The following is a 55,833-nucleotide window of genomic DNA, read 5'->3' as shown; positions in this document are numbered from 1 at the left end:
GTGTTCGGCCGTGATTTCCAGCGACTTGGCCACACCCTCGCGGATGGCAATGCTGGGCACGACGATGATGAACTTGCTCCAGCCGTACTGTTTGTTCAGCTCGAAAATGGTCTTGATGTAGCAATAGGTCTTGCCAGTGCCAGTTTCCATCTCGATATCGAGATTAACCCTGCTGGCCTTAGTCTTCACCAACTCAGCCGACTGCGGCAAGTTTTGTTGATGCTGAACCTGGGTGATGTTCTCCAGCAGCGCGATATCAGTCAGCTTCAGGTCGGCGTTCTTGAACCCGCTCTCAGAAAACAGATCCTCCACACCTTTCTTGGCCTTACCCGGATCGATGCGATAACTGATGGCTTCCGCCGTGCCGGGTGGCTGCCCTTTGAAGCAATCGACCACCGCTTGCACCGCCGCTGTCTGATAAGCCTGAGTTTTAAATTTGAGTTTCATCGCACCCCTCAGATGCATTTCACTTCAGTAGCAGGTGCCAAGAGCTTGAAAATCTGCTCGACGTTGATCTTGACCGCGCTGTTTTTGTAGCCCGCGTCGCGGAACACTACGCGCAAAGGCTGATACTTGGCCAACTCCTTTACGAAGGCTTCGTCGATGCTACCGCTGGCGTCAAAGCAGGCGGCAAGTGCGTTGCCATCGGCAAAGAATACATCCTTGCCTTGAATCGACAGCTTGGTAATGGGCAGCGCCAGATCGACGCCCCAGTCCAGCATTACCTGAAACAGCAGGTCTTCTGGTGTGCGGTCGGGCTTGATGTTATCAACGAACAGGTCGAGCTTGGCTTTATCGAGCGCATCGGGCATGTAGTAAACGTCGGCCATGTTGGATGTGTCAATTTTGAGAACGCGGAAGCCAGTATCTCGCCCCCATCCTGCCGCGCCATCTTTCTCGCGTACAGCCTTTCCTGCACGGCGAGTACGCTCCTTCGATATCTCCGAGATAAATGGCTTGAGACCGACCTGCGTGCAGAATTGGAAAGCCTCCTTCGCATCCTTGCTGTCCTGGCCAATCGGCTCGGGGAACTGGACGCTAATGAAGCGGCGACTGCCTCCTTCGCGTCGGTTGATTTCCATCGCTGCGTGCGCGAGGGTAGACGACCCGGCAAACAAATCAAGACAGATGTCTTTAGGGCCGGTCATGAAGGAAATGAGGCGCTCCATCAATAAAACGGGTTTGGGATTCGAAAACACCTTCTTCCCCTCGGGGAATAGCGTCTTCAAGTCATACGGCCCCGACCTACCATCCAAATCGAAAACGCTGGAGAGTTTATCTTCAAACTCCCATGCATAGACCTTCAACTCAATAAGCTTGGTCTCGTCATCTCCAAACAGAACCCGCTTCTGTTCAAGCAAGCGTTTCATGCTCTCTTCTGGAAACCGATAACCCATAAGTGGTTGAACGCATGACTTACCAGTTTTAGGATGAATGACGTCATATCGGTATCCCTCCTTGCCAGGGTTGTGGACGCTACGGCTTCCGGCGTACACCCCATCTTTGTCGATAAACTTATAGTCGGCTAACGGCCCAAGTTGCGCCTTGTTCTCGCGATACCAAATCGTATATGCAGACTGCAGCTCTGACGGGGTTGAATGCTTTTCAATAAGCTCAGAGCCGATTTTCACAACAATATCTTTAATGTCCGAGACGGAGCTTTTCCAGACACCTTCTAAGTCACTTTTGCTTCGAGCAAAAACATGAATGCTTTCGTGCTCAATAGCGATATTGCTTGGATTATTGTCGGTAACGTTTTTCCATATCAGGGTGCCAAGGAAGTTCGACTCCCCAAACACTTCATAGCAAAGATGAAGAACATTTGCTGTTTCAGCGTCATCGATGGAGATAGCAATTACACCTGCAGGAGCCAAAAGGTTCCGTGCGACACGTAGACGCTGGTACATCATGCCAAGCCAGTCGGAATGGAACCTTCCGTTCGCTTCAGTGTTGGCAACAAGACGATTTCCCAGCTCGTCAGACTGATTACTTTGTGTCAGATACTCGTAGGTGTTTCCTACAAAATCGTCTCGGTAGACAAGGTTGTTGCCTTTTTTTCGGTTGTATGGAGGATCGAGATAGATCAACTTAATCTGGCCGAGGTACGTCTCCTGCAGCAGCTTCAGTGCATCTAGGTTGTCACCTTCGATAAACAGGTTCTTGGTAGTATCGAAGTCCACGCTTTCATCGCGACAGGGGCGCAGCGTTTTGGCAATCGGCGCATTGGCTGTGAGCAAGGCTTCGCGCTTCCCTGGCCAGTTCAAGTGGTAGCGTTCCTGTGGTCCCTCGACAATCGAATCGGTCAGTTCCTGCCGTAGCTGGTCAAAATCCACCGCCAACTTCACGGTGCCGTCCTCGCCCTTGGCCTCGGTGACGCAGCCTGGAAACAGATCACGAATGCGGGCGATGTTGTCCTGTGTGAGATTCGGTGAATGCATTTTTAGCTTTTCCATGTTCTTATCCTGTGGTCGCCGCGATTTGGCGGCTGTTCTATTTGGAGTGGCCTTATTCGGCGTCAGAATTGTCTTGGTGCTTGAGCTCTGCAAATTTGGCCGCCCTCGTCGGATTGCCACGCGTGAGCGGCTTGACTTGTTAAGTCTTCAGCCTTGTCATTGGCAAGCCGCAGATTCTTGGCCGGCTTGTGCAGCGCTTCTTTGGTTTTTTGCAGATCCTTAATGACTTCGTCGATGCGCTTGCTATTCAAGACGTTCGTGCAACTGTTTTTCGAAGTCACTATCGCGAACCTGCTTCAGGATATCTGCATACCCTGCCTCGTCGATCCTAAAGGCGTTGTCACAGTGCGGGCAGATGATTTCATGCATGTCTATTTTCCTTCTGCCTTGGCCAGTATGTTTTGGAGCATTTCCGGCACCGCTCCAGCAGCTTTAAGTGTTGCCGTGCGATACGCGAGTTGATTCTTTGCGAGACTGATACCCGCGGTGGCCTCGATTTCCGCGCAGGCGGCAACCCATTCTGGCCATTTTTCTGACAAGAGCGATTCGAGATGATCCTCAAAGACCGCTACCTCGCTTAAAACACTGGCTTTCGGAAAGTCTTCTTCAGGTATGCCGAAATATTGCAGAAGCCTGCGATTCTCGGTTGCATGGTTATTCCGCTCTTTTTCGATATCTTCCTGCTTCTTGTTTTTTGCTTTGGCGCGAGCCTCAAAGCCTGCATCTGCGTCAAAAAGTGCATAAGCGGGCACACCGATCGCGCTGAGAATCGCATGTGCAAGCGGTATAGATGTCTTTGACCCGACGGAAACAATCGAGACGCCGGCGGCTTCGAGCAAGCCATGCGAGGTTCTATCTCCAATGCCGTAGAAGACGGAGGACTCTGTCGTACCCTCCACAAGGAACGCTCTGTTAGCAAAGAGTGCGATGGAGAGTTGGTCCGCCACGTTGTGGTCAAGTCTTCGATCAACTACGTCTGCATCCACAATTCCGTTCAGTTTGGCTTTGACATCCGCAATGGTTGCGAAATGAACCGAAACTACTGGTGTTTCATCTGTTGACCTTGTCAGCCGTCTAATCTGATTGAAGTGCCGAGCCTCAAGAAAGTATGGGCTGTGAGTCGCATAGGTCACTTGGATGCACTTCTCAGGGTCTTCCACAAGGGAGCGGAGCACTTTTGCAAATGCCTGCGCCTGGATCGGGTGCTGAAAGAGTTCCGGCTCTTCGATTGCTAAGCAGATGACCCCGTCGGCTGACGCTGCCCCCGACTGAGCCAAGAGCTGGAGCGCCGAGATCAGAATCGTCCGCTGAAAACCATGGCCCTGCCGCTCCACAGCAGTTTCGGTCGCGCCATCGAGAATCGCGACTTCGAACGTGGTCTTAGGGGCCTTGAGTTCAACCTCTGCAGGGGAAACAGTAACAGACCGACCGGGTGAGTAAGACGAAACGACCGAGTTGAGCTGAGTCGTCATTTCCTCAAGCTGAGCCTTAAACTTCTCTTCGTAGACTTTCTGCTGCTTTGCTCTCGACTCCTCGACAATTGTTGCAATTTCCTGGTCTGCTGCAGCACGGTCAACGGAGCGCTCCAGAATGCGCCCAATGATGCTTGATTTGCCGTCAATGGACTCTTCGCTTGCGCGAAGGTCGGCGGTCACCAGCACAAAGTCGAAGAGACCACTCATTTTGCCTCCGCTGTTGAAACCAAAGAAGTTGGTTTGCAGCGATTCGAGAGCATCTTCGAGCTGGTCTGTATGTGCCGCTTCCCACATCGTCATCGCTTCATCAACTGCAGGGCCAGTATTCGCAGCTGGCAGATCCAGCTCTGGACGATTGGCCCGGAGCTCCTTGTAAAGGTCCTTCTTTACGTTTGCGCCGGCCGCTGCTTTTATTGCATTGAATGCAGGAAAACCCTTTGCATTGGCGGAGAGTCGATCGGATCCATCAGGTGACCGTTGCCTCCATGCTGTAAACGTCGTCGCCCCATCCGGCGCGTACTTGCCAAGGGCCTCTCGGTCTTTTCCCGAAAGGTCGGAGAAGGTAACTTGTACCTCGATCTCTTCACCAGCAGCACCGAAGGAGCAGTCTTTCTCTGTGAGCGATCCAGGCTTGCCGTTAAAAAACCAATCGAGCGCACGCAGCACAGTCGACTTGCCTGCACCGTTTGGCCCAATGAAGGTCGTGACGGAGTCGAAGGGGATCGTTACATCCTTGAGTGCCCGAAAATTCTTGATGCGTACGGATTGAATCTTCATTTCAGCTTCGCTCCCTTACCATTTTTTTATCTATCATTGCTTGAGTGCCTCAAGCTCGTCTTTTAACTTGCGCAGTTCGGCGTTGATTTCCACCTTGCGATTGAATTGCTTTTCCTTAGCCAGTCTGCTGGCAGCTTTCTCGACCTCACGCTGCTTGGCTGCAACCAGTTCAGCGCGGGAAACCAAGTCAGCGAGGCTTTCTTGTGGGCGCGCGGGCATGGGGATAAGGCGTTGAAGCGCCTGCTCATACAAGCCGCCCAAGTCGAGGGCCAAGGGTATGGCAGCGCGCTCACAGTCACTCGGCAACCAGCCGGTCGCAAAGTAGTCGCTCAAGACCCAACGGCTGGCGTCCGACGCGTTCGGACGCTTGTACGCGGCAATCACCTGCGTCCGTCCATCAAAGCTCAGTTCGAAAATGATGGGAAACTGCACCGCGCCATCGATGCAGCGCAAAACGTCCAGATTCAGCTCCGACGTCTTGAGCTGGATGGAGAAAATCTGAAGCTCTGGCACTCCCGACTTGGCGGGCAGGTTAATCGTTTCCGGTGCCAGCTTGTATAGCCAGACGATCTGCTCGACCTGCTCGACGAACAAGTCCTTCAGCCTCGTATTGGCACCGCTGTGTTCGTAGATCTTGTTCTTTGGCAGGGTACGACCAAAAGCGGCCTGCTTCGGGTAGTTGATGAAAGCGGCGTTCGACTCGAAGCGGGTGGGCAGACTCATCCGACCTCCTGAATCACAAGGAAGGTGATCAGTTCGAAGTCGTCTAGCCCGGCGATGGTATTGACCAGGGCGGTGGTCCTGCCGACGCTGAACAGGCTGTCCAGATCTTTCTCTTCCTTCACCTCGATCATGGAGCGGATGGTCTTACCAAGCAGGTCCGAATACGCCTGCATCTTGTGGCCATCGGCCGTTTCCTTGTTGAACAGACGGCAGACATCCGGAATAGGCTGGGCTTGCCCCTTGCAGCAACTGCGCACGAGATCCAGCAAACGCTTGACCTCGGTGTGGTCGTGAATGACTTCCCCCTCGCGGTTGATATAGACGAGGTAGTAAGGGTGCAGCTGATTGTGCTGACTGACATTGACGCTCGGATTGCGGTTGCGCAGCGTGAAAATCACGCCCGGGCGCAGGCCCATCTCCGGTTTGGCAGGCACCACGGCATGCATGCCGCTTGGCACGTTGCTCAATTCGCCATTGGCTTTCACATAGTTGAGCAAGTCCATGCGGAAGTCATTGAGCCCGAGGTCAGTGATCGTCACGCCGGTCTTCAAGTCTTCCAGCTCGATCACTTCCTCCATCAGACGACGCAGTTGTTCCTTGCGATAGGAAACATCGTTGGCTTGGGCGCTCAGCACGTTGTCGTCACCGGTGGCGGTGACGTCGGCAATCATCATCCGACTCTCAACCCGCTCCTTGAGGTTGATGTACTCGTCGAGCGAAATGTCAGGCCAATAGTTGACCAACTGAATGCAGCTGTTGAGCGAGCCAATGCGATCCACCCGGCCAAACCGCTGGATGATGCGCACTGGATTCCAGTGGATGTCGTAGTTGATCAGGTAGTCGCAATCCTGCAGGTTCTGGCCTTCGGAAATACAGTCTGTACCGATGAGCAAGTCAATCTCTGCCGGCTCGTTCGGCAGAACTATGACTTTCTCCTTCGAGCGCGGCGAGAAAAGGGTGAGTAGTTCCTGGAAGTCATAGCTCTTCTTTAGCGTGGACTTTGGCGCACCTTTGCCGGTGACTTTCGCGCTGTACAGGGTCTGTGTGGCCAGCAACTCCGGAGCCAAATTGGCATATAAATAGTCAGCGGTGTCGGCGAAAGCGGTAAAGATCAGCACCTTTTTGTTGCCGGGATTGAGGGGGGCTGCGATTTTCTCCAGAACCAGTGCCCTCAGATGCTGCAGCTTGGCGTCATCGGCAGGCGTGACCTTGTTCATTGATGCCAGCAAGGCATCAATGATTTCCAGATCGACTCTCAGCTCGTGCTCCCACGAGGGCAAGTCCATATCGGCGAGGCTGATCTTTACCTTGCCGCCGATCTCGCTGTCCCCAGTGGTGGGCAGGTCGTCGTCGTCCGCGTCGAGATTTTCCAACTGGTCGGTCAGATCATCAATGCTGGCGACGTTGCCGGTCTGATTGAACGTGCTGATCTTGGCCAGCGTATTCGTGTGGTTCGTGCGCAGGGACTGGAGCGTCAACCGGAAGGACTCAATCGAGCTTTCTAGGCGCTTGAGCAGATTGGTCGTCATCAACGCTTGCAGGCTCTTTTCGCGGTCGGCTTGCTTGAACTTGCCTTTTCCACCCGACACTTGCGTGTCGTACAACTCCTCGTACTTCTTGAGACGACTTGGGAGGATGTAGCTGATCGGGGCATACACGGCGAGCTTGAGCAGGGACAGCTGCTCGAAGATCTCGTTGAAGCTCATCACGTCCGTTCGCTGCGTGAGCGGGCTGTGGAACGACAAGGGTTTGCAGCGCTCAGGGAATTGGCCAATGTCCTTGGTGTCGTAGAAGGTCTGGATATGCTTGCGGGAGCGCGCAATGGTAACGCTGTCGAGCAATTCGAAGAAGTCGAAGTCCAAGGAGTCCAGGATAGCCCGCGCTGTACGCTCTTCCGGTGGAAGCTTTGCCCATGCGTTGAAGCTGGCCTGCGCATCACGGAAAATGTCCTCTACCGTCTTGCCAGTGCGTAGCTTTTTGCTGAGGTTCTCGGAGTCGCCCTCATAGGCCAGTGCCAGTTGGTTGCGCAGGTCATTAAAGCGGTTGTTCACCGGAGTGGCAGATAGCATCAACACCTTGGTTTTCACGCCCTCCTTGATGACCTTGTTCATCAGCTTCTGATAGCGCGTTTCCTTATCCTTGTAGACGTCATTGTTTCGGAAGTTGTGCGACTCGTCGATGACGACGAGGTCGTAGTTGCCCCAGTTGATGCGGTTCAGCGGTGTGCCAAACGACTCGCCGCTGGTGCGGCTGAGGTCGGTATGACAAAGCACGTCGTAGTTGAACCGGTCGCGGGAAAAGATGTTGGTCTTGAGGTTGCGGTTGTAGTTCAGCCAGTTAGCCGCCAGCTTCTTGGGGCATAACACCAGGACTGATTTGTTACGCAGCTCGTAATACTTGACGACTGCCAGGGCCGTAAAGGTTTTGCCCAAGCCGACGCTGTCGGCCAGGATGCAACCGCTGTAAGTTTCCAGCTTGTTAATGATCCCAGTGGCAGCATCCTTCTGGTAATTGAAGAGTTTGTTCCAGATTAGGGTGTCCTGGTAACCCGTGCGGTCATTGGGTAGGACGTCTTCGTCGATGTCGTCGAGGAACTCGTTAAAGATGTTGTAAAGCATCAGGAAATAGATGCTCTCGGGTGAGTTTTCTCGGTAGACCGAGGCAATGTGCTCGCAAATCTGCGCGGTAACGTCCTCCAGCTTTTCGGGGTCGCTCCAGATCTGATCGAACAGGCTCAGGTACGTGGCTGCAAAGGGTGCCTCGTCCATCTTGTTGACGAGGTTGGAAACCGCATTCCCTTGCTGGTACCCGAGATCGACAGCTGTGAATCCATGCAGGGGCATGTAAGCCGTATCGATGCCGCCAGCCTGCACGCAGGCGAACTGCTGCATCGGTGCTTTAGTGCGGTTACTCTTGAATTTGGCCTTGCGCTGTATCCACTCTGCGCACTCCTTGGCCACTGCCCGCTGGGTGAGCTTGTTTCGAAGCTGGATTTCAAACTCGCTGCCGTAGAGGCTGCGCTCGCGGTCGAGCTTGGGAATGTGGAATTCCTTTTGCTCTTTACGAATCTTGTCGGTGACCTCGTTGGCAACAAAGGTGGGCGAGGTGAAGATGAAGTCCAGCTCGTCGATCTTTGCCAACTCAGCTTTCAGTGCCTCAAAGGCGTACATTGAGAAGCACGAGGCCGCGACCTTGAGGCGCGCGCCTGGCCGGAGGGTCTGCTTGAGATCGTCGCCAAGCAACTGGCTGATGTTGTCAATCAGTTCCATCAGTCACTTGCCCCCGAATTTTTGTTGGTCAGATTGGCGGCAATCCACTCATCCAGGTCGCTACGACGGAAGCGCCATGCCCCCCCAGCTTGAAGGCCGGAAGCTTGCCTTCGGCCGCGAGGCGGTAGACGGTGCGCTTGCCCGCCTTCAAGTAGGCGGCCACCTCGTCCAGGGTCAGGATTTCACCTTCCGGGTCTGCCATAACCTCGTCTTTGCCGTTTGCCAAAAGTTGCCAATTCTCCCATATGACGGCGAACTAGGCCAGAGGCTGGGCGACGAAAAGAATAGCCAAAATGCAAATCTACGCCCTCAAAGCGAAGGCATTGCCATTTGGTTCGGAGCGCGGACGCGAGCTCGATTTCCGGGGTCCGCCGCTAGCCGCTCTATTACAGGAACCTGTGTGCAATCCTGCTTGGCGGCGATAGGCTGAACGACCACACCGCATTCTCCGCTCCCTTCGGACGCCTCGACCATTCAGAGAGAAAGCAGAACCGGCGTCTCCACCACGCGCACTGAAACTACGAACCCTCAGACGGAACACTGCACTCGTGCCGCGGCTCCTCCTGTATCCCCGATGATCCAAGCCCATAAATTCCTCGTTGTCGCTGCGCGTCGCCGTGTCACGGTGAATTGCACCCGCGAGCACCATCCACCATACAAGACCATAGGCTACGTCGTCCATCTTGACCAAGCGCTACTGACAATCTACCACCGTTGCCTACAGGAAGCGCGCACAACGATCTAGGCTAGAGGAAACGCTGGAAAAGGGCTGAAAGTCGTCACGACGGAGAACGACGCCCGAAAAAGATCAAGTGAGATTGCAGATATTTTCAAACACATATCACTCCTGAGAATCGAGCCTCTACTGCTCGCCCTCCCTGTTCCCTCAACCCGCACTTCTCACTCCAGGAGTTTTTATGTCATCTGCCCTGCATTGTCCTCGCTGTAAATCCCCCAACATCACCACCCGCAACTATGCCCGCAAAGCCGGCGGCGCCCTCGGTGCAGCTGCCGGTGCCGCCGGTAGTGCTGCCGCCATGATGAGCAGCGCTGAAGCTGGCGCAACCTTGGGAATGACTGCTGGCCCAGTCGGCGCTGTCGTCGGTGGCCTGGCTGGCGCACTAATGGGCGCGCTGTTCGGTGGCGCAGCGGGTAGCGTTGCTGGTGCGACTGCCGGTGAAGCCATCGACAACAACGTTTTTGACAATCACGAATGTGCTGACTGCGGCCACACGTTCGGTCGACGCTAGTACAGTTGCAGCAACAATTTAGTAATCACGCACTCTCGACACCAATGCCTACAGCCTAACGGCCGTAGGCATTTCTGTTTTCAGAGACCAACTTAAAAAAGGAGCTTTCACAATGCATCTCGTCGAATCCATCGCCTATGCCAATGCCACTCCTTGGCATGGATTGGGAAACAATCTCTCTGCAAAGTCCCCCATCGCTGTCTGGGCCAAACAAGCCGGCATGAACTGGAAAATTCAAGAATCTCCGGTTTATTTCCAGACTAACAAAGATAAAGACCACATTTCGTTCGATGAACAAAAGGTCTTGTATCGCTCAGATACTGGTGCAGCACTATCCATCGTCTCCCAACGCTTCCAAGTAGTGCAACCTCGCGAAGTCCTGGAGTTCTATCGCGATCTAACCAAGGCCCACGGTTTCATTTTGGAGACTGCCGGTGTACTGAAAGGAGGCCGAAAAGTCTGGGCGCTGGCCAAGACCAATATGTCCAGCAGCATCAAAGGTAGTGACGTCATGAATGGTTACCTTTTGCTGGCAACAGGTTGCGATGGCACGCTGGCAACGACCGCTCAATTCACTAGCATCCGGGTGGTGTGCAACAACACGCTAGCCATTGCTCTGAAAAACGGCGGCCACGCAGTCAAAGTACCTCACTCCACAACCTTTGATCCGAAGGCCGTTAAGCAACAACTGGGGCTGTCTTCGGCATCTTGGACGGATTTCATCTACCAAATGAAGAAGCTGTCGGAACGCAAGGTCAAAAACAACGAGGCCGAAGCCTTCGTCTCATCCCTTCTGACCGATCCTACCGCCAAATTTACCAATGAACGTGCGATAAAGCAGATCCTGGAACTGTACGACGGGCATGGCCGTGGTGCCGACCTGGCGTCCTCCAAGGGCACAGCATTCGGGCTCCTCAACGCCGTCACCGAATTCGTCGACCACGAGCGCCGTGCGCGTAGCACTGACTACCGCTTGGACTCGGCCTGGTTCGGCACGGGCGCCAATCTCAAGAACGGCGCCCTGGATCAGGCTATTGCGCTGATCGCATAAATTTCGCGTCAACGGCATAGCACCCAGATCTTGCGAATGGGCCGTTTGAGCGAGGGGAGAAGAATTGGCTGATGTGACAGAGGAGTTTCGGTCCGCCGCAGAAAGAAGATAAAAATAGCAAAAAAGCAAGCCTCGTGACTTACAGATTGGGATCGTAGATCAAAGATGAAGTCTCCGGTCTTTAGCATTGATCGAACACTTACCGTATTTACGACTTGCCTAGTCTGGCTTGGTACTGGGCCACAAACGCAGCTGCATCAATATCGAGCGCCTCGGTGATCTCGACGAATTCAGCGAAATCTAATCGCCTTTCACCTCTCTCGTATTTCGAAATAAAAGACTGAGGCTTGCCGAGACGCTCCGCCACTTCAGATTGAAGTAACCCTTTTTCAAGCCGTATGTTGGTCAACATCTCTCTGAAAAGCGTGTAGTTCGACTGATGAATTGGGTTGGGCATAGCGCCATTTTCAAACCCAATTTAGAATATCCCATAACCCACTATGGGTTATTAACCAAAAGGAGAAAAACTTGAAACAAGCATTACGTGCGCTGGCCCTCACAAGCGCTTTGTTCACCTGCGCCATTGCACATGCGGATGAAGCTCCCTTCGATCTCAACATGCATGTTGAACAAGGCGTCGGAGTTGTTCAGCTCCAAGCTGTGACCGACCAGGTCGTACTCACCGGCTACAACATCAATCGCGGCAATTGCAAGACGAAGCTTGGTGGCATCTACCCTCTTCCACTCACCTTCAAATACGGTCAAGGCGTCAAGCTCTTTGCGTATACCTGCAAGGTCAAAGAAGTCGTCCTGAACACAAATCAAGGCAACTACACCTATACCTTCAACTAACTACGCTCATCTGCCAAGCCACTTCATATAGAAAGGAAATGGAACATGCTCAATCTTATTACACTTACTCGGCCACTCGCGACTAGCCTTGCTACCGGCGCCTTGCTCTTCTTGGGTTTCAACGCTCATATTCAAGCTTCCGACTATAAGAACACTCGCGCCTACAAAGATGCCTTTGCTTGCGGCAAGAAGTCCCTTGAGTCCGATCCGTCTGGCAACTCTACTGTGTCTTACTGCATTGGTAATTCGCGTGACCCATCCAAGGTTGAACTGCAGGCATTCAAAGACGCTGTCGCAGCTGGGAAAAGCGGAAGCCCGAAAAAGCCAAGCAAGTAACAGAGAATCTGGCTAAGTGCGCTTGGCCACTTCATTCACTCCGGATATCGCACTAGCGGTATCCGGGCTGTGCATGATTCGAAATCTTAAACAGCTTCCTGGTCGACTCATCTATATTTTTTTATTCCTAACTGCTTAACGCGTATTTCAGTGATGGTGGGCACGTAGTTCGTGCGACTTCGATGTTTCTAGTTCAGTCGACTTAGACGGCTGAAAGACCAAAAACTACTCAGTACCGATGACATACCGCGCCAAGATGTCTGCAATCAGTAGCATGATCGAGTTAGTGGAGCTGGCGGAGCCAAGAACCGACAAGAAGGCCAGCGATGAAGATCCAGTGCCACGTTGCACGTCGGCCAGAAAAAGTAACGGACGGCTGCCACTGAGATAGGTTCAGCCCGGCGTATTGCCTGACGCCACAACGGCATCTGTCGCGACATCATGTTTCTTCTGCAATACCGAGCACACTTGCAGGTTAAGCTCGACGAACTCTTCCCAGGTGTGGTGCTGCGCATAGTGCAGAGTGTATTGCAGATCAACCCGGCAGATGTCGGGCCGGCCGTCGTAAATGGAGCAGGCTTTGCGCGGTGCATCGTAATGCCGGCACACACCATCGCCGCGGTCGAGGAAACGGGTCTGTTCGGCAAGATCGACGTGCTGGCAGCATAGGCCGCACTGCAGGCAAGGGAAGCTGGGCATATGGAGGGCTTGTGATCCGACCGGCCCGCCGCTACCCTGCGGCAGCGGCGAACCGGCGGCGTCGGACTTATGCGACGACGGATTCCTTGATCTGCAGCAGGCGCTTCTCGGTGGACAGCACCAGGTTGCCGTCCGCATCGAGCAGCGGCGTGTCGATCATCGCCTTGAGCAACTGAGCGAACTTCACCGACTGCATCACCGCATCCTGATGTTCCCGCGAGAAGCTCGGGTAATGCGTGCCCTCGGCCTCGATGATCTTGCGCAAGTCATGGACGGCCCGGCGCAGGCGCGTGCTCACGCTGGAAAACACCTTGTTGGCCAGGGTCGCGACCTTCTCGATGGCTTCCAGCTTGCTTACCGTGAGGTCTACCTCTTTGGAGAAGGTGCGTGCCTGGTCCAAGTTGCTGCGGGCGGTGTTGAGCGCCGACTCGGCCTTGTTGCCCATGATGTGTCCAAAGATGGCAATGGCCGGGCCGGCGACCATGCCGCCCAGCACCATCGCGCCCATGGCGACACCGCCACCGCCGGCCGCCAGGCTACCGCCGCCCAGCCAAGCCAGCGTCGCGTTGGTGGCCGCTGCTCCCGACAGCGATGAGATGGCTGTGCCGGTGCTGGCGGTCGCTAGCAGCATCGTGCCGTTATAGGCGCCGAAGGCTAGCGCGGCGCCACCACCGAGGCCTGCGCCCAGGCCCAGTCCGGAATTCATCAGAAGTTCGTGCTCGTTCTTGAGCTCCTGCAGCGATTGAGAGGAGAAGTCGCCCAGGTTCAGCTTGTCGAGCTCGGTTGAGTGCGACAGCGACACTTCCTTCAGGGCGCCGAAGACCTCGATGAAATCAGGGATCACGCCGTTGAAGGCGCGCAGCTTGCGGTCGCCGTAGTCACTGATGACGTCATTGGTAGTCTTGCGTTGTCCTTCGACCCGGTGGACGGACGTGTTGACGATCGACTGCGCGCTGCCATTCAAGTCGCTGGCCTCGCTATGGTCCATGGCGCCCTTGACGCCCTTGACCACTCCGTACAAGGCGCTGCCGCCGGCGATGACGCCCAGGATGATTGGTATTGGCATGATGGTACTCCTTATTCCAGAATGATCGAGATTGTCTTAGCCATTTCCACGTTCATGGTCTTCGCACGCTCCATCAGGTCGTCGAATATGAAATCGTCGAATTGGTAGTAATGTTGCACTTCCTTGAGCAGCGACCATTCGATACCGGTGACGACGCCGTTCGAAAGTGCCAGTAGCATCAGCTCGAACAAGATCAGCTTCGGCACCGACGGCAAGTCGAACTTCCTGCCCTCCATGATCTCTCGCATGACCGATGCGGCTGCCTCCAACCGGAGCGCTGGATCTTCAGTCTTGTGCACCGGAATCCGCTTCATCTTCTCGAGGAATCGTGTTTCAGGACTGCCCTTGAACATGCCGGCCATGGCACCAATTACGCTGTATTTCTGTTGTTTGACTGGCTCCACGATGAGCGACGAGCCGCTCATTTCTTCGATGAGCTCGCTTTCTATTGCGCCCTTCTGGATGGATATCTTGCTCAAATCGGTCTCCGACGTGAGTTCATCCAGGGTCTTGCCATCCCACAGGATGGGTTTGTCGGCAATGGCCAGCAGGTTCGCAAGCTCGATCAGGTAGTTCTTGTCGAAGTCCGACAACATCTTAGTCAGCATGGAGCGGGTATTCCTTTCTTGTGGATGCGTCGCACGGCCGCGACAGTTCAGGTGAATCCTGGTTACAGCGTGAGGGGGCGATCAGACAGCATGAATGCGTCGAATTCGGTCTTGGTGCCGAATTCCAGCTGCTTGCCGAGCAAGGTGGCGAAGCGGTTGACGCTGGTAGCGATTTCGTCACCATCGATGGTGACCACGGAGAGCGACAACGACAGTTCGCGTACGGCCGATTGCAGCGCCGGGATCTCGGCGGCGTTGAAGGCGTCGAATTGCGCCTGTTCCTCGGCGATGCGCTGGCGCGCGGCTTGCTCGATGATGCGCGTGCGCGCTAGCAGTTCGCGCGACGCCTGCGCCTCGCGTGCGGCGTCCACCGCGCTCTGGTAGAACAGGTTGGAGAGCATGCAGCCGATCATGCCACCGATGGCCGCACCCACGAATGGGATCGGGATTGCGATCTGGCCCACCATGCCCATCATGCCGGTGGCGAGCATGCCACTACCTTTCTCGCCGATTTCCATGAGGAACTGAGCTTCGTTGATCTCGCCCTTGACGTAGCGCTTAATCGAGCTGCCCAGTGCAATGCAGGCGCTCAGCGCCAGCACTGGTGCGCTTGTGCCGGCCAGGTTGCGCACGGCCTGGTTGCCCGACTGCTGCATCACGCTCTTGATGGCCGAGCCGGTGGCGGCGGTGGCGTAGCCGATAGCTGCCGCCTTCGCTGTATCGCCGGCGACCGCGATGATGGCATCGGCGGCATCGGCATCGCCTTGCACGAACTGATAGCCGTTCTGCACCACCGAGATGCAGGCGCCAATGATGGCGCCGTACTTGGCGCCTTCCATGCCGGCCCGATGACTATTTTTCGCGATGTCGAGCGCGGTGGCCAGCTCCGGATGCAGGCGATAGAAAATTGCCTGCTCGGTGGTGAGGCCGCTGTCCATGACATTGTCGGCCAGTTGATCATAGTTGCGCGCGGTCTCATCGAGCCTGGCTGCCGCCTCGGCATTGCCCTTGGCCTGCGCACGCGCGGCGTTTTTTCTCAGAGCGGCAGCCTTGTCGCGGCAGAATTGCGCGGCATCCTTATATTGCTCGGACGGGAGCTCCAGCTTGGCACCGCGGTAGCGGCAGAATTTGCCGTCAGGCTTGGCAATATCGTTGAACAGCTTGCTTCGGTCGCCGACGAACTTCATCTGTGACGGCGAGCCGTCGATGATCTCGCCGTCGAGGATCCGCACGCGGTCCACCACGGGATGGTTCTTGCCGAATTGTTCAAGGTCATCCGAGCGCGATGCGCGCACCTTGCTGCGCGAGATGATGAATTCGGAGTTGTCCTTGGCTGTTGCCGCTACCTCTGCCGAATAGCCGGCTTGTTGCTTGATGTTCTGTTCGGCATATTGCGCATTGATCTTGTTCTTGAAGATGCCGGCATGGCTCTTGGCAAAGTGAATCGGCTCCTTGGCCGCGTTGTCGACGCCACGCAATGCCTTGACGAATTCGGCGCTGGCGTCGCCGAAGCGACTGACCGTCTCGCTGGTCGACAGTGCTGCGCCGGCGTCGGCGACGTTCTTGAATACCGATGGCGCCTTCTGGAGACGATCCGTCTCGCTAGCAGTAGATGGATCGCGATAGCCGTCTTCAGAGCCGTTCAACATGTTTCTTCCCCCATCAAGATGCGCGATTTATTGTTTTTTCGGCATGTCCCCATGCCGATCGAGTTACCAATTCTGCCATGAGAATGTTAATTTGTTGTTTCATCGTCGTGGCGCCCGATCGAATGGCGTTTGAGCCTGTTCACGTACCATCCCAACTCGAAGGTAGAGATGACGCCGGCGGCAAAGACGATGGCGAAGGCGGCCAGGTGTTCAAGGGGCGAGTTGTCGCGCAGCATGGTGTTTCCCGTGAAGTGACGTTGGATGGCATCATGCATCACCGATGCGACAGATACTGTCGCTTGCCGACGCTACACTACCGCTCATGAAATCCAACGAAACCCTGCTCCGCCAATGGTGCATGCTGCGACAGCTCCCACGCCAGCCGCGCAAGATCGGCACCTCCGAGATCGGCAAACGCATGCGCGAGGCCGGCTACAACGTCACGCCGCGCACTATCCAGCGCGACCTGGTCAAGCTTTCCGCAGTACTGCCATTGCATGCCGATGAGTCCAGACCCAAGGGCTGGGCGTGGATGGCCGACGCGCCGCAGCTGGACATGCCGGCGCTCGAGCCGCAGGCGGCATTGACGTTTCACATGGTCGAGCGCCACCTCATATCGTTGCTACCCGCCAGCACCTTGAAATACCTAGAGCCGTGGTTTCACGCCGCCGCTGGCGTGCTCAATACACAGCCGGGCGCGCTTGGCGCATGGCGCGACAAGGTGCGCATCCTGGCGCCGGGGATCCCGATGCTGCCGCCGGAAGTAGCTGACGGGATTGAATTGGTCGTGACCCAAGCGTTGCTGTCGGGTCAACGCATCGAAGTGACTTACCGGCCGCGCGAGGCGCAGGGCAGCAAGACCTATGAGGCCAGCCCATTGGGCATCGTGCTGCGCGATCAGGTTTTGTATCTGATCTGCACCTTGCGTGAATACGACGACATCAAGCAACTGGTGCTCGGTCGTATGCAATCGGCGCGCTTGTTGGACAAGCCGGCAAGAGTATTGCAGGGTTTCGATATCGACGCGTATATTGAACAGGGGGAGTTCGGCTTTCCCGTGCAGGGCGGAAAGCGTATTGCGCTGGTGGTCGATATCGATCGGGAAGCGGCCAGATCGGTGGTCGAACGACCGCTCGATCGCTCCCAACGTATCGAGGATATCAACGAGAAGATCGTGCGCTTGTCCGTTAGCGTAGCCGATACGACCGAGCTGCGCCGTTGGCTGCTTGGATTCGGTCCGCGCGCAGTTTTACAGGGGCCGGCATCATTGAGAGAAGAAATGCGCGCGGAGATCGCAGCGATGCATCGAGGCTACGACGCAGCATAGTTACGTGGTGCCGCCACGGCCCGGTGCCAGTCTTCTACTGCGCTGCCGAGAATGCCTGCTGCATGGCTGATGCTGGCGGTGATAACTCATTGGACTGATCACGAGCCTCCTTGATATAGCGCATAAGCGTCGCATGCGAGATGCTCAAGTCATTCTCTGCTAACAGCTTCTGCAATTGTTTGACTGTCAAGCCATCACTCATGCGTTGTCGGATGATCGGATACAGAGCGATGAATGCGTCTTTCTTTGGGTTACGAGGTGCCGGCTGATAGGCCTGCAATGCGGTGCGCAGCTTCTCAATATCAAAGGATACATCAATTGCGGTATTAGTCTGTTGAGCAGAGAGGGTCATTGGAAGTCCATGAGTCGGTACATAGTGAGAGGTGGCGGGATTTCCGCCACCTCTCACGTAAATGTCAATTCGCCTGAATCGGCCATCAAGCCGATGAGCCAATGGTAGATCCAGGCGTCAGAGCTAATATTTGAGGAAAATATTAGCTACTGAGATAGTTCGTATTTCCGCTGTCGAACTATCTCAGTAAGCCCCATAGGCCCTACGAAGAATCCAAATTCACCTCCGCAAGACCATCCTTCTTAGCCCGACGACGACCAGAGCGCCTCGTAGACATCTGGCCAGTGCCGAAAGTCCTGGAATGGGGAGATGCCTTGACCTTTGCAAGCTGGCTCTTCTTTGCCATGTACAGCAGGGCGTGCCACAGATTAGATAACTTATCGCTACCCCCGACGAGTTCTGGGAAGAGCAGGCACGCCACCGTTCGCACACCTCCAGGAGCAAGCATTCCCGGCACGACCGGCATGAGAAGGAGCAGAAGCAAGACAGGAGAGAACGGCGCACTCATCGTGACGGCGCGCGCCAGCCCCAAGCCGCGTACCAGGCCGACGTGCGGGCCAGCCAGATGGAGGTGGAGGAAGAGCCGATCATCATCGAGATCGCAGCGATCGACGTAGGGTCTCACGCTCCCTTGCAGGTGCTCGGTACGGCGCTGCCGAAAGAGGCGCGCGCACGAGCGCTCAAGGAGGAACTTGAGCTACGTGCCGACGAGGGGCTGCCGCCGCCTCGCCATCCCGAACGGGAGGTGCCGCTGACCGACGAACAGGTCAACAACGCCATCGACAAGATGCTCAACGATCCTCGTGACCTCAACAACCCTGAGTTCAAGGACGCCAAGCCTTCGCTGGCCCGCGCCGAAGCCATCGTCAATGCGCTCAGGGAGATGGGTTTCGACCTGGGACGGCTCAACGACTTGCACGTCGACCTGGGCTATCTGTGGAACAAGGGCGAGCGCGATACGCGTCGTGCCGAGCTGGGTCTGGCCAGCGACATCAGCAAGGTCGAGCCACCGCCGGCTTTCGCCGCTGCCTTCGCCGCCTTGTGCGACAGGCTGATGGAAAACGAACGCAAGGCCAACGCACAGCAATACGACAAGATGACGCCGCAAGCGCGCGAGGCCGCACTGGCGGCCAAGCGCGCCGAATTCGAGGCAGCCGACCACGCGGCCTACATGGATTACCTGCGCCAGCGCTATGCCAAGGTGTTTTCCTTCGCGATGGATCACCCCATGCTCAAGGCCATGTGGACGCGCGTGCGGCACAAGCTCAGCGCCAAGGTCAACGAACTGGCCGCCGCCGCTGTCACTGGCAGCGCCGCCTTCCAGGCCTATGACCAGGCGCAGCGCCAACGGCTGCAACACCATCTGAGCCTGCAGAAGAACGGACTCAGCGAGGCTGGCATCGACAAAGACCCTGGCTTCAGGAAAGTGTTCGACGAGCGCCTGGAGCAGAAGCTGCACGCGCTTGCCCAGTCCGAGCCGGAGAAGATGTCCACGCCCGAAAAACGTCAGGCCCAGCGCAGCAACCTGAGCAACATGCTGCTGGGAAGCGAAGGTCTGGCCTTGCATGAGCAGTATCTGCTGGAGAGCGAATTCGGCGCGGTATTGGGTCCGGTCAAGCAACAGCTGGCCGCCAATACCTGGGCCTCGGTCATGCACAGGCTGGCCAGCGATATCGAGGTGTCGCCATGAACCCGTCCTTCCCCGCGCGCCCGGCCACCGGCGCAGGCGCAGGCGCACGGGCCGCCGACCTGCACACCCTGCAGCAAGACCCGGCAGCCCGCCGCACCCTGATGGCCTGGCAAGCCACGGCCGCAGACACGGTCACCAAGCTCATCGATTCGCTCACCCAGCAATTGGCAGGCGCGGCCGGGCCGACCACACCGACGCCAGCGCCGGAGGTGGCGGATCACTACGACATCATCCGGGCGCGCGCCCAGGCGCAACGTCGGCAGGCGCACCTGGAGCAGTGCCGTCAATTGGCGCAGGACATGGTGTTTGCAGCGCTACATCACCTGGACGATCCGCAGTGGCGTCCGCTGGAGCGGGAGAAGGAGGCACACGGTGCAGTAGCAGCAGCGGCAACAGCACCACCAGACAATCTGCTTCTGACGTTGCTGAAGCTGGAGCTTGCAGGCCAATGAGATTGCAGGGAACCACGGTCGCACATCGCGCCACTGACTACGACGCACACCATCACCACCGGTCCGTCCGGACATGGTGTGTTCCTGTTTTCCCTACCGATGTTTCCTCGACCAGGAGCCCCCATGACTTCCCCCGCCGTCATCCGCCTTGCCATCGTCGTCCTGTCGCTGCTGTCCCTGCCCGCCTGCACGACGGCGCCGGTGGCCAGCCTGATGCCGCTCGAAGATGGAAGCTATCGCAGTGTCGCGTATTCGGAAAATGAACAGCAGGCGCTGGGCAGTTCGCTGCAGCTGGCGCAATCCACCTGTCGCGAACGCAACCTGAGTCACGCCGTCGTCAGCGCCGATACGCATTTCCGCGGCTTGCCGGTGCGCCGCGCCGAACCGCAGGAGACGGCGGCGGGCCTGGCGGCCTATGTGGCCTCGCCGCGTTTTCCATCACTCACCGCCAGCGACGACTATGAGGCGAAGGTCCACTTCAAGTGTCTCTAGCCGAGACCCACTGCGACTTCATCCACGGGAACACGCCAAGGTCGGCACTTCGAATAACAGGACATCCCCGGTCACCGGCTTTGAGATTGACGAGATAGCAACGACCTGCGCACGCGCGTCCACGCCATCCTCGCGCGCCAGCGATGAGCGCACTCGCCTGGCGTCATTCGCACATCGCTTCGGACGACAGCAATCCAATACCGCGAGCCATCGTTTCGACGATGGCGACATCGCACGCCGCCCCGTCAAAAGAGCGAGTTCATGCACCGACGGCAGTGCCGCGTATCTTTGATCACACGCGTTCCAGCACTTCCAACGCAGTTCAACTTCCGGACATGATGCGAGCGCTTGCAGAAAGAGTAGGCATGCGCAGCATGCCGATCCGGCGGCTTCTCAAACGCCCGTCGCGCATTGCCCGCACCGGGTGTCGGAATGCGGAAATGTTTTACTGAAAATCAAACGCGAACGTGGAATTTACCAGATAGAACTTGGGGTTTTGGTCTAATATAGCTGTTCCCAAAATGCGGAGGGAACCTGCAGTCAAACCCTTCCTTCAAGCCCGGCGCGTCCTGTCAGGCGCAGTGGCAAGTGGCCATAGTAACGACCGATTGTCAGCCAATGAACATCGCCTGTTATATCCGCAATTCCAATGTCTTCGACCAGGTCAGAACTGCGCTGGCCCGGGTCGGTTATCTGCCGACGCAGTTCGACGCGGAAACCTCTTTGCTGCGCACTTTGAAGCGCAAGACCTTCGATTTCGTCATCATCGACCTCTCCAGCGCCGAAAGCGAAGACAGCATCTTTTCATGGCTGAGCCTGCGCAGCGGCGATCCCATTCCTACCCTGATCCTGTCGTCGGCCTCCGGTGGAGACGTGGTCGCCCGTGTGCTGGACAATGGGGCCGACGACTTCCTGCAACGCCCCTTCGACGCGGTCGAACTGGTGGCGCGCATCAACGCGGTGATGCGCCGCTGCGCGCCGAAGAACAATCGCCGTGTGATCGAGTATGCCGGCTTCCAGCTGCAGCGCGATACCGCCAAATTCAGCTACCAGGGCATGGGCATTTCGCTCACGCCGCGCGAGTTCAGCATGGCCTGGTTATTCTTTTCCTCCCCCGGCGTCTACATTTCGCGGGAAACGCTGGGCTCGGTGATCTGGAGCACCGACAGCGAGATCGCCGGCCGCACCATCGAACAGCACGTCTACAAGCTGCGCAAGAAACTGCAGATCGACAATCGCAATGTCGTGGTCATCCGCACCGCCTACAGCCAGGGCTACCGGCTCGATCCGGTCGACCACGAAGGCGCGTCGCCGGCGACCGATGCCAATCGAACCTGACTGCAGAGCTGGCTTCAAGACACCCGTGCAGCACTTGCCAACGCACCCCGGTAAAAAAGGTGGCGAATCCAACCAGGCATTCGCCACCAGGCCAGGATGAGCCAGCATCCGGCGAGGGAATCCTCCCGCGCCGGGAGATCAACGATCCGTCACGCGAATATCGATAGCCCGGCCGTGTTCGCCACCAGTTCCAGCGCCTTCATTGCGCGCACCGAATTGCCTCGGGGGTCCAGTCGCGGCGACCAGGCGCAGATGCTGCCGCGCCCCGGGATCACCGCCAGCACGCCGCCACCCACACCGCTCTTGGTGGGCAGGCCAATGGCGAAGGCGGTCATGCCCGAATACTCATAGGTGCCGGTCGTGAGCATGAGCGCACAGACACGCTGCGCCTCGCGCGCCGACAGCAGTTGCCGGCCGCTGGCGATATCGCGCCCGCCATTGGCCAGGAACAGTCCTGCACGCGCCAGCTCCACGCACGAGGCTTCGATGGCGCAGCTGGCGCAATAGGCGCGCACCACCTCGCCGACCTCGTTGGCGAAATTGCCATGGCTTTGCATCAGATAGGCCGCCGCATGGTGTCGTGACGAACTACGGAGTTCGCTGTTGAAGACCTCCGAATCATAATTCAGGTCCGCGCTGCCGCTGAGCTCGCGCATCAGCGACACCATGGCGGACTCCAGATGCGTGTGCCGGCTCAGCAAGGCGTCGGCCACTGCCAATGCACCCGGATTGAGAAAGGGATTGCGTGGTACGCCACGCTCCAGCTCCAGCTCGATCAAGGAATTGAAGGGATTGGTGCTGGGGTGTTGCCCCACGCGTTTCCACAGGTCTTCGCCGTAGCTGCCATAGGCCATCGTCAACAGAAAGACCTTGCTGATGCTCTGGATGGAAAACCGGGTCTCTCCGTCGCCGACGCAATGGACGCCACCGTCGAGGGTGGCCACGGCCATGCCGAACTGGTCCGGTGCCACACACGCCAACGCCGGGATGTAATCCGCCACTTTGCCTTCATGCCGGCAGGCCGCCGAGAGCTGCGCGGCGCGTTCCAGAATCTGCCGCCATGGCAAGGCGGCAAAATCGGCTGCACGTGCGGCCTCCCCTTCGCGGGCTGGCTCCCCCATGACTGCAGACTGCAGCAGCATGGGATCGATCACGGGTGATTTCACGCAGCCACGCCCAGATACTGCCTCACCAAGCTGATCCAGTAGGCGACGCCGGCATCGATGATGTCATCATTGAAGTCGTAGAACGGGCTATGCAATTCACGCGAGGTGGCCTGCGACCTGGCCTGCTTGCCGTCAGCAATCACGCCATTGCCGAGGAAGGCGTAGCACCCCGGCTTGTGCTGCAGATAGAAAGCGAAATCTTCGGAGGCAAAGGCGGGCTCGGTGTCGCCATCGACCTGCTCGGCCCCGACCGCCGCCATCATGGCCTGCATCGCCTGCTGGGTGGCCTCGGGATGATTGACCACGGCCGGATAGAGGCGCTCGAAATGGAACTGCACGCGCAGATCGAACATCTGCCCGATCGCTTCGGCGATGGCGGCCATGCGGTGTTCGATCAGGTCCAGCGTCTCGGCGTCGAAGCTGCGTACCGTGCCCGACAAGGTGGCCTGCTCGGGAATGACGTTGTCCGCCGTGCCGGTGTGCAGTTGCGTCACCGAGATCACCGCCCGATGATTGGGATTGATATTGCGCGTGATGATGCTCTGCCAGGCCAAGGTCAATTGCGCCGCCGCCAGCACCGGATCGATGCTGCGATGCGGCTGGGCGCCATGCGCGCCGCGTCCGAACAGGGTGGCGCTGAAGGTATTGCTGGAGGCCATCAACGGCCCCGGGCGCAGGCCGAAGCTGCCGGCCGGCAGCCCCGGCCAGTTGTGCACGCCAAAGATGGCGTCCGCGGGAAAGCGCTCGAACAGACCATCCTCGATCATCAGGCGTGCGCCGGCGCCGCCTTCTTCGGCAGGCTGGAACACGAAATGCACGGTGCCGTCGAATTCCACCTCGCGGCTCAGCCGTCGGGCCGCACCGAGCAGCATGGTGGTGTGGCCGTCGTGGCCGCACGCATGCATCTTCCCGGCGCAGGTGGAGATGTGCGAGAAGTCATTCTGCTCGCTCATCGGCAACGCATCCATGTCCGCCCGCAGTGCAATGGCGCGCGTCGATTTTCCTTTGCGCAGCGTGGCCACCACGCCATAGCCACCGATGTTCTCTGCGACCTCGAGACCATAGCTGCGCAGCATGTCGGCAACGAAGCCGGCGGTGCGTTTTTCCTCGAAACGCAATTCGGGATGGGCATGCAGATGCCGTCGGATGGAGACCAGATCCATTTCCTTGGGCAATTCCTTGATCCCATCATTGACTATATCCATGTGTGTCTCTCCTAAGCTTGCTTGATTGATGGCGGCACAGGGCGACGGACCTCAGGCGGGCACGGGCTTTCGCTGCATCCGGACCAATGCGCCGATCAGCGCCAGGCTCAGCAGCGCGGCAGCGGTCAGGTACAGGCCGATGATGAGCTTGTCGCCGCTGACCTGGATCAAGGTGGTGACGATCATGGGGGTGAGTCCACCGAAGATCATCACGCCCAGTGCATAGGAAGTACCGATGCCGGTAGCGCGATAGCGGGTCGGGAAGATGTCGGACATGACCAGCGGCGCGCAGGCGGCATACAGGCCCAGCGTCACCGAGATGGCAATCTGCACCAGCAGCAGCGTGGGCAAGGTCGGCGTCGCGACCAGCATCTTGAACAAGGGATAGGCCAGCACACCTGCCAGAGCAGCGCCTAAGGCCATGGGCTTATAGGGACCGATGCGGTCGGCCAGCATGCCCACCAGCGGGCAGATCGCCAGCAAGGTCAGGCCGGAGGAAATCTGGCCGAGGTAGGTCGAGGCCACCGGCATATGCAATTCACGCACGGCATAGGTGGTGAAGTAGTTCGACACCTGGGTCGCCACCGTCCAGAAGATCATGATGGCAATGCCGATCAGGATACGGCCGAAGTTGGCCTTCACGCCCACCAGGAAAGAATTGACCGATTCCTTTTTCTTGCTGCGTTCGAACTCCGGTGTTTCCGGCAGCACGCGACGGATGTACCAACCCACGGGGCCGATCACCAGGCCCACGAAGAAGGCCAGGCGCCAGTAATCCTGCAGCATGCGTTCCTGGCCATACACCACCGCGATCACATAGCCGACGATGCCGCCCAGCAGCACGCCGCCACCCTGGGCCATCTGCTGGAACGAGCAGAACAGCGCGCGATTGCGGCTGGAGGCATTCTCCACCAGCATGGCCACATTGCTGCCGATCTCGCCGCCGGCCGAGAAACCTTGCAGCAGACGTCCAAACACCAGGATCACGGTGGCAGCGATGCCGATGGAATCGTAGGACGGGCACAGCGCCGGAATGACCGTGCCAACCGCCATCAATATGAGCGTGAAGCTCAGCGCCTTCTTGCGTCCGACCTTGTCCGCATACTGCCCCAGCACCAGCGCGCCGATGGGACGCACGACGAAGCCGGCGGCAAAGGTCATGAACGTAAACATCAACGCCGCATACTCATCGCCACTGGGAAAAAAAGTCTTGGAAATCGCCACGGCAAAGATGCCGAAGATGATGAAGTCGTAGATCTCGAGCACATTGCCCAAGGTTGCAGCGATGACTGCGCGACGTTGTGTCTTTGGGTCCGTGCCTTGGACTGGGTGATTCATGATGTCTCGTCTCCACTTGTTATTGATTAGTCTGCGAAGTATAGGACTTGCGATCTATACTTAAAAATTCCTTTTCAGTATAATTTTTATACTTCACAGGTATATCTCATTCGCCATGGAATTCCGCCATCTTCGCTATTTCCTGGGTGTGGTCGAGCACGGCAGCGTGGCCGAAGCTGCGCGACGCTTGCACATCGCGCAGCCGGCGCTAAGCCGGCAGATCAAGTATCTGGAAGAAGAACTGGGCGCTGCGCTGTTCGATCGCAGCGTACGCGGTGCGACGCTCACTGCCGCTGGGCACCAGTTGGTGACCGACGCCCGTCGCATGCTGGCCGACCTGCAGGAGACGCGGCAGCGTGTGGCCCGCGTGGCCGAGGGCCTGGAAGGCAATCTGCGCATGGGCATCACGCCCAACTTCGGCTGGCACCCTAAGATCCTTGGCTCGCTGCGCCACTTTCACCAGGCTGAACCGCAGATCGCTGTGTCATTGGAGCCAGGCCTCTCGGCTCGGCAGCTGGAACGGATCAGGAGCGGTGATCTGGATGCCGGTTTCCTGGCTTGGCGATATCCACCCAATGACCAGTTCCTGGCGCACGAATTCGGCGAGATCCAGGTGTTCGAATGCCGGCTCAAGCTGGCCCTGCCGAGGGACAGCCAGCTGGCCCGGCAGGTGCCCAGGCACTTGTCGGCGCTGCACGATGAGCCGGCGATCTGGTTCCCGGCCGAGGTCGCGCCGGGCTACGACCAGTTCCTCAACTACCAGTGCCAGATGGTCAACCTGGTGCCGCGCAAGGCCCAACTGGCCAGCGATGTATTGAGCATTCTCGGTCTGGTCGCCGCCGGTGTGGGCTATGCCATCGTCTCCGACGTGAGCGCCTATACCTGCCCGGAAGGCGTGGTGCTGGTCGATCATCCGGAACTCACGCTGCGCCATCCGGTGTCTTTCGTCTATCGCGCCGACAATGGCAATCCGACGCTGGGCCGCTACATGGCGCATCTGGAACGAGTGCGGTCAGCCGATGAGAGCAATCAGGGTGGGGACTAACAAAATCGACCGAGACGTGATCGACTGAGGCAGGGAGGGTCGCGCATGCGCCGACCATGCCATTGCATGTAGGTAGGGACGAGTGTAATCACCAACGCTCGCGCTGCAAATGACCGATTTGCGATAGGAAATATACCCAAAAAGTATATAGAAAAAATAACATCGCGAAGGCGCTACCGCGCCATGAGCAACGGCTGAGCTTGGCACGTCACCCTCTGCCAAATGCATTGACATAAAAAATCCACAGGCCCTATAGTGCGCAAGGCGCCCTCAGAACAGTCGGCCGATCCCTCCCGGATTTCCGGCACATCATCGTGCCGGCGCAGCAAGTCCGCTCCGCCCTCGCCGCGGTCCACGCCAAGGCACGGGCAGTCGTCCTCCCCCACTGACGGATATCATGATGAACGCACGCGTCCCCCCCTCTTGCGTCGAAACGGAAACGAAGAAGCATGGTTTGGCCAGCGTCGGCTGGATCTGGATCAATCGTCCCTATGACGGCAACACCATCGACCGCCTCACGGCCCGCGATATCATCCGCGCCGTCGGCGTCTTTTCCAAGGACCCGGAGGTGCGCGCCATCGTGCTGGCGGCCCGCGGCGACAGTTTTTCCCACGGCATCGAAGTGCAATGGCTGAGGGCGCAGGCCGAAGCCCCCATCAATGGTGCATTGGACGATACGCGCAAGCTGGCGCAACTGTTGCAGGTCCTGGCTGAATGTGAGAAGCCCACCGTGGCCCGTGTACAGGGCAAGGCCGCCGGCATCGGTGCGGGCCTTGCAGCGGCCTGCGACATCTGTATCGCGGCCGATCACGCGCACTTCACCATGGGGGATGACCGGCTCGGCATGGCGCCGGCGGTCATCACACCGCATCTGGTGCGTGCCATCGGAGCCCGGCAATGCCAACGCTATTTCCAGACCAATGAATTGCTCACCGCAGCGCGCGCCTGTGAGCTGGGGCTGGCGCATGAAGCGGTGCCGATCGAACTGCTGGACGAGAAGATCGGCGCCTTGCTGGCCTCGCTCTTGTTGGGCGACGTGCATGTCCAGCACAGCGCCAACAAATTGATTCGCGCCATCGCCGCCGCTCCGCCGACGGTCGACATGAGCGTGGACGCCGTGCGTATCGGCGTACGCATGCGCGCCTGTCCGTCGGTGCGGGCGCGATTGGGCCTGCATGCCGAGCGCAGCTCGCCTGGGCCACGACGCATCGTCGTGGATGGACAGGATTGGGACGTCGACTGAGGATAGGCCAGCGGGCAAGGGGAAAGGGGCGCCTGCCTCGACGGCATGACGCTGATAAAGACTCAGGTCTCTGCGCTGACGTTCACCATCGATCTGTTCTTGAAAAAGGCCGCGCTGCCGCCGCGTTTGACGGTCGTGCCGGAGGCCGCTTCCTCGCTCGGCAGGAAGTAGCCCGAGCGCCATTGCTTGGCCTGCGCCGCCAGTCTGGCCAGCATGTTCAGCGTATCCAGCGCAGTCTCCGCATCGAAAGGAACACGGTCCATCAAGACCACGTGATTGGAGGTCGTATCGATGGAAAAGCACGGTTCCCTGTTGGCGAAACATTCCAGGTTGAGGTCCAGCAGCCGGTAGCACACCGTCTGTCGATCCGGCCCATTGGGCAAGGGACCGAAATCACAATAGACATGCATGCAGCGGCCGGTCTTGCCGCTCGCGTCCACCAGGGTGAACTTGACTTCGTCCACCTCGATGTCCGCGCGTTCATACAGCGATTGGGGATGGGGGATGCGAGCCAGCTCGCAGATCTTGTCGATGAACCGATAGAATTCTTTTAGTGCCATTGCGTCCTCGTTGAGGGCTGAAGTGTTGACAGACAACGCGGCCGGCTCATGGCCGACCGCGTTTCGATTCTCCTGTCGGACAGGTCACGCTGTGCTTGCAATGAACCCGTCCGGATCACCGAGCCGTTACTTGTCGTCCGTGGGACTGGGAGGACCAGAGGGCTGCTTGGGCCGGTCTTCCTGTTCTTCGAGGGACAGCGCCTCTAGCGGCGGCGGTGCGCTTGATTCCGAGATTTCCTGGATCGCGCCATGCATCATCTCGGCGTTGTCCAGCAGCGCTTCGCTTTCCTTGTGCATCTGTTCTGCCAATTCCGGATTCTGTCTTTCGATTTCCTTCTTGATCGTATCGAGTGTTCCGACCGACTCAAGGAAGTGATCTCTGGCCTTGCCAGCGGGGATCGATTCCCGCGCCAGCACGGTCAGCCGCCTGACGATGGTCTTTCCCAGCTCCTTGCTGAAGCCGGCGCCCATGCCGGTGCGCTGCAATCCGGCGTCGGCGTCATCGCGGGTGCGTTCAGCGCGATGCGGTTCACGGTCCTTCAGCAGACTGGCCAGATAGGTCGTGTTCGCCTCGGCGCTACGACCACCTGCCAGGGGACCATACTTCTCCCGCTTCATCTTGGGATGCAAGACGATGCTCAAGAGCTGGTACGAGGAATAGATCAGCACGCCCGTCACCAGCAGATTGATACCGGCCAAGGCGGACTGCAATGCGATGGTGGACTTGTCGCTGGGCGACTCCTTGGTCATCCCGTAAGCCGCTCCGGCCAGGCAGAGCTGGGCCAGCTTGGACAGGATAAGCGGACCATTCTCGCCGCAGATTCCCAGCTGGAATGCGGCCCAATAGGACATCCCGTAGGTCGTCATCACTTCCTGAGGCAATTCCATGCGGGCCTTTCCTTGCTTCATCCCGATCAGGAATTCCGGGCTGAAGGGGCCGGCGAAGAAGTTCTTCAGGCCTTCCAGGATGCCCGAGGAAGGCGGCGTTATCTGCAGGCCTTGATAGACTTCCCCTTGGTTGAGTTTCGACACTTTCGAAAACTCGCTGGCGGCGACATGCCGGATATCCTGCGCCGTGTCATTGCGCTCGCTGATCTTCTTTTCCAGCTTTTCCTGGTCCTTTGCCGGCAGCGCATTCTTGGTTGTCTGGATGCGGGCTCTCACTGCCAGGGCCGCATCCATGTCGCCCTCGAAGACGCCCGGTTCACCACCGGCCTCTTCAAATTCGTTGAGCTTGACCACCATCTGCCATTCGTTCGGCTTGATCTTGAGGGTGTCGGCGATGTCCGTATCGAGCTTGCCCACGCGGGCGGTGAAGATCTGTTGCAGCGCGCCTTCGGCCACCTTGAAGGGATCGCGGATCTCCTTGCCGAATCGTTGCAGCGTTTCTTCCCGGGTCTCTCCCGGCCTGGGCGCCGAGGCCCGCATACGCAGGTAGAACATTCTCAACTGCTTGTTCTTCTCGTCATAAGGCGAGACCGCCATATGGGAGGCGAACTGCGCCCCGGCGATACCGAGCTGGATACTGGCGCCGGCGGTGGAGCCCAATACCGCGGCCAGGGGGCCCAGCGCCACATTGCCGTAATACTTCGCGCCGTTGTTCAGCCCCTGGATCCCGAATCCCTGTATATACACGCGGTTGAGATCCGCGCGCATGAGGTATTCATGGTTGGCCGCTTCCAGATCCTTGACGGCGTCCTGCAGCCCTTGCAGCGCCGTCTCCTTGGCGTGGACATCGTCACCGCCCTTGACGGCATTCCAGCCTTGCAGGGCTTCATTGGCCTTGCCCTGCTTTGCCTGCAACTGCTTGTCGACCTCGTCTATCATCTTGGTGCCGAGCAGATCCTGGATATCTGCAGCGTGATCAAACAGCCGGTCCGACCACGTTACCGAGGTCAATGTGGTGCCAGCATACGTCAGCGGATGAATCAGGCTGGCAATGAGCAAGGTGGTCAATGCACTGGCCCCGGTCACCCCCAGGCGGCCCTCCGGGGTCGAGGCGTGGATGAACGAGGGAATGGCGGTAGCAGCGCTCAGCAGCGCCGGGGCGATGACACGCGAGGCGTAGGCAGGGGAACCTGCCCGCGCAAAACCCTTTTCCAGCTCCGGGCGCTTCAGTTGATGGGCGTCCAGATAATCGACCAGCGCCTTGTCCCAGGCCGTATCCACGGCTTTCCAGGCCTGCTCCACGCTCTTCTTCATTTCGGCCACCACGCCTTTTCGCTCAGCGTGCGGGAGCGTGGCCACGGTGTCGGAAATCAGCTTGGCCACATTGTCCGGCAGGTTCTCTACATTCAACGCCGCGTCGGCGTGCTGCTGGATGTCTTCCAGCATGGCGAGCTGCCGGGTCATCAGGGCCGCCTTCGATTCCAGCTCGAGCGCCTCCAGCCGCTTGGTCTGGAATGCCTCATATTTGGTTTCGTCAACCGGCCGCGACTCGCGCACGGTCCTGATCGCCTCCTCATAGGAAGTCAGGATTTCCCCCACATTTTCCGGCGGCGGCGGGAAGAAATGATTGACGATCTTTTTCGGGATATTGGCGGGATGCACCCGTGCCGGAACAGCAGCGGGCGCCATGGCCGCGACGTACTGCGTGGGGAGCGGGCCTGAGGCCGCAGCTTTGGCTTGCTTGCCCAATGCCTTGGAGGAGAGATTGCTCGGCGCAGCCTTGACGCCCTCGCGTGCGGCGGAAGACGGATTGGTCTCCATCTCAATGACATCGGGGCTGATTGATACCTGTTTTGTTCGATCTGTCGAACCGCTTGCCTGGACCATTTCCATGCCTTTCTTTGGGGATCCAATCGACCGTCTTGACCGTGTATGCGCAGCCGCTTTGCCATGGCGCTCTATGCCAGGGAGGTAAGCGAGATGAAATGCCGCGACCGTGGTGCGCGCCGATTGGAGTGAGGTGACTTGCAGCCGGCCACTGCCGGCTGCAAGATTGATCAGTTCTGTTGGATGAGCAGGAGCTTACTTAAGCCGCGACCTGCTCGGCTTGTGCTGCCTGCTTTTGCTGCTTTTCCTGCTTGTCCTTGGCTTGTGCTGCGGCGTACATATCGACCGCGCCAGCATAGACGTCCAGCTTGGAGAAGTCGGTAGAGTCCTGGGTGGCCTTGCCAAGCGCCTTGCCGGTCTCCTTGATCTCTGCGCGCAACTGGGGATTGATGCGCATACCGACGAGGGGCAGGTTGATCGTGGTCGGCTTGCCATCGATCTCGGTCTCGAAGACGAATTTATCCCATGACGGCTGGAAGTGCTTCGTGTGTTCGTCGCTCCAGCCCGGAGTGTGGTCTTTGGCCTCTTTGGCGACCACGCCAAATGTTTCGGCGCCGCATTTCTTGTTGTACAGATCCGCGATGGAGGACAGGCAGGCAAAGTGCAGCGGCGTGCCATTGCGCTTGTAGTTGACCTCGTAGAGGACATCCATGATGTCGGTAAACCGGGTGTCGTTAGGCATCTTGCCGCCACCCTTGCAGATGCTGATGGCGGTGCCCTCATGGGTGACGCCGCCGACGGTCTGGAAGTTGTCTTTCTCCAGCGCGAACAGATCAGAACCCGGATATCCGGTCTTGGGGCGGATCAGCACTGCCACGCCGTTGATTCCCATGGCTTCCTTGGAGGCCGCCAGGAGGCTACGGAAGTTCTGGATGCCTTCGTCGTCGTCCTTGAACTTGAGTGCGGCCACACCGCCGATATTGACCAACTCGCCGTAACGGCTGTAGTCGCCCGACGCTTTGCAGGCCTCCAGGTTGGTGCGCAGCTCACGGCCTGCCGCTGCCAGGGTTTCCAGCTCATCACGGCTACCGCTGCCGGGGCCCGCCGAGGCGATGGAGGTGCGCGATGGGGGCCGCTCGATCGACTCCTGGCTGGCACGGCGCGGAACGCTATCGTAGAGTGCCGCGACGTTGCCGCGACTGGGCGGAATGAAAGCCGGAAGGTCTGCGTGCGGCTGCGGTTGCTCGGTAACCGTTGCGCGCTGTTGGCCCGCCGGTTGCGCGCGGTCCTGCAGTTCGTTGACTTCGGGCGGAGGAGTGGAGCTGCAGCAGGGAGAAGGGATATGCATGATTTTCTTCAATATGAATGTGATGAAAAAGGCTTTCGTTGCGCAGGACGTCGGCGACGTCGTCATCAAAAGCCGATGTGTGCTTGCACCCGCCGTGCTCGGCCAGTGCGGTCGCGTATCAAGCCCGCGGCGGCGTACTGCAATCGCATCGCGTCAACAACAGACGACCTCGATCACGGCATTGCGCCTTGGGTAAGGAGAGAGCGAATTGCCGGCCTCGCGAGAATCGCGTCCTGCCTTGCCGGGGATCGGCCCTATCGATGACTATGGGTGGGAGGTGCGGTGAGGACAGTTCCATGCGCGCATGCACGTCATCACGGCAGCGCAGCGGTCACTACCGCGGCTGCTTTTCAGTACAGGGGAGTGAGGCGGGTGCACCCCGGTTCGCAATCGATCTGCGACCGGGGTGGATGGAGGATATTGAGGGTATTGATCGGATTGACTGCGGCGCGACAGGCGCCGCAGAAGACCTCAGGCGGTCAACGGTGCGAGCGATGGAAATGGTGCGGATGGTGCGGACAGTGCAGACTGTGGCGGCATCTCGCTCTCAGCCTGGTATTCCCAGGGCCAGCGCAGATAGTCGTCGGGCGCGGCCGGCAGGCTATAGTCGGGCACATACATCTCGGGCGCGTCGCAGCGAAATACGCTGAAGGTCCCGGTGACGTTGCCCAGCGCCGCGCAATAGGCGCGCGCCCGCTCGAAGGTCCAGCCGCTGCCGCAGACATCGTCAACCAGCAGGATGCGACGGCCACGGGGCGCACGCGCCGTCCCGTCCAGGAAATGCGGCTCGGCGTTGCGCCGGCTGCAGACCAGGTAATCGATCGGCATGCCGGTGTGACGCGCGATAAGCGCCGCCACCGGGCTGCCGGCGCGCAGGATGGCCACCAGCAGGTCGTAACGCGCAGCGATCTCATGCAGATGGGGCCGCACCATGTCTTCTATCTCCTGCCAGCCTACGATGCGGGTGCGTCTGAAATCCATCCACGCGGGGGGTTGCGATTGCGTCAGATCCAGCATGCCAGTCTCCTCTCTCAACGCTCGTCACGCTCGTCGCCGGGACGACGCTGCCAGGGCAGTGGCTCGTTCAGATCAGCCTGGGCTGGAAAGGCGTCGTTCTGGAAATTGCGTACCTCCTGCTGCTGCAGCGTTTCCATCAACTTGCCCGACCAGGCCGAGCGCCGCGTCGCGTAGGCATGGGAAGACTTGGCCTGCGCCGTATTGCCACGCTGCCACGCGTCCTCGTAGCCGCCCTCCTTTTCCTGGGCGGGGAAGCCGGCCAGCTTGGCCTGGGCGATCGCCACGTCAGCTCCCGCCCGCCGTACCTCACGCTTGTTACGCAGGTTGCTCACACTGAGCACGAAACGTCCAAGCCGGCCCGGCTTGCGCTGTGTGGTCTGTTCCTGCTCCACTTCTTTCTCGTCCAGGGAGCTTATGCTGGAGGCGTCATCTGCAGCCGCGGCGGCCTCGGTCTTGGTCGGTGTAGCGGCGTAGAACTGGTTCACCTTGCGATCCCAGAAACGGGTCTGCGGTGGCTTCACACCCTCGTGCGAGGCCCGCACCACGTACTCCGGCAAGTCCTCTCCACCCGGAGCAGCGCGCGCATCCTTGCGCCTGCCGGCCGCGGCGATCTGCTGCTCCACCGTTTGCTGGTAGGCCCCATTGAGCGCCACGTTGCCGCGCAAGGAGGCCTGCAGCATCTCGCGCTTCTCGCCCGCGCGGGCAGCCCTGACGTCCATGCGTGCGCGGCTGCCCTGGTCGAGGATGCGGCTGCCAGCCAGTTGTCCGGCCACGCCCCCCTTGATCGACAGCGCCGCCCCCTGGATGCCGACCAAGGCGTGCTGCATGGCGCTGCGCGTGCGATTGGAAATGCCGCTCGATCCGCGGTCATATCCCGCGCTGACCTGGTTGGCGACCATGGCCGCCAGGCGCGGCGGTCCCTCCGAATGGATCTTGATGCGATGGCCGTCGCCGGTGGCGCTGAGGTAACGGCTGCTCACGCGCTCATGCTGGACCGCGCGCAGTCCCTCCAGGGGCTGGTAATCGAGCGACGCAAGACGTGCCTGCAGCATCTCCTGGGCCTCCTTCGTCTCGACCTCGAGGGCCTGATGCACCGCGGCCTTGCCGATGATGCGTTTGTCCGCATGGCGTATTTCCTTGTGCTCGCGGCGCTCGACCGAGGCCTGCAGGCGCTGCCTCTTGTCGCCGCCCTCGCCTTTGGCGCGCAGGTCATCGATCTTGTTGCGCGCGCTGGCCAGGCGGTTGCGGTTCCACGACTGCCGGATCGACAGATCGAAGTCGCGCACGGCATTGGTGAAGCCGGCCATGCGCGGCATGTCCATGCGCGCGAACTTGTTGGTGATCTTGTTGTTGAGGCTGGGCTGGTACGTCGCCCGCAGGGCGGTCGCCGTCTTGGTGGTATCGTCGACGTGATGGAAATAGCCCGCCGTGATATTCGCTTTATCGTTGATTGGACCCATGACGGCTCCTCGGTGGATGGAAGGTAGGGGGAATGACGGCCAAGCGCCCTTGCTCAGTCGCCCAGGAAGTGGTCGGTGCGCCAGTCGCGCGCCTGTTCGGCCAGGTTCAGGAAGATGTTCATCAATTCCGGCGCGCGCACTTCATTGAGGCGGCACTGGTAGCCGAAGACCACGCGCTGGTCCGGGCCCAGCATGAATGCGGGCGAGTTGGCGGCATAGATCAGCATGTTGGTTTCCAGCAGCGCCTGGTACGCCTGCAGCAGTCGCGCTGGCGGCGGTTCTCCAAAGTCGCAGTAGACGATCAGGTGATCGGGGGACAGCTCTTCATCGTATTGCACGAAGAAATCGACGCCATCGACTGCGATGGCATTGCCCTGCACCATCAGCTCTGGTTGATCGACATGGGCGAGCTCGCAGAAATCATTGGTCAGTTCGATAAAGCGGCTTCTGGACATGGGGTTCCCCTTGTTGTGGAATAACCCATGGGTGCCGCTGACCGGCATCGCGGTTCCTGCCAGTGAACATCATTGAGCTTCAGCGAAGGCAAAAAAAAAACGACCTCTTGCGAGGTCGTCGTTGCCCGAACGTCTGTGCAGGCCTGTGTCCGATGAAAACCGGATCAGCGTTTGGCGCTGTTGAGCATCTCGTGCAATTCCAGCCGGTTGTAGGCCACCCGCAAGGCATCGCGCGCCGAGACGCTCTTCTTGTGCACCAGTTGCAGCAGCACTTCATTGAGGCTGCGCGACATGTTGTCTTCCTTGCGCTTCATGAAATCGCCGATCAGGTGCAGCTTGGCCGGGTCATTGATGAAGGCGGCGATCTGCTGGTTGTTATTGAAGACCATCTCGCTGGCCATCACATGATGTTCGCCATCCTCGGAAGGCAACAGGCTCTGGAAGATCACGCCCACCAGGCTTTCGGCCAGCGTGGCGGCGCGCTGGGCGCGCTGCTCCTGGGGGAAGAAGCCCAGCAATTTGGTGATGGCGCGCACGGCGCTGCTGGTGTGCAGCGTGGCCAGCACCAGGTGGCCTGACTCGCCGGCATGCAAGACCGTGTCGGCCGTGTCGAAATCACGGATCTCGCCCACCATCAGCACATCCGGCTTTTGCCTGAGCGCCTCGCGCAGGCCCGAAGAAAAGCTCTCGGTATCGGTCGGCACTTCCTTTTGCGAAATCATCGACTGCTTGCGCTGCAATTCGTATTCGATGGGCTCTTCGATGGTGATGATGTGGCCGCGGCGGGAGGCGTTGATATAGTCGAGCATCGACGCGATCGTCGTGGTCTTGCCCGCGCCTGTCGGACCCGTGACGAGGATGATGCCCTTGGTGGCTTCCAGTACCGTCTTGACATAGCTGGGCAGGCCCGTGCGTTCCAGCGCTAGCGGTTCCAGCGGAAAGCGGCGGATCGACACCGCCACCTTGCTGCCGCGCGCCATGCGATAGATATTGCAGCGTAGCCGCCATTCGCCCAACACATAGGGACAATCGAGCGCGCCGTCGATGATCTTGTCTTCCCAGTCTTCGTCGATGGCCGACAGCAGGGGCGCGAGCTGCTCGATCACTACCGGCATGTCGTGCACCGGCTGCCACCCGCGCGGCGTCTTCAGCATGAGCGGCTGATCCTGCTCGATATGGATATCGGAAAACGTCTGGGAAGAATTGACAAGCGCCAGCAGTTCTCTTTGCAGGTCCCGGGCGAGGAAAAGATCATTTGACATTCAGCCACCTGATTTGTTAGCACTTTTTGTCTTGATTGACGGCGTTTGGCGAGACGCCAGCGAATGAGTCTACTATACCTGCTTGGCGCGTCGCAAATGTTCAAGAATCTTCAACACGCTGGCTTCCAATGCCTCTGCCACGGACGTTTGAGGCCACGTGGCATTGAGCAAAAAATGCTACGGCGAGCTAAAAATCAATGTTTTCCATGACCTTGCGGTCACATATCCTCACTGCGCCTGCGCCATCACCTCTTGCGGGATGTTCTTGTAGACCTTCTGTGCGTACTTCACGCGCAGCTTGGGATTGCGCGCATTGTAGGCACCCACGGCGTCCCAGGTCAGGCCCATGCGTTGCATGTTCTGGGCCAGGATCCAGGCGCCCACCTGCAGGTTCACGCAGGGGTCGCGCAGGTTCTCTTCGGTCACGCCGTATTTGCGCAGCGTGGGTAGCCAGCTGCTGTTGATCTGCATCATGCCGATGTCGTAGCTGCCGTTCTTGTTCTTGTTCATGGCCTTGGGGTTGAGGTTCGATTCCGTCTTGGCGATGGCGTACAGCAGGTGCACATTGACGCCATACCAGGAGGCGGTCTCGTTCCAGCAGGCCAGCGCCAGGGTCGGGGCATAGCTCAGCGCGGCCAGCATGAGCGCCACGGCTTGCCACAGGAGGCGCTTGCGCCAGCTCGCTCGTTCAGGATGTTCAGGGTATTCAGGGTGTATAGGTTCCATTTGCGTATCTCATCGTTTTGTCGGCGCCGCAGATCAGCGGCACATAGTTGGCATCCATGACCACCGTTCCTACCGGGAACGTGATGTGATTCGTGCCTTCCCAGGGGTCCCACTCCGAGTAGTGACAAGGCGCGCCGGCAACGAAATAGTTGATGCCGACCGAGAACGCCGGGCTGGACGCCCAGCGGTTCACCTGCAGCCCTTCGGTCACCACGTTGTGAGCGGCGTACAGATCGACCGTATTGACGGCATGTGCGGCGTTGACGTCATAGTCGGCCGAGACGGACCCACCTGTACTAATGTCTTGATCGGCATGGATGGTTCCATTGGCCACGATATTCTGCGTGGTGCGCACGTTGCGGGCAGTCATGGTGGCGGGTACGTTGAGATCGCCGTTCTGGTCCACCGCCAGGGCGACCCAGCCGCTGCCGTTGTAGGTGAAGGCGCGCGACAGGCCGGTCACCATGCGCACGTCACCCACGCTGTTACCCGCAGCGGGCAGGCTGGCATAGCTGGCCACGGGATTCTTCCACTGCGTGGGCGAGGTCCAGACGCCGGCCGCGCCGCACACCGCCAGGCCGCGCGTGGCGCTGTCGATGGCCATGCCGGCCTCGGCCACGCCGGCGCTGTTCAGGCAGGACGAGCCCATGGTCACCAGGGCGTTACTGGCCATGCGGATCGGGGTATTCATCCGGTTCAGCTCGGGACGGCCCGGCACCGCATTGCGATAGAGGAAGTCGGCCGCGACCTGCCCCGGTCCGTCATAGAAGAGGTTGGAGGCCAGATGGCCGCCATCGCCGCTGCCGCCGCTCAGGTTGCTGCCGCCGGCGCAGGTGGTGCTGCGATAGAACGCCGTGCTGTTGCTCCAGTTGCTGCCGCGCGCATTACCGGGGTCGGTGGTGCTGATGTAGCCGCCGCCCGGCCCAGCGTTGGCGGCGATCATGGCAATCGCCTTGGCGGGGATGGGCGTGCCGCCGCTGGTGACCACCAGGGCGTCGAACTGCCCTGGCGCCCCCGCCGGGTCAGGCTGGCGGATCAGCAGGCAAGGTGTCTGACCATAGACGTTCTTGGTCAGCGTGCCAGCGGCCAGGAACTTGCCGGCGATGAGCTGCGGTACCCCCACCGCCGTCAGCGACGAGGCGGCGGGCAGCGCGCTCTGCAGACTGGCGCTGTTGGCGGCGATGTACTTCTGCGCGGCCGCCACGATCTGCGACTGGTGATAGGCCGCCTGCTGCCCTTTCACATCTTCCAGGGAGGTATCCATCACACTGGACAAGCCCATCACCAGGGCCGCGCCGATGGCCAGCGCGCCGAGTACTTCGATCATGGCGATACCGCGCTGGCGGTGCACCGGGGGAGGCAATCTGCTGGGTATCTTGTTCATTTCGTCATTGCGAGCCAGACCGGCGCGCCATTGGGAATCGACAGGGAAGAAAGCGCCGCCACCGGGATGTGGGTCTCTCCGTACACCGGTGACTGCAAGGTGGCGTGGGCGCTGTCATAGACGCCCAGCAACACCGAATTGCGCGCCAGCCTGGCCAGCTCAGCCGCCAGGTTGCGCGGCGGCAGGCTGGTGGCGTAGACATAGATGACACCGTCGGCGTCGCGGTAGTTGGCCCAGGACAGCGCCCCGCTCTGCTGGTACAGCCTGCTCCAGGACGGCAGGTAGGCACCGCTCTTGAGGCTGGCGGTCGACACGCTCGTATTGACCACGTCATGGTCGCTGAAATAATCGATCACGGCGTTACGGTAGATGCCCACCTCTTCCGCATCGGCAGAGGCCAGCGCCTGATGGGCCTGATCGACCGTCTGGAGATTGCGGGTGGTGTACACCCCCGCAGCCGCGATCATCACGGCCAGCACTACGACATTCCACATGCACGACTCCCTGGCGATGCGCGCCGCCGGCGCCAGGTCCGGCGGCAAGGTTGGAACACGGGCGTTGCAGACTGGACGTCAGGCCTGCGCTCAGCTGGAGGTATAGACCACCGAGTTGTCCGCCGCCGAGCATAGGCCGGTGGCCTGGGAAGCCGTCACCGGGAACGTCTGGATGGCGGTGCCGCCATTGGCGTTGACCGAGGTCCAGCCGTTGGCACCGGAGAGCATGCTCACGCAGACATCCTTGGGCACCTGCGGATAGGTGATGGTGAACCCGGTGCCGCTGCCCGCCACGGCCACCGTCCCGCCCCAGCTGTTCTTGAGCGCGCCGCCATCGACGGCCAGCGTGCCGGGCACGGCCTTGGCGGCGATCAAGGTATCGACCACCGCCGTGCTGGGATAGGTCTGCCCCATGTAGAGCTTGCGCACCGCCGTGCGCAGGCCGATCACTTCTTCGTTGGCCTGGTTCGATTTGGCGCTGCTGAAGGCCCCGGTCAGCAGTGAGATGGCGCCCATGACCACAATGGCCGCGATCCCCAGGTAGGCAATGCCCTCCAGCAGCGAGGCGCCTTGCTGGCGTTGCAGCGGACTATCGGAACGGATGGCTGGCCGATGGCTGTCTTTTACTTTTTCGTCTTGCATGATGAACCCCTATCAAAGTTGAGTGCCAAGTAGAACTCGTTGAAAAAACCTCGCTTGCGTGGACGTGCCGATGGCTAGTGCGCACGGGCCAGCGCTGCGATTTCCTGCTGGATGCCAAAGAATCCGATCACCAGCCAGCCGATGACCATGGCCATGGTCACCACCGCAAAACCATTGACCACCTTCATGCGCAGGGAAATCATTTCCACCCCCTGCTCCATCCATTCGTCGGCCAGCAGTTTCAGGGCTTCGGCGAAGCCTTTGTATTCGGCATAGACGCACAGGTCGTCGATGACCTCCCGTGACGGGAATCCGTAACCGGTGTTGCGCAAGGCTTCACCGCAATTCAAGCCGGATCGCACACCCAGGAGCGCGCCATCGAGCCGTTCGCGCAGCCACGGCTGGGCCACGCCCGACAAGCGCATGAGCGCCTTCTCGACCGTGACGCCGGCGCTTTGCAGGGCCGAGAACGCCATCAGGAAACCGCTGCCCACCATCAGCCGATAGATCGAATAAGGCGGCGTGCGGTCGACCCAGATGCGCAGGTTGCCGCGCCAACGCGGCATCGATACGATCAGCAGCACGATCAGCAGGGCCAGCGCTACCAGCGTATAGCCCATCCACTGCTGCACCCAAAGCGACATCAGGTACAGCGAGCGTGCCGCGCCATGCCATTTGGCCGGATCCATCATCAGGGTGAACTGCGGGATCACCTTGACCCCGAACAGATAGACGTAGGACAGCACCAGCGCCAGGATCGCCAGCGGATAGGCCATGCCGCCCACGATCACCGAATGGATCTTCTTGCGCGCCTGCACCACGTTGACCACCGCCACCAGGGTGCCTTCGAGCTTGCCGGACTGCTCCCCGGCCATCAGGATCATCTGCTCGGCGCGCGGCGCCCAGCCTTCCAGCGCCTCCGAGAGCAGCCGGCCGTTCTGCACGCTGCGGCGGCAATCATCGAGAATGATCGCCAACGGCTCCTTGGGCTTCTTGCCGTAGTGCGACTCACGATCGCGCAGCTCTTCGAGCACCTTCAGCAGCGGCAAGCCGTTGCTGAGCATCTTGGACATCTTGCGATACAGGCGCAGCCGCGCCGTATCGGTGAACTGGGCCTTGGCCCACCAGCGGTTCAGATCAGGTAGCACTGCGCCCCTCCACCACGGTTAGAAACGGCGCCACCGGCGCGCGTTCGTAGGTCAGATGGCCGACCACCTTCTCGGCCATGCGCGGATCGATCTCGCCGCAGGCCACCTTGTCGATGGCGTGCGCCAGCATCGTCTTGCCGCCCAGCTCGTCGATCCAGTATTGCAGCGCCTCGCTCTTCTCTCCCTGGCGCACCAGGCGGAAGAAGTGATCGTCGGGAATGATGATTTCAGCCACCACGGTGCGCCCGACGGTGCCCTGCCCGGCGCAGTGCTCGCAGCCCGGCCCGGTCACGCATACGCCCTCCAGGCTGGGCGACACCGCCTGGCGCACTCGCGCCAGCACGGCCGCAGGCAGCACCTCCGGACGCGCGGCCAGAGGCTGGCGACAGCACGGACACAGCTTCTTGACCAGCCGCTGGCTGATCAGGCCGGTGACCACCGCATGGTCGGCTACCAGATTGGCGGGCAGGCCCAGATCCAGCAGCCGGTCGATGATCGCCAGGGCGCTGTTGGCATGGACCGTGGTCCAGACCTGGTGCCCCGTCATCGAAGCCCGCAGCGCATTCTGCGCCGTGGCCCGGTCACGCACTTCGCCAATCATGATGGTGTCCGGATCGAGCCGCATGGCGTTCGAAATGGCGGCGGCAAAGGCGCGCGAGCGCTCTTCCTCGCTGCCGGCATTGGTCACCGCAGTCTGCACCGCGCCGTCGATCGGGTATTCCACCGGATCTTCGATGGTCAAGACATGCAACTTGCCTTCGGCCTCGATGATCTCCCCCGTGAGCACGCGCTGCAGCGTGGTGGACTTGCCCGAACCGGTGGGGCCGCTGATGATGTTCATGCCCACCGGCTGTTCCTTGAGTTTCTGCAAGGCGGTCGCATGGGCCTCCGAGAAGCCGAGGGGGCGCAGGTCGATGTTGTCGCCCGCATCGTTGTACAGCAGGCGCAGCACCATCACCGAGCCTTCGCTGGTGGGCACCGTGGCGATGCGTACGCCATACAAGGCCGGCGGCAGCTTGTCGCGATCCGCGATGGCGGCGTCCTGGCGCTCGGTCGGCTTGTACGAACTGTCCGAGACCGAGGTCATGGCGCCATAGAGCGTGGCCAGCAGGCGCTCGCCGTATTCGCGGGTCTGGCCGCCCACCTGCACCAGGTCGTTATGGATGCGGAAATAGATTTCCGTGCAGTTCTTGCGCACCCGCAGGTGGATGTCGGAGGCACGCGAGCGACAGGCCTTGTTGAGCAGGTCCTTGGCCGTGACCTGCATCATGGTGTGTTCCTGGTGGCGCTCTTCCGGCTGCGGCCCGCCGATACGCGTGCTGATGCGGTTCATCCGATAGATCACCGCGATGTCGCCCGGCACCAGCTGGTAGGGCTGCCCCAGGCGCTCCAGCCGTCCGATGTAGGACTGCACATGGGGATTGAGCTCCTGGCCGGCCACCACCAGCAAGCGGCCATCGGCCAGCAGGCACAGCAGCTTGCGTTCTTCCTGGCCGGCTTCGAGCATGCCGGAGTGGCTCAGGATCTGGGCGCCGTCGAATCCCGGAACGATTTCAATGGCGCCGCCGGCAGGCGCGAGCGCCGGTTCGCGGCGGCGTGGCAAGCGCAATTTCATCTTGCTGCTCCCCGTAGCGCTGCCCCCGGCATGCCTGGCGGCGGGAAACTGGGATTGAAGCTGCTGGAGGGCGGCGCGTAGCCCGACAGTCGCAGGCGGCGGCCATTGGACTGCGCCAGCACTTCGCGCTGGCCGATGGAGACGATCTTCATGCCGCCCGGCAGGGTATCGCCCTGTTGCACATCGATGACGCTGCCATCGCTCATCTGCAAGGTCGCATACATGCGCCCACCGATGCCCTCGATGGCCCGCACCACCGGATCGCCCACCACCTCGGCCTGGGTCATGGCCGCCGTCAGGCTCTGCTTGGCGGCGATCTCGTTCTGCCTGCCGACGATGCTGGCCTGGATCTCCAGCTGCTTTTCGCGCGCCTTGAGGACCATGGTCTCGGCCTCGATCCGGGTCAGGCTTTCCGATGTCGTCTCGGCGGCGCAAGCGCTGGCCCAACCAGTGGCCAGCGCAGCCATGGCCACGGTGACCAAGGCGTTGAAATGCTTACTTTGCATAGATCGTTCCCTCCATGATCCATTCGGATCCTTGATAAAGCACTTTGTCGACCCGCACCCCGGGACGGTTGAGAATGCCGGCGATCTCCTGCGGCTCCATGCCGGCGGCATTGAGCTTGAACAGATAGCTGCGCCAGTTCGGCTGCCACTGCTGCTCACCGTTCTGCAGCTGCAACGCGGGCGCCGCCACCACCTTGATGGGCACACCCATCATCTGCATGCGCGAGAGCACCTGCTCCATGGCCTGGCGCTGGTCCTGCAGCTCTTCGTTCTGCGGATTGCCCGGTTTGAGCGCACGCACATAGCTGGCGTGTTCACCGGAGGCGTCCACCTGGGCCTCGGGCAGCTGCTCGCGCAGCATCGCAATGGAAGAGCTCCCGCGCTTCCAGAGGTAGGTCTGCTGGTCCTGGGTGCAGGAATAGGACTCCAGCAACCAGCCGCCTGCGGTCGGATGCACGAACTGCTTCTGGCAGGCGCGCACCAGCATGGCCGGCGCCACCCGCTTGGACCAGGGCCGGGCCGCCGCCGAGGCTTCGCGCAGGATGCGTTCGCGCGCCTGCTGCATGGCGATCTCGCGTTCGCGCTCTTGCTGCTTCTGCTGGTAGAGCTGCCATCCCCATGCGCCCGCCAGCGACAGGGCCGCCAGTGCGGCCACGCCAGCGGCCATGGGCAGCCATGAAGGACGACCGCCGATCTGGCGCAGGCCCCACCATTTGTGGATGCGCAAGCTGCCATCCGCGCGCTGCGGAATGAAGCTGCGGATGTCGCGCGGCTGGAAGTTGTGGAAACCGAAGGACTTGAGCTCTTCCTCGCCCAGCACCACGTTCCAGCCACCGAGGGCGTAGTCGTTGTGCAGGCGATCGAGCACCTCTTCCTTGCTGCCCACGAAGTCGCCGTTGGGCAGGAAGTTGGCGTCGCGCACGGCGAAGTAGATCCAGTTGCCCTCGGGCAGCTTGAACGCCCCCAGCCAGTTGTGGACCGGTTGCTGTTCGCCGTCGTAGAACGCGCCTTCGATGGCCAGCGTCTTCGATACCACCGCCGCCAGCGAATACATGCCGCGCCGCGTCCCTTCCCGCGACTGCGCAAAACCGGCCTGGGCCGTGGTGTGATCCATGCGGATCACCATCAGGTCGGAGTCGATCTTGCGACCCAGGTCGGCCGCCTCGCGGTTCAGTTCGCGCGGCTTGGACAGGGACTGCCAGAACAAGCCGCCGACGAACTTGTGCTTGTCCAGTGTGATGACGATGCTGGCCATGACAACCCTTTACGAGGCAGAGCCCATGGCCACCGGGGTGATCAGCACCACGATCACTTCCTTGTTGGTGGCGGCCGAGACGCCGCCGCCCAGCAGCAGGTTCTTCGGATCCCCCACGCCGCTGCGGCCGAGGTTTTCATCGGTCTGTTCAAAGCCGCTGATGATGAGCGTCTCGTTGGACTTCATCGCCACCCGCTGCAGGAAGTTGCGCGTATCCAGTTCGGGCGATTCGATCAGCGCCGTGGCCCTGCCGGAAGAGTCGGTGCTGGCCGTGATCTGGCGGATGCGGCGCAGCGTCGAGATATCGGTGGAGAACTGCAGCATCACCGTGCCGTTGGTCAGCATGTGCGGCAGGATGCTCATGTTGAAGCCGGCCGTCACCACGCCTGGCGTCAGCGAGGTGGTGGTCCCGACCTGCGCCACCAGCGAGCTTTGCAGCGATTGCAGATAGGTGGTCTGGCGCGCCACCTGCACCGGCACCGGTTGGTTGTTCAGCGTGACCACCGAAGCGGTGGTCTGGCGCCTGACCTTGCCCTGCTGGGATAGCGCCTGGATCACCGCTTGGCTGCCGGAAAAGCCCGAGGTTCCACTACTGGGAATGCCCGCCGTGAACGACACCAGGCCAGTGCTCAATGCACCCTCATAGGCGTTGGCGATGCCGAAGGTGCTGTTGAGGCTTTTGTACACCGCACTCCAGTTGATGCCGTACTGGTCATCGTCGCTCAAGGTGACCGACAGGACCGTGACGTTGATGGCGATCTGGCGCGACAGCGACTTGTTCTCGCCGTCGATGTAGGTGGCGATGCGATCCAGCGAATCAGGGGTATCCACCACCGTGATCGAGCCGGTGGCCGGCGAGGCCAGCACCTTGCCATAGGGCGAGAGCATCACCTTGATGGCCGACTCGATGCCGGTATAGACCGAGAGCTTGGAGGCGACGGCGGTATTCTGCGTGTTGTTGGCATTGACGCCGCCACCGCCGCTGCCCGCACCGCCACTACCACCACTGCCGCCACCGCCATTGGTGCCGGCCGTTCCTCCGGTGGACGTCGCCCCGCTGGTCACGGTGGCCGAGAAGGTGGAGTCGCCCGGAATCGCACTGATCTGGAAATTGCGCGATTCGGTATGGAAGAACTGGATCACCCCTTCACTGAACTTCCAGGACACCCCGAAGCGTGCCGCCGCCGTATCGAGCAAGCCCTTGAGCGAACCGCTGTTATAGGCAATGCGCACGCCATTGGGCAGGTCGGTAAAGGTCGGCTGGGTCTGGCCGGTGCTGGCAGCCGGCCCCCGTCCGGGTTGCACCGGGCTGCTCTGTCCTTCACCCGGTGCGCCCAGGGGCAACGGCAGCATGGCGACCGGCGCACCGCCGCCCGGAGATGGGGCCGCGCCCATCATGCCAGGACGTAGAGGCATGCCGCCGCCGCGCAGTCGGAAGGCGGCCGAGGAGACCTCCAGCGCATCCGGCGTCACCTTGCTGGGCACGCCGGAGCGCAAGGTGATGCGTTCGGCCAGTTCGGTCAGCGAATTGATGGTGCGGTCGAAGGTAGTCGGCTCATAGAAGATCGGCGGCAACGAGGGCTGTCCCAGCTTGATGGCGGTCTTGCCCAGCCAGATGCCGGACTCGTGCTTGACCAGCGGAGTGGAAGGCAGCACCGAACCCGGCGCGGTGCGACCGACATCGCGGCTCAGCCGCGTGGCGCGATCGCCTTCCTGGTTGACGTTGCCCTCGATGCGATCAGCCAGCGCACTGCAGCCCGCCATCACCACCACCAAGGGCAAGAGGATCGGCAATTTCATGGATGCCAGGTTCATTACTCGCTCCCTTTGGCAATGATGCGCAAGACCTTGTTACCCTGATAGAACACCGCCTTCATCGGAATCTCGGCGCCTTCCATGCTGCGCGCCACGATGGCCACGGCCTCCTCGAAGGTGCCGCTGACGCGGGTGCGGGCTTCCACGGCGTAGTCCACCGGCAGCTCCCACAGCAATTGCCAGCCAGCCGCCGCAGCCCAGCGGGCCATGGTGGCGTTGAGGGTCTTGTCGGAGACGATGATTTCCCAGTCACGCGTGGCGCTAGCGGCAATGCCCACAGCTGCCGGCGCAACCGACAATGGCGTGGCGGCAGGCAAGGTGCTGGCAGCGGTCGATGGCGTATCGGCTGCGGAGGCGGGCGCGTCGGTCACGGTTGCAGCCTGTCCCTTCTTGCGCGAGGCGCTGTCGCGTACCGTCTTCTTATCGATCTCCGCCTTGGCCAGCATGAAGACCGTATCGACGGCCGGGCCTTGCGTGAGGCAATCGTCGGCCGCGCCGGTGTCGCCGGCGAGCAGCTCGAAACGTTGGTCGATTGCGCTGGAGAACGACAGCGCCGAAGCGACATCGGCCGGCGCTGCGATCCCCGCGGCGCGGACTTCTCCGGCCGCGCCCAGGGCGGCCAGGAACATGAGGGCACAGGCGGCGCCCAAGGGGCCACTGCGATGCTTGCCTGCTGTGATCGTGCGATTCATATGCTTCCCATGAACATCATCGTTAAAAAAAGGCAAACGCCGTCCCCGGCTCCCTGCGGAGTCCTGGTCGCACCGGCGGACGACGGCCGCCAGCGCCATCGATGTCGCCGACCTTCTGGTACGTTCGTTGCTGCTGAGTGATGCTGGTTGGTACTGGCTGGTGCTGGTTGTGCCGATTGATGATTGCTACCGTTGCATCTTCCTCACCGCATCGCCTGTCGTTGCGACAGACGAGCTCTACATCGGCGCGGTACGCCTCGCGATGAGCCACTTCCCTGCAGGACTGTTGCTGCGTCCTGTCTGTCAGGCTTGTCGCAGATATTAACGAAAAGCCGGAAAAAATTTCTCAACAAATATGACCGCCTGGAACTGGATGGCGGACATCTTTCCTCTCCGGTCCAGATCCCTGTCTTGCGATCCGTATGGAGCCCCCTTGCCTTTTGCTACCTTTGTTGCTGCTCTTGTCACTAGCTTTCTTGCCACCCGGCGCTGCTCTACCGGTCACTGACGCCAGGTGATCTATCCATGAGTGCGGATGCTCACCTGGGCGGTTCCATCGTTGAGGAAATATTTTTCTCGCCGAGCACAGCCGCGCTACAGCATGCCCACGCTGCCCGGTCGCGCACACCGGTTGGCGGTCTTGCGCAAGGGCATGCGTACCCCCATCAGCGATCCGCCAGCCGGGGCCGCCGCCGTGGCGGGTTCTTCCGCCCTGGGCGTGGCCGCGCCTACAGGCAAGGGCAGCATCACCGGCGGCGCACCGCCGGAAGTGGCCGCCCCGGCGGGGGCCGGCAGTGGCAGCGAAGTCTGGTTCGGCGCCGGTACGGGAGCGCTGGGCATGCCGGGCGCATTCGGCGGCAGCGACGGCGCAGCCGCAGCTGCACCTGCAGCCCCCGCCGTCGCATTGCCAGCACGCGCGGCAGTAGCATTGGAAGCCAGGCGTGTTCCATCGAAGCTGGTAATGCGCGGCGTGATCAGGAACAGACGCTCGCGGGTGCTGTTGGAGCGCGATTCGCTGCGAAACAGTCCGCCCACCACCGGCAGGTCGCCCAGCAGCGGCACCTTCTGCTTGTTACGGATGAGCGATTCGGCACGATAGCCGCCAATCATCAGGGTCTGCTGTGCATCGATGATGGCCTGGGTGTTGATGGTGGAGCGGGTCACGCTGGCGGCGATGGTGGACGCGCCGGTGCCGCCGGAAGAGTTCGCTCCACTGTCGTTGTTGCCGTTGTTGAGTGAACCGTCTTCGATGTCGACCTCCAGCCGCACGCGCGTCTGCCCGCCATCATCGATGATGCGCGGGATCACCCGCAGCATGGTGCCGGCGGTGATGTCCGACATGTCCGCTACGCGCTCGCCGATCAGGGACACGTAGGCGCTCTGGCTCAGGTCCAGCACGGCCGCCACGTTGTCCAGCGTCAGCACGGTGGGCGTGGCCAGCACGCGCGCTTCGCCGTTGGACTCCATGGCCTTGAGGCGCGCATAGAAGCGGGCCGCATCGCTGATGAGCAGGGTCGCGCCCGGCAGCGGCAGGTCGGTGCCGCTGGACTGCGTGGTGGTGCCGTTGACGGTGGTATTGACCACCCCGGCCCGCGCGCCCCATTCCACGCCCATCTCGGCCAGGCGGCTACGGTCGATGTCGACGATCAGCGCCTCGATCTCCACCTGCTGCGGCTTGACGTCGAGCTGGTTGATCAGGGCGGCGTACATGTCGCGCTTGGCGATGTCGTCATAGATCATGATGGCGTTGAGGCTGGAATCGGCTTCGATGCGCGGCGGCTGCTTGCCTTCGGCTTCCTGCGCAGCGCTCGCGCCTGCGCCGGCATTGTCGTTGCCCGCGCCGGTCATGAGCTGATTGCGGCCATTGCCGCCCGGCGGCGAGAACAGCGGCGTAAAGCGTTGGCCCGAGGACTCCGCTGCGGCCTCGTCGCCGTCGCCGCGAGCAATGCGCCCGGTGCGCGAGCGCTTGCGGCTGTCGGCGTCGAAGCGGTTGTTGCCGGTCACCTTCTCACCGCCGTGCGCGCCCATCAGCAGATTGGTCAAGATGGTCTTGATGCCGGGAATGGTCTCTGCCTTGCCACGTGAATTGATGACCCGGTCATTGGCGCTGGCGTACTTCAGGCGAAACAGCATGATCTGCCGTCCGCGCAGCTTTTCCTTCTTGCCGGCCGGCATCAGCACCTCGCGCGCCAGGTCCACATAGACCCGCGGACCGCTGACGATCACCACGCCTTCGTCGGGAAGCTCGCCCCAGCCGAAGCGTTCGTCGAACAGGCCCAGGCCCACCAGCGCCGCCTTGGCGTCCATGACGGCGTCCTCCCCGACCTGCATGCGCGAGGAGGTGTTGTCGGCCGCCGGGGTTACGTACAAGGTATCGTTGTAGACGAACCAGCGCATCCTGTGCGCGCCGGTAAGCCGGTTGAGGAACTCGACGCCATTGTCGGCCTTGAGCCGGCCCTTGACGATCTGGGCGCCGTCGGCGCTCAGGTTCAGGCGCACGCCATAGGTACGGCTGAACTCCTCCAGCACGCCGCGCACCGTCATGCCATTGGCGCTGATGGAAAAGCCGCCGTCCTTCCAGGCCGGCGGCACGGCGGCGTGCAAGGTGGTGCCCCACAACAGCAAGCCTGCCAGCAGCAAGCCCATGCCCCAGGATTTGATGATCTCACGCGCTTTCATGATGTTCCCCCGTTGAGGGCCGCGCGCATGCGCAGCTCGGCCCGGTTTGCCTCTTGCGCCGGCCGCGCCGTGGACGGCTTCATCGCCACGCGGCATAAGCCCGCCTGGTTGAGGATGTCCTCCAGCGCCTCGGCCACATCGACCCAGGTCTCGGCCTGCGCCAGCCAGCGATTCAATACCAGCGCCCCGCTGTCCTCGGCAATGGCCAGGCCGGCCTCAAAGTCGAGCGCGCACTGAAAGCCGCTGCGCATGGCCTCGGCGATCTGCGCCTGGCTGGGCTCGCGCAGCAGCACCAGCACCAGCTCGGCGCCGTCGTCATCGACCAGCAGGCAGACGCTTTCACCGCCGATGTCGATCGGCTCGCCCAATGGCAGCGCTTGCAGCCACTGCTCCATTTCCTGGGAAACCATCGCCTCAGCGGGTTTCGTTGAGGACGGTCTTGAGCGGCTTCTGCATCAGGCCGAACTGGGCCGTCATGGCAGTGCGGGTCACCGACTGCTTGCTGAGCAGATCCATGAATTCGGCGGGATCGGGATGTTCGCCATCGGCCTGGCGACGATTGAAATCGCTCAGTTGCGCAGCAGTGGAATCGAAACGGGTATTGAGCTGGCGCAGGTTCTGCAGGAAGGGATTGGATTGGGCTGACATGCTCTGCTCCTCGAGGGGCCGGACCGGCAAGCGGCTTGTGCTGCGGTGGTCCGGCGGTCGGTTGACTAAGGTGGTTCTCTCGATAGGTAACACCAGCAGTCATCCGGTTCGCCTGGAAAAGTCTCAACTTTGTTCGCCGTCCTCCTCTTCCTGGTCGGGATCGTCATTCGGTTCATCGTCCTGACCGACGCCGGACGTGTCCTCCTTCGCACCGCCTTCCGGCGCATTCCATTGCTGTAAGGTGGCGCGCAAGGCCTCGGCCGCCAGGCTGAAGTCGGCGCGCCATTCGCCGCTGGCCGCCTCCAGCCGGCAAGTGCCGGGCGCAAGCCGAGGGTCGGCGCGCACTTCCCATGGCAAGGCATCCTCCTGCGCCAGGCCAGCGGCATCGTCAGGATGCAGCCAGGCCACGGCCTCGGTCAGCTTGGGCGGTGCTTCTTCGCGCACGCGCCGGCAGGCGGCCAGCACACGTTCGCGGGGCACGGTATCGGCCAGCAGGCGCTCGAAGATGGACAGGGCCAGATCGACCGCCAGAGCGGCGACGCCCTCGAGCATGCTGGCCTCGCGTTCGCGCAGGCGCGCCAGCAATTGGCCGGCTTCGTGGGCGATGCGCCGCTCTTCATCCTGCAAGGCCGCCAGCGCGTCGGCCCGGGCCTGCTCGCGAATGCCGGCGGCCTCGGCCTGGGCTTGCTGCACCAGCTGCGCGGCGGCAAGGCGGGCGTCTTCGGTCACCAGGAAATCGACACTGCTCACCACGCCGTGGCGCGGTCGCAGGCTGGGCGGCAGGCAAAGCTCTGCGGCAAGGAATGAAGGGGTCGCTGGCGCCACGTAAGAACTCGCTTAGGCTAAAGGTCAGGCCCGCAACAGGGCCTGGGTTGACGATGCGCCAGCGCGCGCCTGGGTCAGGCACAGCTGCCAGCAGTTACGTTCGCGCTCACGCGGGGATGACGGTGCAGACGCCGACAGCTCCGGCGTCAACACCTGCGCCAGTTGATACGCCTCATGCTCCGGCAGCAGCAGGCGCAGCCGCGACCACAGACCGGGAAAGGCGCGTTCCAGCCGCAGCGCCAGTTCGGCCATGCCGCGTGCGCGTGCGCCGATGGCGCGCAGATCCTCCGGCAGCGGTCCCGACCAGGGCTGCAGCGGCTGCGTCAGCGCCACGCTGAGACACCAGCGGCGTTGCGGCAGCGTCAGGCAGGCCAGTTCGGCTTGATCGCGCTGGCGCGCGGCAAAGAGGCCGCCATAGAGGGTGGCGGCGTGATGGAACTCCTCGCTGTCGCGTATCGTCATCTGCCAGCGCAGGTCGCCGCTGTCCGGCAGGTCCGCCGCGACGCCGGCCACCCGACACCAGTCCCGATACGCGTCGCGCTGGGCCAACATGCCTTGGCACTGCGGCGGCGGCCTGTGCGCATAGCGCCACGGCGCAAACCACCAGTCCAGGAAGGAGGCGCTCGGTGCGGACGCGGCCATCGGGTCCATCCGCTCCTGCATCATGTGCCGCGCCCTGCCGTCGGCTCGGGCGCCTGGGTCTTGGCCTGGGCCTGAGCCTTGGCCTTGTCCTGGGCTTTCTTGATACGGCGGGCGGCGAATTCGGCCACCATCCGCGCCACGCGCGGATGACGCAAGGCGCGCTGCAAGCCGATGTAACCCAGGCTGGACAAGGTCGTCAGCAACAAGGCGCTCATCGTCAGCGCCAAGCCGCCAGCGGAGGCTGCGGCCACCGTAAAGGGCCCCAGCATGGTCCATTCGATGCCCGGCGTGGGCGGTTCGCCCGGCATCATCACCACCGATACCTTGCTGCGGCCATCCTCGCCGGCCAGGCCAGGAATGCTGGAAGCCACCAGCCGACGGATGCGCGGCATCACCGCATCCTCGTCCAGCGGCGGACGATATTTGACGAACACGGCTGCCGACGACGGCTGGATCGGCTCGCCCGGCGCGATGCGTTCTGGCAGCACCACATGGACCCGCGCCGAGACCACATGATCGAACTGCAGCATGGTCGATTCGAGCTCTTCCGACAGTCCGTGGATGTAGCGGATGCGTTCCTCCATGGGCGAAGAGATCATGCCCTGCTTCTTGAACACCTCGCCCAGATTGGAGAGACTGCGGCGCGGCAGGCCGGCGGCGTTCATGGTTTCGGTCGCGCGCGACAGCTCCACGTCCTTGACCAGCAAGGTCACGCCGTCCTTGCCTTTCTGTTTGTCGACCTCGATGCCCTTGCGGTTGAGCACCAGGATGATTTCATTGGCATCGGCGTCATTGAGCGCGGCCTGCAGGACAACCATCCTGGAGCAGGCCGCCAGCGTTGCCAGCAAGAGCAACAGGCAGCCCATACGCAGCATGCGGGCGGTAATGGACATCGGACGCCTTTCGGGTTACTGGAGCTTGGTCAGCGAATCGACCGAAGTCGATGCCTTGGAAACGCATTTGGAGATGGTCTGCACGCGGATCTGGTAGTCGCTCAGCGCCATCATGGCCTTCATGAGCTGCATGGAATCGCCGGTGCGGGTGGCCTGCTCCAGCAATCTGGAAACATACAGCTGATCCTGCTTGACCTCCGAGGCCAGCGACGAAGTCCGCTGCGCCAGCGCGCTGCCCAGCGAATGGGTATTGGGCTTGAGCCGCAGGGCGTCCTTGTTGAGGTATTGCTCGAACATGGACTTGAAATGCTCCGCCTGGGCCCCACCCGGCTGGATCTCCATGTGGATGCCGGCGTCGCGGGTCGGCCCACCGGCCAGGTCGTTGGGGGTAATGCTCTGCTGCAATGAGGCCTGTTGCATGTGGATGGCTCCCTCGGAATCCGGATTGGACAGTGTGTGGGTGGGCGCCACGCCCCTGCCGGTTCCCGCGCTATGCATTCAGAGGGTGGCGTAGCGCCCACCGGCACAGTGCAGGCCGCCGCAACCCAGCTCCGAGGCCGGGTCGCAGCATGCGCCCAGGCCGCAGCGTCGGCGGCAATCGGCGCGCGATCCGGGGGACGAGCGGGCGATCAAGGGCTCACCTGGTGCGGGCGCGCCCCGTCCTTCTCGCCCGCGCGGGGGACGCGGCGCACGCAATACGCTGTGGCCAACGCCCGGCGCCAGCGCCAGATGGTGGGCGCGGTCGCCGCTGCCGATGATGAGCTCCTGACCAGCCTCGCCACGCCCAATCGGCACCGATGCCGGGCTGCGCGCCGATTCGATCTCCGGCTCGACGCCGTGCGCGGGCGCGGCCTCGCCCAGCGGCACCTCGCTTTCCGGGCCATACCGGGTGACCGGTTCAGCGGCCGGCGACGGCGAGCTGCGCTGCGCCGGCGGCTCTTCCGCCGATGCTCTGGGACGGCGCGGCGCAGGTGGACGGGTGTTGACCAGCTCGCTGAGATCGGGTGGCCGTGCCATGTTCATCCTTTCGGGAGGGTGTCGCGTTCGGGCGGCTCGCCCAGGGATTCCAGTTCGACTTCGCGCTGCACTTCGCCGCTGGCGACCAGCTCGTGCACCACCGCATAGACCTGCGCCACGGCCTGGTAACTGGAGCGCGGCACCGGCATGTCGTCCTGGCAGGTGGCGTAGAGCGTGCGCGCCAGCCAGACATGGCGGATCACCGGGATGCCGCAGGCATGCGCGCGCGCGATCATCGCCTGGGCGATCTCGTCGCGGCCCTTGGCCAGGACGAGCGGCACCATGGCCTCATCGGCGTCATAGAACATCGCCACCGCGAAGTGGGTCGGGTTGACCACCACGGCATTGGCCTTCTCGGTCTTGGCCGCGGGCGCTTCATTGGCCCACTGGCGCGCCAGCTGCTTGCGCTGTCCCTTGACCATGGGGTCGCCTTCGGATTCCTTGAACTCGCGCTTGATCTCTTCCTGGTCCATCATCAGGTCCTTCTTGTGGAAGTATTTCTGCACCGCGTAATCGATCACGCCAAGCACCAGGCAGACCACGATGATGAGATGGAAGATATTGCGCAACAGCGTCACGAAGGCTTCATAGACGTCCTTGGGTTCGCCCCCGGCCAAGGTGAAGATGGCGCCCAGCTGGCTGTGGATGGCGCTATACATCATGCCGGCAATCAGGGCGGCCTTGCCCACGGTGATGAAGAGCTCGACCAGCTTCTTCTTGGAAAAGATCTGCTTGATGCCGTTGACCGGGTTCAGCTTGTCCAGCTTGGGCTCCAGCGCCTCGGTAGCGATGAGCATGCCGAATTGGCCCCAGTGCCCGACCACGGCGGCCAGCGGGCAGATCACCAGCACCGCGAAGAAGGCCACGGCCAGGAAGATCAGCGCCGCCGTCAGCTGGTTGTTCATGGCGCTCTGGAAATCCTGCCCCACCCCCAGCACCCCGCCTTCCATCAGATTGAAGACCGCGCCGCGCCACAGACTGTCGGACGCCAACGCCGCCTCCATCACCGCCACCAGCGTCACCAGCCGGGCCAGGTCGCGGCTGACGGCGATCTGCCCTTTCTTCTTGGCGTCCTCGATCTTCTTGTCTGTCGGTTCTTCGTTCTTGTCGTCGCTCATGTCATCCTTGCCGGGTCAGCGCTGGTCCATGAGGACCGTCAGCAGGTCGAGCAGGTGGGCAAAGTCGCCAGCCACGTAATGCGAGAAGGTCGACCAGTACAGCAGCATGATCAGCAAGCCGACCAGGCTCTTGACCGGCGCCGAGGCGAAGGACACCTGCAGGTTGGAGGCGAACACACCGACGATGGCAAAGCCGAACTCGATGAGCACCAAGGGAATGAGCACCGGCGCGCCGTACACCACGATGTACCAGAGCAGCTCGCCGAAGCGCTTGACCAGCACGTCGAAATGACCGGGCTCGAAAGGTGGGGCCAGCGTGAAGGCCGGCCATACCGCATAGCTTTCGATGAGGATGCGCGCCATGCCGGCAAACATGCCCGCCTGCACCATCACCAGCACGACCGCCTGCAGCAGCAAGGCACCTACCGCGCTGGCATCGCGGTCCACGCTGGCGTTGTTGGCCTGGATCTGGATCGGTGAGCGCTGGCTGTCGAAGATGGAACCGATGGACTGCACCACCCACAAGGGGATCGCCATGAGCACGCCGAACATCAGGCCGATCATGGCCTCCTTGAAGACCATCACGCCGGTGGTGAGCATGTCCGGCGCGGTGCGCTGCACGAACAGGAAGGTCGGCAGCGCCGCCGGCAAGGCGATGGCCATGGCGGCGGTGTTCTTGGCCAGGCCGGTCAGCACGTTCAGGCCGAAGCCAGGCAGGATTACCAGACACACCAGCACGCGCGGCGTGACCAGCGCCATCGTGACCAACACCGCCTGGATATCGAGCAGCAGCGAAGCCGGCATGATTCAGCGTCCGATGTCCGGCACCATGGTGAAAGCCAGGTCGGCCAGGCGCAACATTTCCACGCCGATCCAGCGGCCCATGCTGGCCAGGGTGACCGCCACGGCCACCAGCTTGACCACGTAGGGCAGCGTCTGGTCCTGGATCTGGGTCACCGCCTGGATCAGCGACACGCCCAGCCCGCACAGCGTGGCAATGAGCAGCGGCGGCGCCGACATCATGATGGCCATCCACAGGCTCTGCTGGAAAAAGTTGATGG

Annotated in this window: 58 protein-coding genes (2 of these 58 running past the window's edge); 12 read left to right on the top strand and 46 right to left on the bottom strand. The window is 60.9% G+C overall.

Annotated features, from left to right (window positions below):
- From BGK68_RS28280 to BGK68_RS10380, 8 genes are all read right to left on the bottom strand, one after another.
- A protein-coding gene (locus BGK68_RS28280) for a DEAD/DEAH box helicase family protein (RefSeq protein WP_233149287.1) crosses the window boundary here: on the bottom strand, positions 1–447 show its 5' portion. It extends 240 nt beyond the left edge of the window; 447 of the gene's 687 nt are visible here — the first part of the coding sequence; its start codon is at positions 445–447; the stop codon falls past the left edge of the window.
- An 8-nt stretch (positions 448–455) separates the two neighbouring features.
- Entirely contained in the window at positions 456–2,453 is a 1,998-nt protein-coding gene (locus BGK68_RS10405; protein WP_075257039.1) for a site-specific DNA-methyltransferase, read from the bottom strand.
- Between the two features lie 62 nt (positions 2,454–2,515).
- The gene (locus tag BGK68_RS10400) at positions 2,516–2,704 is read right to left on the bottom strand and encodes a hypothetical protein (protein WP_233149286.1); all 189 of its coding nucleotides are present in this window, start codon (positions 2,702–2,704) and stop codon (positions 2,516–2,518) included.
- Entirely contained in the window at positions 2,697–2,822 is a 126-nt protein-coding gene (locus BGK68_RS27435) for a hypothetical protein (protein ID WP_456077590.1), read from the bottom strand. The genes BGK68_RS10400 and BGK68_RS27435 overlap by 8 nt, the downstream gene beginning before the upstream one ends.
- A gap of 2 nt (positions 2,823–2,824) precedes the next feature.
- Positions 2,825–4,705, bottom strand: a complete 1,881-nt coding sequence (locus BGK68_RS10395) for an ATP-dependent nuclease (protein ID WP_075257038.1) — start codon at positions 4,703–4,705, stop codon at positions 2,825–2,827.
- Between the two features lie 33 nt (positions 4,706–4,738).
- Entirely contained in the window at positions 4,739–5,428 is a 690-nt protein-coding gene (locus BGK68_RS10390; protein ID WP_075257037.1) for a DUF4391 domain-containing protein, read from the bottom strand.
- Positions 5,425–8,697 (bottom strand): helicase-related protein, encoded by a 3,273-nt coding sequence (locus tag BGK68_RS10385; protein WP_075257036.1) that lies wholly within the window; start codon positions 8,695–8,697, stop codon positions 5,425–5,427. Before BGK68_RS10385 ends, BGK68_RS10390 begins: the two co-directional genes overlap by 4 nt.
- 28 nt (positions 8,698–8,725) lie before the next feature.
- Positions 8,726–8,899 carry a helix-turn-helix domain-containing protein gene (locus tag BGK68_RS10380; protein ID WP_456077585.1) on the bottom strand — a complete coding sequence of 58 codons (174 nt, stop codon included), beginning with the start codon at positions 8,897–8,899 and terminating at the stop codon, positions 8,726–8,728.
- 715 nt (positions 8,900–9,614) lie between these two features.
- Between BGK68_RS10380 and BGK68_RS10375 the strand changes: the two genes are divergently transcribed.
- Complete coding sequence (locus BGK68_RS10375; RefSeq protein WP_075257035.1) at positions 9,615–9,947, top strand: hypothetical protein; 333 nt, start codon at positions 9,615–9,617, stop codon at positions 9,945–9,947.
- Positions 9,948–10,059: 112 nt separating this feature from the next.
- Positions 10,060–10,998: a DUF932 domain-containing protein gene (locus BGK68_RS10370; protein WP_075257034.1), complete on the top strand. Its 939-nt coding sequence runs from the start codon at positions 10,060–10,062 to the stop codon at positions 10,996–10,998.
- A gap of 208 nt (positions 10,999–11,206) precedes the next feature.
- On the opposite strand, the gene BGK68_RS10365 is transcribed toward BGK68_RS10370, so the two are convergent.
- The gene (locus BGK68_RS10365; protein WP_075257033.1) at positions 11,207–11,455 is read right to left on the bottom strand and encodes a helix-turn-helix domain-containing protein; all 249 of its coding nucleotides are present in this window, start codon (positions 11,453–11,455) and stop codon (positions 11,207–11,209) included.
- A 71-nt stretch (positions 11,456–11,526) separates the two neighbouring features.
- Here BGK68_RS10365 and BGK68_RS27430 point away from each other — a divergent pair, with 71 nt between their 5' ends.
- Positions 11,527–11,850, top strand: a complete 324-nt coding sequence (locus tag BGK68_RS27430) for a hypothetical protein (protein ID WP_143433014.1) — start codon at positions 11,527–11,529, stop codon at positions 11,848–11,850.
- Between the two features lie 45 nt (positions 11,851–11,895).
- Positions 11,896–12,186, top strand: coding sequence for a hypothetical protein (locus BGK68_RS10355; RefSeq protein ID WP_075257031.1), 291 nt, complete (start codon positions 11,896–11,898; stop codon positions 12,184–12,186).
- A 393-nt stretch (positions 12,187–12,579) separates the two neighbouring features.
- Here the strand turns inward: BGK68_RS10355 and BGK68_RS10350 are convergent, their stop codons facing one another.
- The 5 genes from BGK68_RS10350 to BGK68_RS28000 all read right to left on the bottom strand — a co-directional run bounded on the left by BGK68_RS10350 (position 12,580) and on the right by BGK68_RS28000 (position 16,444).
- On the bottom strand, positions 12,580–12,885 hold the full coding sequence (locus tag BGK68_RS10350; RefSeq protein ID WP_075257030.1) for a YkgJ family cysteine cluster protein: 306 nt from the start codon (positions 12,883–12,885) through the stop codon (positions 12,580–12,582).
- A gap of 67 nt (positions 12,886–12,952) precedes the next feature.
- The gene (locus BGK68_RS10345) at positions 12,953–13,951 is read right to left on the bottom strand and encodes a hypothetical protein (protein WP_075257029.1); all 999 of its coding nucleotides are present in this window, start codon (positions 13,949–13,951) and stop codon (positions 12,953–12,955) included.
- Between the two features lie 11 nt (positions 13,952–13,962).
- Positions 13,963–14,559 (bottom strand): hypothetical protein, encoded by a 597-nt coding sequence (locus tag BGK68_RS10340; RefSeq protein ID WP_075257028.1) that lies wholly within the window; start codon positions 14,557–14,559, stop codon positions 13,963–13,965.
- 62 nt (positions 14,560–14,621) lie between these two features.
- Complete coding sequence (locus tag BGK68_RS10335) at positions 14,622–16,208, bottom strand: hypothetical protein (RefSeq protein ID WP_083657780.1); 1,587 nt, start codon at positions 16,206–16,208, stop codon at positions 14,622–14,624.
- Between the two features lie 86 nt (positions 16,209–16,294).
- Positions 16,295–16,444 (bottom strand): hypothetical protein, encoded by a 150-nt coding sequence (locus BGK68_RS28000; RefSeq protein ID WP_198937185.1) that lies wholly within the window; start codon positions 16,442–16,444, stop codon positions 16,295–16,297.
- An 86-nt stretch (positions 16,445–16,530) separates the two neighbouring features.
- Between BGK68_RS28000 and BGK68_RS10325 the strand changes: the two genes are divergently transcribed.
- On the top strand, positions 16,531–17,535 hold the full coding sequence (locus BGK68_RS10325) for a helix-turn-helix transcriptional regulator (protein ID WP_075259773.1): 1,005 nt from the start codon (positions 16,531–16,533) through the stop codon (positions 17,533–17,535).
- A 34-nt stretch (positions 17,536–17,569) separates the two neighbouring features.
- On the opposite strand, the gene BGK68_RS10320 is transcribed toward BGK68_RS10325, so the two are convergent.
- On the bottom strand, positions 17,570–17,887 hold the full coding sequence (locus BGK68_RS10320; protein ID WP_075257026.1) for a hypothetical protein: 318 nt from the start codon (positions 17,885–17,887) through the stop codon (positions 17,570–17,572).
- 550 nt (positions 17,888–18,437) lie between these two features.
- Between BGK68_RS10320 and BGK68_RS10310 the strand changes: the two genes are divergently transcribed.
- The 4 genes from BGK68_RS10310 (at position 18,438) to BGK68_RS10295 (ending at position 21,859) form a co-directional block, all read left to right on the top strand.
- Positions 18,438–19,577 (top strand): hypothetical protein, encoded by a 1,140-nt coding sequence (locus tag BGK68_RS10310; protein WP_143433013.1) that lies wholly within the window; start codon positions 18,438–18,440, stop codon positions 19,575–19,577.
- Positions 19,574–20,029 carry a hypothetical protein gene (locus BGK68_RS10305; protein WP_075257023.1) on the top strand — a complete coding sequence of 152 codons (456 nt, stop codon included), beginning with the start codon at positions 19,574–19,576 and terminating at the stop codon, positions 20,027–20,029. Before BGK68_RS10310 ends, BGK68_RS10305 begins: the two co-directional genes overlap by 4 nt.
- 123 nt (positions 20,030–20,152) lie before the next feature.
- On the top strand, positions 20,153–20,521 hold the full coding sequence (locus BGK68_RS10300) for a hypothetical protein (protein WP_075257022.1): 369 nt from the start codon (positions 20,153–20,155) through the stop codon (positions 20,519–20,521).
- A gap of 618 nt (positions 20,522–21,139) precedes the next feature.
- Positions 21,140–21,859, top strand: coding sequence for a response regulator transcription factor (locus BGK68_RS10295; protein WP_075257021.1), 720 nt, complete (start codon positions 21,140–21,142; stop codon positions 21,857–21,859).
- 149 nt (positions 21,860–22,008) lie between these two features.
- Here BGK68_RS10295 and BGK68_RS10290 read toward each other — a convergent pair whose 3' ends face one another.
- The 3 genes from BGK68_RS10290 to BGK68_RS10280 all read right to left on the bottom strand — a co-directional run bounded on the left by BGK68_RS10290 (position 22,009) and on the right by BGK68_RS10280 (position 25,568).
- Entirely contained in the window at positions 22,009–22,926 is a 918-nt protein-coding gene (locus tag BGK68_RS10290; RefSeq protein ID WP_075259772.1) for a glutaminase, read from the bottom strand.
- A 95-nt stretch (positions 22,927–23,021) separates the two neighbouring features.
- Positions 23,022–24,230, bottom strand: a complete 1,209-nt coding sequence (locus tag BGK68_RS10285; protein WP_075257020.1) for a M20 aminoacylase family protein — start codon at positions 24,228–24,230, stop codon at positions 23,022–23,024.
- A 51-nt stretch (positions 24,231–24,281) separates the two neighbouring features.
- Positions 24,282–25,568, bottom strand: a complete 1,287-nt coding sequence (locus BGK68_RS10280; RefSeq protein WP_075257019.1) for an MFS transporter — start codon at positions 25,566–25,568, stop codon at positions 24,282–24,284.
- Positions 25,569–25,683: 115 nt separating this feature from the next.
- On the opposite strand from BGK68_RS10280, the gene BGK68_RS10275 reads away from it, so the two are divergent.
- Positions 25,684–26,613 carry a LysR family transcriptional regulator gene (locus BGK68_RS10275; protein WP_075257018.1) on the top strand — a complete coding sequence of 310 codons (930 nt, stop codon included), beginning with the start codon at positions 25,684–25,686 and terminating at the stop codon, positions 26,611–26,613.
- A 400-nt stretch (positions 26,614–27,013) separates the two neighbouring features.
- Positions 27,014–27,856, top strand: coding sequence for an enoyl-CoA hydratase-related protein (locus BGK68_RS10270; protein WP_158035436.1), 843 nt, complete (start codon positions 27,014–27,016; stop codon positions 27,854–27,856).
- Positions 27,857–27,918: 62 nt separating this feature from the next.
- On the opposite strand, the gene BGK68_RS10265 is transcribed toward BGK68_RS10270, so the two are convergent.
- The 3 genes from BGK68_RS10265 to BGK68_RS10255 all read right to left on the bottom strand — a co-directional run bounded on the left by BGK68_RS10265 (position 27,919) and on the right by BGK68_RS10255 (position 32,479).
- Positions 27,919–28,416 carry a CesT family type III secretion system chaperone gene (locus BGK68_RS10265; protein WP_075257016.1) on the bottom strand — a complete coding sequence of 166 codons (498 nt, stop codon included), beginning with the start codon at positions 28,414–28,416 and terminating at the stop codon, positions 27,919–27,921.
- Between the two features lie 126 nt (positions 28,417–28,542).
- The gene (locus BGK68_RS10260; protein ID WP_075257015.1) at positions 28,543–31,125 is read right to left on the bottom strand and encodes a hypothetical protein; all 2,583 of its coding nucleotides are present in this window, start codon (positions 31,123–31,125) and stop codon (positions 28,543–28,545) included.
- 265 nt (positions 31,126–31,390) lie between these two features.
- Positions 31,391–32,479, bottom strand: coding sequence for a hypothetical protein (locus tag BGK68_RS10255; protein ID WP_075257014.1), 1,089 nt, complete (start codon positions 32,477–32,479; stop codon positions 31,391–31,393).
- Between BGK68_RS10255 and BGK68_RS10250 the strand changes: the two genes are divergently transcribed.
- Positions 32,478–32,675, top strand: a complete 198-nt coding sequence (locus BGK68_RS10250) for a hypothetical protein (protein WP_048348496.1) — start codon at positions 32,478–32,480, stop codon at positions 32,673–32,675. The two genes, BGK68_RS10255 and BGK68_RS10250, sit on opposite strands and share 2 nt — an antisense overlap.
- Positions 32,676–32,950: 275 nt before the next feature.
- On the opposite strand, the gene BGK68_RS10245 is transcribed toward BGK68_RS10250, so the two are convergent.
- From BGK68_RS10245 to sctS, 25 genes are all read right to left on the bottom strand, one after another.
- Positions 32,951–33,496 (bottom strand): phosphoribosyltransferase, encoded by a 546-nt coding sequence (locus BGK68_RS10245; RefSeq protein WP_075257013.1) that lies wholly within the window; start codon positions 33,494–33,496, stop codon positions 32,951–32,953.
- A 14-nt stretch (positions 33,497–33,510) separates the two neighbouring features.
- Positions 33,511–34,956, bottom strand: coding sequence for a hypothetical protein (locus tag BGK68_RS10240; protein WP_075257012.1), 1,446 nt, complete (start codon positions 34,954–34,956; stop codon positions 33,511–33,513).
- Between the two features lie 53 nt (positions 34,957–35,009).
- Positions 35,010–35,411, bottom strand: a complete 402-nt coding sequence (locus tag BGK68_RS10235) for a CesT family type III secretion system chaperone (RefSeq protein ID WP_075259771.1) — start codon at positions 35,409–35,411, stop codon at positions 35,010–35,012.
- Positions 35,412–35,575: 164 nt separating this feature from the next.
- A complete protein-coding gene (locus BGK68_RS10230) occupies positions 35,576–36,673 on the bottom strand; it encodes a type IV pilus twitching motility protein PilT (protein ID WP_075257011.1) in 1,098 nt (365 codons plus the stop codon).
- Between the two features lie 228 nt (positions 36,674–36,901).
- Positions 36,902–37,399 (bottom strand): lytic transglycosylase domain-containing protein, encoded by a 498-nt coding sequence (locus tag BGK68_RS10225; protein ID WP_013232851.1) that lies wholly within the window; start codon positions 37,397–37,399, stop codon positions 36,902–36,904.
- Entirely contained in the window at positions 37,380–38,783 is a 1,404-nt protein-coding gene (gene pilV, locus BGK68_RS10220; RefSeq protein ID WP_075257010.1) for a shufflon system plasmid conjugative transfer pilus tip adhesin PilV, read from the bottom strand. Before pilV ends, BGK68_RS10225 begins: the two co-directional genes overlap by 20 nt.
- On the bottom strand, positions 38,780–39,277 hold the full coding sequence (gene pilM, locus BGK68_RS10215; RefSeq protein ID WP_075257009.1) for a type IV pilus biogenesis protein PilM: 498 nt from the start codon (positions 39,275–39,277) through the stop codon (positions 38,780–38,782). The genes pilV and pilM overlap by 4 nt, the downstream gene beginning before the upstream one ends.
- Before the next feature lie 90 nt (positions 39,278–39,367).
- Complete coding sequence (locus tag BGK68_RS10210) at positions 39,368–39,919, bottom strand: type 4 pilus major pilin (protein ID WP_075257008.1); 552 nt, start codon at positions 39,917–39,919, stop codon at positions 39,368–39,370.
- Positions 39,920–39,993: 74 nt separating this feature from the next.
- Positions 39,994–41,067, bottom strand: a complete 1,074-nt coding sequence (locus tag BGK68_RS10205) for a type II secretion system F family protein (protein WP_013232847.1) — start codon at positions 41,065–41,067, stop codon at positions 39,994–39,996.
- Positions 41,057–42,682, bottom strand: a complete 1,626-nt coding sequence (locus tag BGK68_RS10200) for a GspE/PulE family protein (RefSeq protein ID WP_075257007.1) — start codon at positions 42,680–42,682, stop codon at positions 41,057–41,059. The genes BGK68_RS10205 and BGK68_RS10200 overlap by 11 nt, the downstream gene beginning before the upstream one ends.
- Positions 42,679–43,188, bottom strand: a complete 510-nt coding sequence (pilP, locus tag BGK68_RS10195; protein ID WP_075257006.1) for a type IV pilus biogenesis protein PilP — start codon at positions 43,186–43,188, stop codon at positions 42,679–42,681. The genes BGK68_RS10200 and pilP overlap by 4 nt, the downstream gene beginning before the upstream one ends.
- Entirely contained in the window at positions 43,178–44,443 is a 1,266-nt protein-coding gene (gene pilO2 / locus BGK68_RS10190; RefSeq protein WP_075257005.1) for a type 4b pilus protein PilO2, read from the bottom strand. The genes pilP and pilO2 overlap by 11 nt, the downstream gene beginning before the upstream one ends.
- 9 nt (positions 44,444–44,452) lie before the next feature.
- On the bottom strand, positions 44,453–46,258 hold the full coding sequence (gene pilN / locus BGK68_RS10185; protein ID WP_083657777.1) for a PilN family type IVB pilus formation outer membrane protein: 1,806 nt from the start codon (positions 46,256–46,258) through the stop codon (positions 44,453–44,455).
- Entirely contained in the window at positions 46,258–46,950 is a 693-nt protein-coding gene (locus BGK68_RS10180) for a toxin co-regulated pilus biosynthesis Q family protein (protein ID WP_083657776.1), read from the bottom strand. The genes pilN and BGK68_RS10180 overlap by 1 nt, the downstream gene beginning before the upstream one ends.
- 594 nt (positions 46,951–47,544) lie before the next feature.
- Positions 47,545–49,629, bottom strand: a complete 2,085-nt coding sequence (gene sctC / locus BGK68_RS10175; RefSeq protein WP_075257004.1) for a type III secretion system outer membrane ring subunit SctC — start codon at positions 49,627–49,629, stop codon at positions 47,545–47,547.
- Complete coding sequence (locus BGK68_RS10170; protein WP_075257003.1) at positions 49,626–50,039, bottom strand: hypothetical protein; 414 nt, start codon at positions 50,037–50,039, stop codon at positions 49,626–49,628. Before BGK68_RS10170 ends, sctC begins: the two co-directional genes overlap by 4 nt.
- 4 nt (positions 50,040–50,043) lie before the next feature.
- On the bottom strand, positions 50,044–50,277 hold the full coding sequence (locus tag BGK68_RS10165; RefSeq protein ID WP_075257002.1) for a hypothetical protein: 234 nt from the start codon (positions 50,275–50,277) through the stop codon (positions 50,044–50,046).
- A 123-nt stretch (positions 50,278–50,400) separates the two neighbouring features.
- Positions 50,401–51,102 (bottom strand): FliH/SctL family protein, encoded by a 702-nt coding sequence (locus BGK68_RS10160; RefSeq protein ID WP_083657775.1) that lies wholly within the window; start codon positions 51,100–51,102, stop codon positions 50,401–50,403.
- Between the two features lie 24 nt (positions 51,103–51,126).
- The gene (locus BGK68_RS10155) at positions 51,127–51,744 is read right to left on the bottom strand and encodes a hypothetical protein (protein WP_233149285.1); all 618 of its coding nucleotides are present in this window, start codon (positions 51,742–51,744) and stop codon (positions 51,127–51,129) included.
- A 20-nt stretch (positions 51,745–51,764) separates the two neighbouring features.
- On the bottom strand, positions 51,765–52,637 hold the full coding sequence (gene sctJ, locus BGK68_RS10150; protein WP_075256999.1) for a type III secretion system inner membrane ring lipoprotein SctJ: 873 nt from the start codon (positions 52,635–52,637) through the stop codon (positions 51,765–51,767).
- 15 nt (positions 52,638–52,652) lie between these two features.
- Positions 52,653–53,057: an EscI/YscI/HrpB family type III secretion system inner rod protein gene (locus tag BGK68_RS10145; RefSeq protein ID WP_075259768.1), complete on the bottom strand. Its 405-nt coding sequence runs from the start codon at positions 53,055–53,057 to the stop codon at positions 52,653–52,655.
- A 78-nt stretch (positions 53,058–53,135) separates the two neighbouring features.
- Positions 53,136–53,432 carry a hypothetical protein gene (locus tag BGK68_RS28275; protein WP_233149284.1) on the bottom strand — a complete coding sequence of 99 codons (297 nt, stop codon included), beginning with the start codon at positions 53,430–53,432 and terminating at the stop codon, positions 53,136–53,138.
- A 224-nt stretch (positions 53,433–53,656) separates the two neighbouring features.
- Positions 53,657–54,772, bottom strand: a complete 1,116-nt coding sequence (sctU, locus tag BGK68_RS10135; RefSeq protein ID WP_075256997.1) for a type III secretion system export apparatus subunit SctU — start codon at positions 54,770–54,772, stop codon at positions 53,657–53,659.
- Positions 54,773–54,787: 15 nt separating this feature from the next.
- Positions 54,788–55,576 (bottom strand): EscT/YscT/HrcT family type III secretion system export apparatus protein, encoded by a 789-nt coding sequence (locus tag BGK68_RS10130; protein ID WP_075256996.1) that lies wholly within the window; start codon positions 55,574–55,576, stop codon positions 54,788–54,790.
- A 3-nt stretch (positions 55,577–55,579) separates the two neighbouring features.
- Positions 55,580–55,833, bottom strand: the 3' portion of a protein-coding gene (gene sctS / locus BGK68_RS10125) for a type III secretion system export apparatus subunit SctS (protein WP_013232831.1). It continues 10 nt past the right edge of the window; the window shows 254 of its 264 coding nt (coding positions 11–264); its start codon lies beyond the right edge, outside the window — the gene reads right to left on this strand; the stop codon is at positions 55,580–55,582.

The organism is Herbaspirillum camelliae, assembly GCF_001929405.1.
GTDB classification, from domain to species: domain Bacteria; phylum Pseudomonadota; class Gammaproteobacteria; order Burkholderiales; family Burkholderiaceae_D; genus Herbaspirillum; species Herbaspirillum seropedicae.
Note: the sequence above shows the minus strand (reverse complement) of the source record. Positions and strands in the feature narration are given on the sequence as shown.

Bases quoted from the DNA above. Each gene is read 5' to 3' on its own strand.
- pilM (WP_075257009.1), bottom strand. From the start codon at position 39,277: ATGTGGAATGTCGTAGTGCTGGCCGTGATGATCGCGGCTGCGGGGGTG.
- pilV (WP_075257010.1), bottom strand. From the start codon at position 38,783: ATGAACAAGATACCCAGCAGATTGCCTCCCCCGGTGCACCGCCAGCGC.
- BGK68_RS10235 (WP_075259771.1), bottom strand. From the start codon at position 35,411: ATGTCCAGAAGCCGCTTTATCGAACTGACCAATGATTTCTGCGAGCTC.
- BGK68_RS10275 (WP_075257018.1), top strand. From the start codon at position 25,684: ATGGAATTCCGCCATCTTCGCTATTTCCTGGGTGTGGTCGAGCACGGC.
- BGK68_RS10375 (WP_075257035.1), top strand. From the start codon at position 9,615: ATGTCATCTGCCCTGCATTGTCCTCGCTGTAAATCCCCCAACATCACC.
- sctJ (WP_075256999.1), bottom strand. From the start codon at position 52,637: ATGTCCATTACCGCCCGCATGCTGCGTATGGGCTGCCTGTTGCTCTTG.
- BGK68_RS10245 (WP_075257013.1), bottom strand. From the start codon at position 33,496: ATGCTGGATCTGACGCAATCGCAACCCCCCGCGTGGATGGATTTCAGA.
- BGK68_RS28000 (WP_198937185.1), bottom strand. From the start codon at position 16,444: ATGCTGCGCGACAACTCGCCCCTTGAACACCTGGCCGCCTTCGCCATC.
- BGK68_RS10225 (WP_013232851.1), bottom strand. From the start codon at position 37,399: ATGGAACCTATACACCCTGAATACCCTGAACATCCTGAACGAGCGAGC.
- BGK68_RS10280 (WP_075257019.1), bottom strand. From the start codon at position 25,568: ATGAATCACCCAGTCCAAGGCACGGACCCAAAGACACAACGTCGCGCA.
- pilN (WP_083657777.1), bottom strand. From the start codon at position 46,258: ATGAACCTGGCATCCATGAAATTGCCGATCCTCTTGCCCTTGGTGGTG.
- BGK68_RS10395 (WP_075257038.1), bottom strand. From the start codon at position 4,705: ATGAAGATTCAATCCGTACGCATCAAGAATTTTCGGGCACTCAAGGAT.
- BGK68_RS10180 (WP_083657776.1), bottom strand. From the start codon at position 46,950: ATGAATCGCACGATCACAGCAGGCAAGCATCGCAGTGGCCCCTTGGGC.
- BGK68_RS10295 (WP_075257021.1), top strand. From the start codon at position 21,140: ATGAACATCGCCTGTTATATCCGCAATTCCAATGTCTTCGACCAGGTC.
- BGK68_RS10365 (WP_075257033.1), bottom strand. From the start codon at position 11,455: ATGCCCAACCCAATTCATCAGTCGAACTACACGCTTTTCAGAGAGATG.
- BGK68_RS10345 (WP_075257029.1), bottom strand. From the start codon at position 13,951: ATGCCAATACCAATCATCCTGGGCGTCATCGCCGGCGGCAGCGCCTTG.
- BGK68_RS10230 (WP_075257011.1), bottom strand. From the start codon at position 36,673: ATGTCAAATGATCTTTTCCTCGCCCGGGACCTGCAAAGAGAACTGCTG.
- BGK68_RS10305 (WP_075257023.1), top strand. From the start codon at position 19,574: ATGAACCCGTCCTTCCCCGCGCGCCCGGCCACCGGCGCAGGCGCAGGC.
- BGK68_RS10165 (WP_075257002.1), bottom strand. From the start codon at position 50,277: ATGTCAGCCCAATCCAATCCCTTCCTGCAGAACCTGCGCCAGCTCAAT.
- BGK68_RS10250 (WP_048348496.1), top strand. From the start codon at position 32,478: ATGATTTTCTTCAATATGAATGTGATGAAAAAGGCTTTCGTTGCGCAG.
- BGK68_RS10405 (WP_075257039.1), bottom strand. From the start codon at position 2,453: ATGGAAAAGCTAAAAATGCATTCACCGAATCTCACACAGGACAACATC.
- BGK68_RS10265 (WP_075257016.1), bottom strand. From the start codon at position 28,416: ATGGCACTAAAAGAATTCTATCGGTTCATCGACAAGATCTGCGAGCTG.
- BGK68_RS10145 (WP_075259768.1), bottom strand. From the start codon at position 53,057: ATGCAACAGGCCTCATTGCAGCAGAGCATTACCCCCAACGACCTGGCC.
- pilO2 (WP_075257005.1), bottom strand. From the start codon at position 44,443: ATGGCCAGCATCGTCATCACACTGGACAAGCACAAGTTCGTCGGCGGC.
- BGK68_RS10350 (WP_075257030.1), bottom strand. From the start codon at position 12,885: ATGCCCAGCTTCCCTTGCCTGCAGTGCGGCCTATGCTGCCAGCACGTC.
- BGK68_RS10335 (WP_083657780.1), bottom strand. From the start codon at position 16,208: ATGTTGAACGGCTCTGAAGACGGCTATCGCGATCCATCTACTGCTAGC.
- BGK68_RS10320 (WP_075257026.1), bottom strand. From the start codon at position 17,887: ATGACCCTCTCTGCTCAACAGACTAATACCGCAATTGATGTATCCTTT.
- BGK68_RS10340 (WP_075257028.1), bottom strand. From the start codon at position 14,559: ATGCTGACTAAGATGTTGTCGGACTTCGACAAGAACTACCTGATCGAG.
- BGK68_RS10355 (WP_075257031.1), top strand. From the start codon at position 11,896: ATGCTCAATCTTATTACACTTACTCGGCCACTCGCGACTAGCCTTGCT.
- BGK68_RS10130 (WP_075256996.1), bottom strand. From the start codon at position 55,576: ATGCCGGCTTCGCTGCTGCTCGATATCCAGGCGGTGTTGGTCACGATG.
- BGK68_RS10270 (WP_158035436.1), top strand. From the start codon at position 27,014: ATGAACGCACGCGTCCCCCCCTCTTGCGTCGAAACGGAAACGAAGAAG.
- BGK68_RS10385 (WP_075257036.1), bottom strand. From the start codon at position 8,697: ATGGAACTGATTGACAACATCAGCCAGTTGCTTGGCGACGATCTCAAG.
- BGK68_RS10285 (WP_075257020.1), bottom strand. From the start codon at position 24,230: ATGGATATAGTCAATGATGGGATCAAGGAATTGCCCAAGGAAATGGAT.
- BGK68_RS27435 (WP_456077590.1), bottom strand. From the start codon at position 2,822: ATGCATGAAATCATCTGCCCGCACTGTGACAACGCCTTTAGGATCGAC.
- BGK68_RS10155 (WP_233149285.1), bottom strand. From the start codon at position 51,744: ATGGCCGCGTCCGCACCGAGCGCCTCCTTCCTGGACTGGTGGTTTGCG.
- BGK68_RS10200 (WP_075257007.1), bottom strand. From the start codon at position 42,682: ATGAAATTGCGCTTGCCACGCCGCCGCGAACCGGCGCTCGCGCCTGCC.
- BGK68_RS10380 (WP_456077585.1), bottom strand. From the start codon at position 8,899: ATGGCAGACCCGGAAGGTGAAATCCTGACCCTGGACGAGGTGGCCGCC.
- BGK68_RS10325 (WP_075259773.1), top strand. From the start codon at position 16,531: ATGAAATCCAACGAAACCCTGCTCCGCCAATGGTGCATGCTGCGACAG.
- BGK68_RS10255 (WP_075257014.1), bottom strand. From the start codon at position 32,479: ATGCATATCCCTTCTCCCTGCTGCAGCTCCACTCCTCCGCCCGAAGTC.
- BGK68_RS10370 (WP_075257034.1), top strand. From the start codon at position 10,060: ATGCATCTCGTCGAATCCATCGCCTATGCCAATGCCACTCCTTGGCAT.
- sctU (WP_075256997.1), bottom strand. From the start codon at position 54,772: ATGAGCGACGACAAGAACGAAGAACCGACAGACAAGAAGATCGAGGAC.
- BGK68_RS10210 (WP_075257008.1), bottom strand. From the start codon at position 39,919: ATGCAAGACGAAAAAGTAAAAGACAGCCATCGGCCAGCCATCCGTTCC.
- BGK68_RS10300 (WP_075257022.1), top strand. From the start codon at position 20,153: ATGACTTCCCCCGCCGTCATCCGCCTTGCCATCGTCGTCCTGTCGCTG.
- BGK68_RS10170 (WP_075257003.1), bottom strand. From the start codon at position 50,039: ATGGTTTCCCAGGAAATGGAGCAGTGGCTGCAAGCGCTGCCATTGGGC.
- pilP (WP_075257006.1), bottom strand. From the start codon at position 43,188: ATGCAAAGTAAGCATTTCAACGCCTTGGTCACCGTGGCCATGGCTGCG.
- sctC (WP_075257004.1), bottom strand. From the start codon at position 49,629: ATGAAAGCGCGTGAGATCATCAAATCCTGGGGCATGGGCTTGCTGCTG.
- BGK68_RS10260 (WP_075257015.1), bottom strand. From the start codon at position 31,125: ATGGAGACCAATCCGTCTTCCGCCGCACGCGAGGGCGTCAAGGCTGCG.
- BGK68_RS10390 (WP_075257037.1), bottom strand. From the start codon at position 5,428: ATGAGTCTGCCCACCCGCTTCGAGTCGAACGCCGCTTTCATCAACTAC.
- BGK68_RS10240 (WP_075257012.1), bottom strand. From the start codon at position 34,956: ATGGGTCCAATCAACGATAAAGCGAATATCACGGCGGGCTATTTCCAT.